The following is a 55822-nucleotide window of genomic DNA, read 5'->3' as shown; positions in this document are numbered from 1 at the left end:
CAAGCTCGACCGGCTGGGCGTCGACGGCGTGCGCGACCTGCTCGGGGCCGGCCGCAAGGACGAGAGCGGCGACTTCACCAAGGGCGCGGGCCTCGACGCGGCGGCGGTCGGCCGGATCCTCGCCTACGTGTCGTTCCAGGCCGATGCCGCGGACGGCGCCGACAAGGTGGCGTTCTGGGAAAAATTCTTCGGCGGCTGGCACGAGGCGGTCGGCGAGTCCGAGACCGGGCGCGCGGGCATCGCCGAGTTGCACGCGATCATGCGCCTCTGCGCCGCCGCCGGCTACGGCCACGACGTGATCCGGGCCGATCCGAGCGTGGTGCGCGGCCTCGAATATTACACCGGCCCGGTCTACGAGGCCGAGTTGACCTTCCCAGTCACCAACGAGGACGGCCAGACCGTGCGCTTCGGCTCGGTGGCGGGCGGCGGGCGCTACGACGGCCTCGTCGGCCGGTTCCGGGCCGAGCCGGTCCCGGCCACCGGCTTCTCGATCGGCGTCTCGCGGCTGTTCTCGGCCCTGCAGCTGGTGGGCAGCCCCCTGATCGCCGGCGCCGAGGCGCCCGGGCCGGTGGTGGTGCTGGTCCTCGACCGGGAGAACATGGCCGATTACCAGCGGCTCGTCGCGCTCCTGCGCGCCGACGGCATCCGGGCCGAGCTCTACCTCGGCGCCGCCGGCATGAAGGCGCAGATGAAGTATGCCGACCGTCGCCGCGCTCCGGTGGCCATCATCCAGGGCTCGAACGAGCGGCTGGCCGGCGAGGTCCAGATCAAGGACCTGATCGAGGGCGCCCGGGCAGCCGAATCCATCGCCAGCAACGCCGAGTGGAAGGCGGCGCGGCCCGCCCAGTTCTCGTGTCCCGAAGCCGATCTGGTGGCGCAGGTCCGCGCCGTGCTGGCCCGGCATTTCACGGCTTCGGAGACCTGAGGCACGCGTGCATCGAACGCGGCGGCTCCGGCGGCGTTATCGTCCAACGGTGCCGCGGAGATGTCGGGATGCGCGCGAAGATCCTCATCCTGTCCACCGGCCTGCTCTGCGCCGGTGCGGGCCCTGTCTGGGCCGCCCGGCAGGTCCTCGACTGCCTGCCGAGCGCCGTCGCCCAGGCCACCCCCGGGACCGGCAGCGCCCCGATCCTGAGCACCGGGATGGCGGGTGCCCCGGCCCTGACGGTGCTCGCCCGCCGCAAGGCCGTCCGGCGCCCGCGCGGCGCGCGCCTTGGCGGCGGCCGGCCGCTCTGAGAGGATCCGACGCTCCGATCCCGTGACGGCTGCCGGCGCCGCCGGGCCCCTGCGCAATCCTGCGCGCGCGGCCGGCCTCTCCCCGCATCGGGGCGTGTCGCCAAGTCCGGCCGCGGTTGCTACAGAGCGCCCGCGAGGTGGATTGCGATGACACGACCGGAGGCAGGCGAGACGGGGGCGGGGGACGCGGCGCGCACGCGGCTCTCCGCGCATCTGGCGGCGGCGGGCTACCGGCCGGTGACGCCGCCGGTGCTGCAGCCGCTGGAGCCGTTCCTCGAGCTGTCGGGCGAGGATATCCGCCGGCGGATCTTCGTCACGCAGGATGCGGGCGGCGCCGAGCTGTGCCTGCGGCCCGAATTCACCATTCCGGTCTGCCGCCTGCACCGGGCCGTGGCCGACGGCCGGGCGGCCGATTACAGCTATTGCGGCCCGGTCTTCCGGCTCGCCGCCGACGAGCCCGACGAGTTCTTCCAGGCCGGGATCGAATCGATCGGGCGCACCGACACGCCAGCGGCCGACGCCGAGGTGCTGGGCCTCGCCCTGGAAGGCCTCGCGCTGTTCGGCCGGACCGATCCGGCGGTGCGGCTCGGCGACATGGGCCTGACCGTGGCGCTCCTCGACAGCCTCGCGGTCCCGCCCGCCGCCAAGCGCCGGACGCTCCGGGCGCTCGCCGCCGGCCGTTCGCTCGATGCCGTGACCAACGGCGCCGAGGGCGTCCGCCCGGAGGATCCCCATGCCGGCCTGCTGGCGGCGATCCAGGGCCAGGACCCGCGCGGGGTGCGGGCCTTCGTGGAGGACGTGCTGGCGATTGCCGGGATCTCGGCGGTGGGCGGTCGCAGCGCCGGCGAGATCGCCGAGCGCTTTCTCGCCAAGGCCTCCGCGCAGGCCCATGGCGGGGCCGGGCTCAACGCCGAGAACCGCGCGCTGCTCGACCGCTACCGGGCGATCGCCGGCCATCCGGATGCCGCCGCCCGCGACCTGCGGGCGCTGGTGGCCGATGCAGGCCTGCGCCACGACGCCCTCGCGGCCGCCCTCGACCTGTTCGAGGAGCGCACCGGCTTCATCGCGGCCCGCGGCCTGCCGATCGAGCGCTTCCGCTTCCAGGGCGGCTTCGCCCGCAACCTCGACTACTACACCGGCTTCATCTTCGAGGTGACCCAGGGGGATGCGTCGGGGGAGGGCCCGATCCTGGTCGGCGGCGGCCGCTACGACGGCCTGCTCGGCCATCTCGGCAGCCCGACGCCGCTGCCCGCGGTGGGCTGCACCTTCTGGATCGAGCGCGTGGCGGGAGCTGGCCGATGAGTGCCTCGGACGCGACCATCATGCCGCTGATCCTCGCCGTCCCGTCCAAGGGCCGCCTGCAGGAGAATGCCAGCGCGTTCTTCGGCCGGGCCGGGCTGAAGCTCGCTCAAGGAGCGGGCGCCCGCGACTACCGGGGCAAGCTCTTGGGCGTCCCCGACGTCGAGGTGCGCTACCTCTCGGCCTCCGAGATCGCCGCGCAGCTCGCCTCGGGCAGCGCCCATCTCGGCGTCACCGGCGAGGACCTGATCCGCGAGACCCTCCCGGACGTGCGCGGCCAGGTCGAGCTGCTGACGCCGCTCGGCTTCGGCAACGCCACCGTGGTGGTGGCGGTGCCCCAGGCCTGGATCGACGTGCGCGACATGTCCGACCTCGACGAGGTGGCGGCCGGCATGCGCACCCGCCACGGGCGCCGCCTGCGGGTCGCCACCAAGTACGTGAACCTGACCCGCCGGTTCTTCGCCGAGAAGGGCGTCGCCGATTACCGGATCGTCGAGAGCCTGGGCGCCACCGAGGGGGCGCCGGCCGCGGGCTCGGCCGAGATCGTTGTCGACATCACCACCACGGGGGCGACGCTCTCGGCCAACGCCCTGAAGGTGCTGGACGACGGCATCATCCTGCGTTCGGAGGCGAACCTCGTCGCCTCGCTCAAGGCGCCCTGGGGCGAGGGCCAGCGTGCGGCGCTCCGCACCGTGCTCGGCCGCATCGCCGCCGAGGAGCGCGCCCGGACCACCCGGGAGGTGCGCGCCGCCCTGCCGGAGAGCGGCCCGATCGACCTCGCCACCATCGCGAGCCTGCACGAGGCCGCGTTGCCCTACGGCGCGCCGACTGGCCCCGACGGCGAGATCGTGCTGCGCTGCAAGGAGGCTGCGGTGTTCGACCTCGCCGATGCCCTCGTGGAGGCCGGCGCCCGGGCCGTGACGGTGCGGCGGGTGGACTACGCCTTCGCGGCCGAGAACCCGCTGGCGGAGCGGCTTCTGGCGCGGTTGTGAACGGCTCGCTGGATCTCGTCTGCAGCGTGAGGCTTCCGCTATTAAGGCCCCTGCTTGGCGAATTCCGCCAGCACCCCGCGCAGCACCTTGAGCCGCGCGTCGTAGACTGCGGTGAGGCAGGCGACATCGCCCCCGCAGCCGCGGCGCTCTTGCAGCCACGCCTCCTGGTCGTCGCGCAGCTTCGCCTGGCCGCCCATCGGCAGCACACTCTTCAGGATCTCGAACCGGGTCGCCATCTCGACGTCCCGGTCGTTGAGCGGAAGATGGGCGCAGATCGCCGCCTCGTCGGGAGCCCCGGCCTTGTCGCACGGGAAGCTTGCGGCCCGGGCGGGCGAGGCGGCCGCAAGCACGCCAAGCGACAGGACGAGGACGAGAGGCTTCGACATGGCCACCTAACGGCCCGCCGCCGTAAAGGCTCCGGCCGGAGCGGCGGCAGGATGAATCGACCTGGGACCACAGGATCCCGGAATCAGGGGCCCGGCTTGACGATCGCCAGGATGACGATGCCGATCATCAGGAGCGTCGGCACCTCGTTGAGCACCCGGTAGAACCGGTGGCCGCGGGTGTTCCGGTCGGCGGCGAAATCCTTGACCATCCGGGCGAGCCAGCCGTGGATCCCCGACATCGCCAGCACCAGCACGAACTTCGCCTGCAGCCAGGGGCTCGCGTAGAAGCCGCTCATCCAGGCGAGCGCCAGCCCGAACACCCAGGTGGCGATCATCGCCGGGTTCATGATCGCCTTGAGCAGGCGGCGCTCCATCACCTTGAAGGTTGCGCTCTGCGCCTCCGAGCCCGGCGGCAGGCTCGCATGATAGACGAACAACCGGGGCAGGTAGAGCATCCCGGCCATCCAGGCGATCAGGCTGATGACGTGGCCGGCCTTGATCCAGTCGTACAGCACGGGCTCAGACCTGAGCTTGGCCGCGGAGCCGGATGAGCATCCGCTCGACATGGGCGACCGGCGTCTGCGGCGTGATGCCGTGGCCGAGATTGAAGATGTGCGGCAGGGCGGTGGTCGCCGCCAGCACGGTGTCCACCGCCGCGTCGAGGGCCGCGCCGCCTTGGATCAGCGTGTCGGGATGGAGGTTGCCCTGCGTCACCGTCGTGGCCGGCACCGTTTCCCGCAGGGCCTTCAGGTCCACACCCCAATCGACCCCAACCGCGTCGGCGCCGGTCTCCGGCACCACCCGCGCATGGCCGTCGAGACCCGAGCCGCGGGCGAACACGATGATCTTGGCGCCGGGCACCCGGGCGCGGACGCCGGCCACCATCCGGGCGATGGGCTGCAGCGACCAGCGGGTGAGGGCATCGGCGGCGGGCGCGTCCGGCAGGGCGCTCTCGGCGACGTCGCCGACGGGCTCGACCGTGCCGCCGGAAGCCGAAACAGCAAGCGGCAGGGTTCCGGCATGGGATTCGAAGATTTGCACCGCATCGGCGCCGGCCTCGAGCTGGCGCACGAGGTAGTCGGTCTGCACGGTGACGAGGCGGTCGATCAGGGCGTCAACCAGGGCGGTGTCGCCCTCGGCCAGCGCCCGCGCGGGGGCGAGGTCCGGCGTGCCGCGGCCGCCGATCATGTAGCTCGCCACCGTCCAGGGCGCGCCGCAGAAGCCGAGCAGCGTGGTCTCGTCCGGCAGTTCCGCCCGCAGCCGCGTCACCGTCTCGAAGACCGGCGCGAGGTGGGTCATGACCGCCGGGTCGCCGGCCTCGCGCAGCCGGCCGTAGGCCTCACGTCCGTCGAGCGGGTCGAGGCGCGGGCCCTCGCCCTCCACGAAGCGCACGTCCTGGCCGAGTGCGTGCGGGATGACGAGGATGTCGGAGAACAGGATCGCCGCGTCGAAGCCGAAGCGGCGGATCGGCTGGAGCGTCACCTCGACGGCGAAATCAGGGCTGTAGCAGAGGTCGAGGAACGAGCCGGCTTCCGCCCGGGTCGCCCGGTATTCCGGCAGGTAGCGGCCGGCCTGGCGCATCATCCAGGCGGGAGGCGGTCCGATCGCCTCGCCTTCGAGGACGCGCAGCACCTTCCGCTCGGACGTCTTCCGCCCGGACTCGCGCTCCGTCCCCGTCATGGTCGTTCCCATCCCGTCTCCGTCATCCCGCATGCCCGTCGGCGCGCGTCCTGTCGAGTCGCGGCGCGGCGATCCCCACACAGGCCCCTTCGAAAAGAAAAGAGAGATTCTAGGACTCTGTTTTTTCTATTGGGGGGCCGAATCTCGGGGGCACAAAAGCGTCCACAGGCGGTCCCCGACGCTGCGCCGTTAACGAGGCTTTAAAGGATTTGCTCCATCTTGCGAGAACCGGATGGTCCGACAGCACCTTGGCAACGCCGAGTCGTGTACGGGCCCCGGATGCGTCCCGGATTCTCCCAGAGGCCCGGATTCCGCGCGTCCCGCCTGCCTGCCTGTGAACGGCGGAGTCGATAGCGCGCAAGAGAATCGGCCTGGACCGGCCCAGTCGGGCATCCTATCCACACTCATCGACTCCCCTGGCGGCCGGCGGTGGACAACGTGGGCGCCGCGCAAGGCGGCCGCAGAGTCGACCGCAGAGGCGATCGGAATGGGCCGCAGCTACTTCCACCTCCACCTCGTCTCCGATTCCACCGGCGAGACGCTGATCAATGTCGGGCGCGCCGCGGCCGCGCAGTACGAGGGCGTGTCGGCGATCGAGCACGTCTACCCGCTGGTGCGCTCGGCCGCGCAGCTGGACCGGGTCATCTCCGAGATTCGGGCGGCGCCGGGCCTCGTCCTCTACACCCTGGTGGGCGGCGATCTCGGCGAGCGGCTGGAGGAGGTCGCCCGCGAGACCGGATCCCCCTGCCTGTCGGTGCTGCGGCCGGTCCACGACCTGCTGCGCGCCTATCTCGGCGCCGAGACCACGGCGCGGCCCGGCGCCCAGCACATGCTGAATGCCGAGTACTTCAAGCGCATCGACGCGATGAACTTCACGCTGGCCCACGACGACGGCAACCTGCCGGACGATCTGGAAGAGGCCGACGTGATCCTGCTCGGCGTCAGCCGGACCTCGAAGACGCCGACTTCGATCTACCTGGCCAATCGCGGCCTCAAGACCACCAACCTGCCGCTGGTGCCGGGCATGCCGCTGCCGCCGGCGATCGAACGGGCTAAGAAGCCCCTGGTCGTCGGCCTGTTCGCCTCGCCGGAGCGGATCGTGCAGATTCGGCAGAACCGGCTCTCCAGCCTCAACGCCGACGAATCCTCCCTCTACGTCGACCGCTCGGCGGTGGCCGACGAGATCACCGCCTCCCGCCGGCTGTTCGTCAAGAACCGCTGGCCGACGATCGACGTGACCCGCCGCTCCATCGAGGAGACCGCGGCGGCGATCGTCGACCTCCACCGCGACCACCGCCTGAAATTCATCGCGGATTGAGACGGGGTTCCCAAGGGGCTGAGCCCTTTGGCGGGATTCGGGGGCGGAGCCCCTGAGATACCAGGGCTCCGCCCTGGACCCGCGAAAGGTCTCGATCTTTGGAAACCGGGACGTATCAGCTGCCGCTCAAGACCGCCCGGACCAGAGCGAGGCCCGCCACCAAGCCCACGAGGCCGGCGGCGACCGAGGCCAGGACGTAGAGAGCGGCCATACCTGTTTCACCCCGCTCGTACAGGCTGACCGCGTCGAGCGAGAAGGTCGAGAAGGTCGTGAAGCCGCCGAGGATTCCGGTGGTCAGGAACAGCCGGGCCGGGTGGCCGGCGGCGCCCCGCAGGGCAAAACTCTCGGCGAGCACGCCCATCAGGAACGAGCCCAGCCCGTTGATGATCAGCGTGGCGAGGGGAAAACCAAGACCCGGCAGCAGCCGGGCGACCGCAACATTGATCCCGTGGCGGAAACCGCCACCGAGCCCCGCTCCGACGACGACGATGAGGGTGTTGATCATACCTGCCCTTCCTGTTCGGTCGGGCGGCCATGTCCTGTCGCGGCTTCGGCGCACGGCCCCACCGCGGACGGCGAAAGGCGCGCCCGTGCGGTAGGAGCCATCAGCCCGGCATCGGATGCCGGGCGGTTGTCGGGGAGCTCCATCCCCATCGGGGACAGGCTTAGCGCAGGTTGGCGGGAAGGGGAATCCCGGTTTTCCCGCTTCCGCGCCGGGTCGTGCCGCTCCGCGCGTCAGCGGGCGTAGGCGAAGTGGCTGCGCTGCTCGATCTGGGCGGCGTAGAAATCCTCCACCACCTCGCGGACCACCTCGGCGAGCTCGTCGCCCCGGTGCTCGTCGAGCTGGATGTCGCTGCCGACGGTCCGGCCGATGGCACAGCTCGCAGCACCCGGCATCAGGCGCTCGTTGTAGCGCTGGTTCAGGCCCGAGACCGAGATGTAGTTGCTGCCGCCGAGTTCCGGACCGTACTTGATCTTGATCTTCTGCTCGGTATCGGTCCCGCGCAGCCGCGCACACAGGCTGATGAAATTGTCCTGATCGATCTTGGCCTCAAGGCCGGTGATGCTGCCATGGACGTTGTCCTCCTCGTTGAGGACTTCGGCCATGAGGTTCAGGACGCCGACCACCGGCTCCAGCGCCCGGGCCCCTTCCTCCAGGAGCTTCTTGCGGAAGTCGTTGCTGCGGGCATCGGCCTCCTGCAGTCGAGCGCGAAACCTGTCCTTGACCTCGTTGGCGCGTGCCATCGCGCTCCTCCCTGGTGGTTCACCCGATGCTTTGTCGCCCGGGTAACCGAAACCTACGGGGCCAATTCAGATGACGCAAGATAGTGCAAAATATTGATGCCTGCCCGTATCTTGAGCTATTGCACAGGAATAATACTTGCTCATGAACTGTGCAAAGGCGGAAGCTCCGGGAGCAGGGATTATTTCAGGAGCTGCAGCAGGCTGCGTCCAGCCGGAGTCTTCAGTTCCTTCGCATCGAGCGTTCCGTCATTGTCGGGGTCGGCCGCCTTGAAGCGCTGCTCGACCAGGGCGAGGTATTCCTTGCGGTCGAGGGTGCCGTCGGAATCGGTGTCGGCCGCCTTCAGGTCCTTCTTGCTGAGCCGGCCCTTCAGCTCCTTGGCGTCGACGGTCCCGTCCTTGTCGGTCTCGGCGCCGTCGAAGACTTGTCCGGCCGCGGCCCGGGCCTCGGCCAGATCGATCGTGCCGTCCTTGTCGGTGTCGACCATCTTGAGCGTGCGCTCGGTACCGGAGGACCGGGCGAGGGCCGTGGACGGGAGCGTGGCCGGCAGGAGGAGGGCGGCGGCGAGCGTCGCGGCCAGGACGGGTCTGTGCGCAGTCGCGGGCATGGAGGATCTCCGTGGTAATCGGTGCCGGCATCCCAAATCACGGCCCCCCGCGACGTTCCGGGACGCGCCTTCACAAGGTGCGGAGCGGCGCTTCGCTCAGCGGAGCGGACCGTCCAGAGGCGCGAGCCGCTCCGGCCCCGGGGCCGCGGCGGCGCCCGGTTCGGGGCGTGACAGGGTCCGGGCCAGGGCCCGCAGGTCGGGGACGGGGGTGCCTGACGCGCCGAAGACCGCCCGGTCGAGGGCCGCGAACGCGGCCGCGAGGTCGGGCCGCGCCCGCCAGATCCGGGCGAGGTCGGGGGCTTCCCGCGTCGCCGCGTCGAGGGCCGCGCGGAACCGGGCCGCGTCGCCCGCGCGGGCCGCCTGATGCAGCGCGCGGCGCGCGGCGGCGGAGAGGCGCAGACGCGGCCGGCCGAGGCCGAAGCCGATCAGCGCCAGGCCCAGCCCGAAGGCGGCCAGCGCCGCGGCGGCGACCACGAGCGGCGAGGGGATCAGGGGCGGCGCCCGGTCGGTTTCGCGGTCGGGCAGGCCGCCGCCGATCTGCCGGGCCGGGATCTCGGTCTCGCGCATCGTGCGGGTGCTGGTGTCGAACCACGGGATCGCGATGGCGTCGAGGGGAATAATCTCCGGCACGCCGGGCTTCACGTCCCACTGGTAGGTGGCGCGGGCGACCGGCCCGGAAGGGGTCAGCAGCGTCTCGCGGGTCACCGGGCCCGCGAAGGTGATGATGCCGCGGGTGCGCATCACCGGCCGGGGCGGCAGGCCCTCCGCGACCATGCCCTGCGCCTCCAGGGTGACGATCCGGCGGGTGGTCTCCCCGACCTTGATGGTCTCGGGGTCCGGGCTCCAGGAATCCGTGATGGCGACGTCCTTGGCCGGCAGCCACCAGGGCTCCTTGGCGTCCGGACCGCCGGTGGGCTCGGTCCAGGCCGCCACCGGGAAGGCGATCGGCTTCGAGCGCACCTCGACCACCCGCCGCTCGCCGACATCGTTGATCGTCAGCTTGTGGGTGAAGGGCTCGATGGTGAACTGCCCGGCATGGTGCGGGAAGACCGCCACGGTGCGGTCGAACGCGATGGCGCTCTGGCCGTCGGGGAGCTTCGTCTTGCTCCAGTGATCGCGGCCAAGCTGCGTCCAGGAGAAATTGGCGAGCGAGGGCTGCACCACCTCCTCCAGCAGGATCGGCTGCTTGTAGACTCCATGGATCTTCAACAGCACCATCTCGCGGGAGAAGGGCGCGCTGTTGCCGTTCAGCTCGGCGGTCACCGTCAGGGTGAGGTCGCCGGGTTCGATCTCGGCTTGGGCCGGGATGGGGGCGAGGAGGCTGAGGACGAGGGCGAGCAGGACGCGCGCCCTCCCTCTCCCCGCAGCGGGGGGCGGGAGGCAGCGCGTTTGGGAAAACCCAATACAACTCACCACGGGTTGCTCCCGGCGGGGATCGCGGTGCCGGCCTCGACCCGGCGGGTCTGCTCGGCGCGCAGGCGCAGCTTGAGATAGCGGCCGGGATCGTCCGGCAGGGTCTGGAGCCAGAGCCGGTCCGGGCGGATCTCGTGGGCCTCGAAGCTCTTGGTCACCCGGCGGACCTCCCGCTCGGGGGCCTCGGCCACCATGGCGGCGCCGCCGCCGGTCCGGCCCCGACCCGCCGCGTCGCCCGCGGAGCCGCGGGCCTGGCCCTTGCCGGCGTCGATCGACTGCTGCTCGGCCTTGCCGCGGCGGGCGACCTTGCTGTTGCCGGGCAGCGACGCGCTGGCGTTGGACTCCTTGTTGCCGGCCAGACCCTCGCCGCTGGAGGCGGCGTTGATGTCGTTGTTCTGATCCTGGTTGGCGGTGTTGTTGTAGCGGGCGCCGTACTGGGCCGTGCCGTTGGCGATGCCGCCGCCGGGCCCGCGGTCGATCACCTCGGCCTGCATCCGGGCGATCAGCGAGCGGTTGGCCTGCGCGTCGGCATCGCGGGGGTTGAAGCGCAGGGCCTCGTCGTAGGCCGCGAGCGCCCCGTCGAGGTCGCCGGCCTTCGCGAGGGCGTTGCCGAGATTGTAGCTCGCGCGCCGTCCGCCGGTGCGGAACAGCGCGATCGCCGCGTCGTAGCGGCCGGCCTCGTAGAGCGCGGCGGCGCGCCAGGCCGGATCGACGAAGACATCGGCGGCGAGGCCCGGCAGGCCGAGTCCCATCAGCAGCCGCCCGAAGCCGGTGCGGGGCTGCGAGATCGCGAGCAGAGCCAGGAGGGCGATTCCGGCGAGCGCCAGGCCGGCGATCCGCGCGCGGCGCCGCCAGCGCGGCGGCAGGCCGGCCCGGAGCGGGGCGGCGAAGCCCGTATCGGGGAGGGTGAGCCGCATCACGCGCTCCTCATCATGCGCTCCTGCGGAACAGCAGCAGGGCCGGCAGCGCCGCCAGCAGCAGCAGCCAGCGTCCGAGATCCGCGTAGGCCAGGACGCCGTAGCCGCCGGCCGCGAGGTGCTGGGCGAGTCCGGCGCCGACCGCGTCGAGCACCGGGCCCGGAGTCGCGATGTCGGCGGTCGTGCCGCCTCCGGCCCGGGCGAGGGCGTCGAGGGCGGTCCGGTCGGGCTTGGGCGCTCCGGACGGCAGCGGCTTGTCGGCCGGGACGAACAGGGTCTGGAGTCGCCAGCCGTGCTCGGCGATGGCGCGGGCCTCGCGGGTGGCGGCCTCGCCGATGCCGTCGCCATCGCTGATCAGCACCACGTCGGCCGCCACCACGTTGGCCTCCGCCAGGGTGCGGCGGGCCAGCGCCAGCCCGCGCTCGGGATGGGAGCCGCGGTCCGGCACCGTGTCGGCGTCCAGCGCGAACAGGGTGGTGCCGAGGCTGTCGCGGTCCGTGGTCGGGGAGGCGGCGAGGTAGGCGTCGCCCGCGTAGACCACGAGGGCGACCGCCCGGGTGCCGGCGGCCTCGGCCACAGCGGCGGCGGCCTGCCGAACGCCCTGGAGGTTGCCGCCCTCGGTAACCGAGCGGGAGAGATCGACGACAATCACGGTCTCGTCGAGGTTGCGGAAGGTCCGCCCGTCCGCCCGTTCCACGGCCGGTCCGGTCAGTGCAAGGGCGATCAGCCCGGCCGCCAGCGCGGCCGAGAGGTTCGCCTGCCGCCGCCCGCCGAGTACCGCGCCGGCCCGGGCGAGATGGGCCATCAGCGCCGGGTCGACCGCCCGGGCCCAGTCGCCCAAAGGCGCCGAGCGCCACGCGGCGCGCAACGCCAGCAGGACGACGACCGGGATCGCCAGGAACCACCAGGGGCGCAGCAGCGCGACGGTGCCGAGGAGACTCATCGGGCCGGTCCTCTCGCCCAGATCCCCTTATCCTGAGGTGCGAGCGTAGCGAGCCTTGAAGGAGGGTTCCAGGGATTGCGCGGCCGGCTGGCGGCGTCCTTCGAGGCCTGCGCTACGCTCGGGCACATCAGGACGAGGGCGTTGGTCGGAGGTGGGGGATGTGGATCCATCACGCGCCCCTCCGGCTCGCGAGCAGCGCGGCGGCGGCCAGCAGCGCCAGGGCGGCCGGCCAGGGCCAGAGGTCCCGGCGTAGGGGCAGGGGCGGGGCGAGCGCGCGGCCGCCCTCCAGCCGGTCGATGGCGTCGGCGACCCGGACCAGATCCTCGGTGGTGCGGACCCGGAAGGCCTCGCCGCCGCTCGCCTGCGCCATGTCCCGCAGGGTCTCGGTGTCGACCACGTCCTGCTCGCCGTCGGCGTCGGCCATGTCGCGCGGGCCCAGCGCGATCGTGTAGACCTTGATGCCCAGCTCCTTGGCGAGCTCCGCCACGTCCTTGGGGGCCGTCTGGCCGGCATTGTTGGCGCCGTCCGACAGCAGGATCACGGCCTTCGCGGCTTTCTCGCCCGGCCTGACCCCGGCGGCGTCCCCCCCTGCGTCCCGCGGGTCCAGGCGGCGCAGAGCGAGCCCGAGCCCGTCGCCGATCCCGGTGGAGCGGCCGCTGATGCCGATCGTGGCCTCGTCCAGCGCCCGGGCGACCGCGGCGGTGTCGAAGCTCGGCGCCGCCGCCACATAGGCTTGGTCGGCGAAGATCACGAGGCCGATCCGGTCCCCGGCCCGGCGCCGGATGAAGTCGGTGCCGACGCGCTTGACTGCGGTGAGCCGGTTCACGGTCTCGCCGTCGAGGGCGAAGTCGCGCCGCTCCATGGAGCCCGACAGGTCCATGGCGATCATGATCTCGCGGCCCGAGGCCGGGAGTGCGGCCGCCGGCATCACCAGCCGCGGCCCCGACAAAGCCACCACCAGGGCGATCCAGAGCGTCCAGGTGAGCAGGGCCCGGCGGCGCCCCCGGGCCGCGAGGTCGGCGCCGGAGCGCGCCCCGCCCACCAGGGTGGCGGGCACGCGCAGGGCGCCGCTGCCGCCCTCCGGCTCCGCCGGGATCAGGCGCGCGGCCATCAGCGGCAGGGGCAGCGCCAGCAGCGCCCAGGGTGCCGCGACGTCGAAGACCGACAGGAACGCACTGAGCCACGCGGGCAGGAGCGCGCTCATGCCCGCAGCCGCCCGATCAGGCGGGAGAGCTCGGCGTCCAGGGCGTCGAGGTCGGGATCCTGCCGCCGGTACAGCCCGTCGGCGAGCACCCGGCCGGCGCCCCGGGTGAAGAAGTCGGTTCGGAACCGCCCGTCCAGCCGGGCCGCCCAGTCGGCACCCATCGCCCGGGTCCCGGTCTCGCCGGACCGGTCGAGGGAGCGGTCGAGGCGGCGTAGCAGCCGGGCCTGGGCGACGAGACGCGCCTCTGGGTCGAGGCCGCGGCTCCGGGCGAGCTCGGCGAGCGCGGCCCGGCGGATGGTGGCCCACGCCCGGCCGCGCCCGTAGCGCACGAGCCCCACCAGCAGGGCGGCGAGGAAGCCGAGGGCGGCCGCCGCGACGACCTCGCCCTGCACGGCGCCGGCTGCGCCGCCGGGCAGGTGCAGGCCCCGGAGCTGGTCGAGGGACAGGGGGATCTCGGCGGGCGCGACGGGATTCATCGGGTCGCGCCGCGAATCAGGTCGCCGGGGATCGGGCCGCTGGGTCCGGCCTCACAGCACCGCATCGAGGCGCTCCATGAGCGGCGCGTAGGCCTCCGGGCCGGTCTCGACGTCGAGGCGCACGCCCGCGATGCCCCGGCGGGCATAGTCGGCGAGCCGGGCCTCGGCGGAATCCCCCGCCGGCCCGGCCGCGGTCGGCAGCGCGGTCCCGCGGCGGCCATCCGCCAGGGCGAAGGGGTAGAAGCCCGGCGGTCGGGCGCGCTCGAAGGCGTCGCTCACCAGGATCAGCCGGATGGCGATCCGCTCGGCGAGCAGAGTCAGGAGCTCGTCGAAGCCCGGGCCGGGATTGTCCAGGGCGCTGGCGATGACGAGGTGGCCGCCGGCCGGCAGCAGGTTGCGGGCGAGGGCGAGCGTCGCCTCCAGCGGCGGCTCCGCGCGCGCCGGGGAACCGGACTCGGTCCCGAGCGCGTCGGCATGGGCCTGGGCGAGGGCGCCGGTGACCGCGATCATGGCACGCTCGCCACCCGCGGGCCGCAGTACGGTCGGTGCGCCGGCGGAGGCCACCGCGAGGCCGACCCGGCCGCCATCGGCGGCGACCCGCCAGCCGAGCAGCGCCAGGGCCTCGGCGGCCGCCACCGAGCGCAGGGCCCTTCGGGTGCCGAACAGCATCGCGGGCCGGAAATCGGCGAGGAGCACCACGGCGCGGTCGCGCTCGTCGTGGTGGGTGCGGACGTGCAGCTGTCCGGTACGGGCCGTGGCGTTGCGGTCGATAAAGCGGCGGTCGTCACCCTCGGACCAGAGGCGGACATCCTCCGGCTCCGAACCGCGCCCGCGGCGCCGGGTGACGATGCCGCCCGGCAGGCCCGCCAGCGTCCTTGTGGCGGGGGCGGAACCCCGCCGGGCGAGGTGGCGCAGGCCCATCAGGGCCTCGCCCGAGAGGTGGATGCCGTGCCCGGCGGGATCTCTTCCTCCGCCCTCCCGACCCTCGCTGACGCGGGAGCCCCCCTCCTCCGCAGAGGGGGGAGAAGATCTGCGGCGCGCTTGGCCCAACCCGAACACCGTCAGAGCGCCCGCACCCGCTGCACCAGCTCGCCGACGAGGCCGCGCGCCGTCTTGCCCTCGGCGGCCGCCCGCCAGGTCAGGCCGATGCGGTGGGAGAGGGCGTCGCGGGCCAGCTCCGCGACGTCCTCGGGCGTGACGTGGTCGCGCCCCCGCAGCCAGGCCCGGGCCTTGCCGGCCATCATCAGCGCCAGGGTACCGCGCGGGGAGGCCGGATGCTCGATCATGGCGCGCAGGTCCGGGGCGGCCGCGTCGGTGCGGGTCGCCGCCACGAGCCGGACCAAGTAGTCCTTGAGCGCCGGCGACACGTAGGTGGCGAGTGCCGCCTCCCGGGCCGCGCGCACGTCCGCCAGCGACAACCGCATGGTCATCGCGTCGACGTGGTGGGTGATCTCGCCCTCCACGAGGTCGAGGATCGCCCGCTCGGTGGCCTCGTCGGGCATGTCGACGACGACGTGCAGGAGGAAGCGGTCGAGCTGCGCCTCCGGCAGCGGGAAGGTGCCGGCATGCTCGATCGGGTTCTGGGTCGCCACCACCATGAACGGATCGGACAGGCGATGCGTGTGGCCGGAGACCGTCACCTGCCCCTCGGCCATGGATTCGAGCAGCGCCGACTGCACCTTCGGGGGGGCGCGGTTGACCTCGTCCACCAGCACGAGGGCATGGAACAGCGGGCCGGGCAGGAACTCGAAGGTGCCGCTGTCCTGGCGCCAGACGGTGGTGCCGGTGAGATCGGCCGGCATCAGGTCCGGGGTGCACTGGATGCGCGCGAAGGAGCCGTCGAGACCGTCCGCCAGCCGCTTGACCGCGCGCGTCTTGGCGAGCCCCGGCGCGCCCTCGATCAGCAGGTGGCCGCCGGTCAGGAGCCCGATCAGCAGGCGCTCCACGAGGCCGGCGCTGCCGATCAGGCCGCGCTCAAGGCCCTCGCGCAGCGCCATGACGCGGCCGTGCAGGGCGGCGTCCGGACTGGTGTCGGGCCGGCGTTCGGCGAGGGCGCCGCTGGTGGCGCCGCTCATGCGGAGAACGATCCGGTGCGGACCGAGTCCGCCCGTCGGGCCATATCCTGGGCCGTGTGCTGCATCCTGCACGTCTCCTCGGCCGGGTCCCGAATTCTTAAGGGATCCTCAGGCTCTTGCCGGTGTGCCCGCTGCCCGGTGCGGCCGTCAATCCCGCTTCGGGCACGCTTTCCGGTCCGGGCGCGGCCACGGTGTCACGGTTCCGTCACCTCCCCGCTTTCATGAGACGGTGATGACCAGCTACGCCGCCCTCCCCGAAGAACTGAAATCCGCCATCGGCCTGCTCGTGGCCTTCGTGCTGGGCACGATCATCGGGGCCGAGCGGCAGTACCGGCAGCGCACCGCGGGCCTGCGCACGGCCGTGCTGGTCGCGGTCGGGGCCAGCGCCTTCGTGGATCTCGGCATGCGCCTGACCGGCCCGGACGGGGGCGTCCGCACGGTGGCCTACGTGATCTCCGGCATCGGCTTCCTCGGCGCCGGCGTGATCATGAAGGAGGGGATGAACGTCCGCGGCCTCAACACGGCCGCGACCCTGTGGTGCTCGGCCGCGGTCGGAGCCTTCTGCGGCGCGGACCTGCCCCTGGAGGCGGTGTTCGTGATGGCGACGGTGCTCGCCTGCAACACCGCGCTCCGGCCGCTGGTGAACGCCATCAACCGCGCGCCGATCCGCGAATCCGCCACCGAGGCGACCTACGAGGTCCAGGTCACCACGGCGCCTGGCGAGGCCGGGCCGGCCCAGGACCTATTGGTGGAGCGTCTTGAGGCGGCGAACTACCCGGTCGGTAGCGTCGAGATCGAGGAGCGGGGCGAGAATGCGGTCGACGTGGTGGCAACGCTCACGGCCAGCGCCGTGAAGGCGGAGGAACTCGACGCCGTGACCAACGAACTGGCCCGCATGCCCGGCATCCGCCACGCCACGTGGTCGGTGCAGACCGCCGACTGAGCGTGTCCGGGCACCCGTGGGCGTCAGGGCTTTTCGAAATTAGCGGCGCCGTGGGCGCGATCGGGCCCGCGCTCCGACGGCAGGCCCCCGGGATCCAGCAGTCAGCGGCGCGGGTCGAGCGGGCGGCTGCGGCGTTCGATCACCACGGTCGGGCGGGTACGCCGCTCGACCACCACCGTGCGCGGAGCTCGGCTCGGGCTCGCATGGGTCAGGATCCGCTCGGGCGCGCGCTCCGGCTTGACCTTCTTGGCGGCCAGGACGTGGGGGCGGACCTCCTCGGCCGGCAGGCCCATCAGGCCCGCGGCGATCTCAATCTGCTGCTCGACATCGTCCGCGAGATCCTGTGCGGCGGCGACCGCCTCGCTCACGGTGGGCGGCTCGCGGCGCACGCGAATCGGTGGCAGGTCGGCGAAGCTCTTCTGCGTCTTCTTCACGGGGCGACTCGCAGTCTTCATGCGGCGAACATAGCGCGTTCCGAGCCGGTTGTGCAGTGCATCAAAAACGTGTGATGGGCGCCTCGAGGACATGTCTGCGGTGTGTAGGACGCGGATATGATGCGCGCCCAGGCACCTTCTGCTCGATCCGCCAGGCATCTGGGCGATCCCGAGGCTGCCGGGACCCTTCACCGGTCCGTGCGGCATAGTAGCACAGATGTCTGCCTCACGGTCGCGACTCTGCTTACGCGCCCTTCGGCCCGGCGTGGTACGATCTGTCCATGACCGAGAGCCTCGATCCCCGGCTGACCCCGGCCCGGCCGCACGTCGCCGATCTCCGCCTGCGGGACCGCATCACGGCGGCGCGCTACGTCGCCGGCACGAAGCGGCGCGTGACCGCGCCATCGGCGCCGCTGCGCCGCGCGCCCGCCGCCGATGCGGGGCTCGATACCGAGGCGCTTCTGGGTGACGCGGTCGATCTTTACGATGTGGCGGAAGGCTTCGCCTTCGTGCAGCTCGCCCGCGACGGCTATGTCGGCTACCTGCCGGCCGAGAGCCTGGGTCCGATCGATCCGGAGCCGACGCACCGCGTCACGGCGCTTCGCACCTTCCTGTACCCTGAGCCGGACCTGAAGCGGCCAATCCTCGGCCATCTCAGCCTCGGTGCCCGCCTCACGGTGACGGGTGAGGCGGCCGCCTATCTGGAGACGCCGGGCGGATACGTGTTCGCCCGCCACTGCGCCCCACTCGACACCCACGAACCGGATTATATCGCCACGGCCGCGCGGCTCGCCGGCACCCCCTATCTCTGGGGCGGCCGCACCAGTCTCGGCCTCGACTGCTCGGGCCTCGTACAACTCTGTCTGGACGCGGCCGGGCTGCCCTGCCCACGCGACGCCGACATGCAGGAGCGGGCGCTCGGCGAGGCGCTGCCCCTCGACCTCGCGCGCCTGCGCCGGGGCGATTTCGTCTTCTGGCGCGGCCATGTCGGGTTGATGCGCGATCCCGAGACGCTGATCCACGCCAACGGCCACCACATGGCGGTGGCGGCGGAGCCGCTGGCCGAGGCGGTCGCCCGCATCGCGGCGCACAGCTTCGGCGCCGTGACGGGAACCCGGCGGCTCTGAGCGGACCTAATGAGGGAGAGGGTCCAAGTCCCGCGGCAATCGTGCTACAGAGCGGCTCCGCTTCCCTCTTCTCGCCCGGTTCCTGGGCCAGTCCTGTTGACAGGACAGCCCCGCCCTCGCCACATCCCCCGCATGACCGCCGATATCGCGACCACCGAGCCCGTCCCGGGCACTGCCGGCAAGCCGCCGCTGGAAATTCTGCTCTGCGCCCCGCGCGGGTTCTGCGCCGGCGTGGTGCGGGCCATCGATGTCGTGGAACGGGCTCTCGCCATCTACGGGCCGCCCGTCTACGTCCGGCACGAGATCGTCCACAACAAGTACGTGGTCGAGAGCCTGAAGCGGAAGGGCGCCGTGTTCGTGCGTGAACTGGACGAGGTGCCGGACGGCGCCGCCCCGGTGATTTTCTCCGCCCACGGCGTAGCGAAGACCGTGCCGGCCAACGCCGATTCGCGCGGGCTGACCACGATCGACGCCACCTGTCCGCTGGTGACCAAGGTCCACCGCGAGGCCGAGATCCACCACAAGCGCGGCCGCCACGTGCTGCTGGTCGGCCATTCGGGTCATCCCGAGGTGGTCGGCACGATGGGCCAGCTGCCCAAGGGCTCGATCACCCTGGTGGAGGATCTCGATCAGATCGAGGCCCTGACCCCCGACAATCCCAACAATCTCGCCTGGGTTACCCAGACGACCCTGTCGGTGGACGACACAAGGCACATCGTCGACGCGCTGAAGAAGAAGTTCCCGACTATCACCGGGCCGCACAAGGACGACATCTGCTACGCCACCACCAACCGCCAGGAGGCGGTGAAGCAGGTGGCGCCGCTGGTGGATGCCCTGATCGTGGTCGGATCCTCGAACTCCTCGAACTCGCAGCGCCTGCGCGAGGTCGCCGAGCGCGTCGGCTGCCCGATCACCCGCCTCGTGCTCCGTGCCGAGGAGATCGACTGGCCGGCCTTCGAGGGGATCCGCAAGCTCGGCCTCACCGCCGGTGCCTCGGCCCCCGAGGTGCTGGTCGAGGAGATCATCGACGCCTTCGCGGCCCGCTACGACGTGATCGTCGACACGGTCTCGACGGTGATCGAGGACATGGTCTTCCCGCTGCCGCGGGAGCTGCGCAGCGAGGCCGCCGAATAGGCGGCCCGATCGGACAGCGCGGGCCCGACCCCTCGGGCTCGAGGCGCGGCAGGTCTTATGCGGGGGCGCTTCGGCGCCCCTTGCCATGTTGAACTTCCGACATCAGAGCGCAGACACGTGGCCGTCTACACCGAGGTATCCGACGCGGCGCTCGCCGATTTCCTGTCCGCCTACGCGATCGGCAGCCTGCTCTCCTTCAAGGGGATCGCGGAGGGCGTCGAGAACTCGAACTTCTTCCTACACACCACCGACGGCGCCTACATCCTGACGCTCTACGAGAAGCGCGTCCGGGAACAGGACCTGCCGTTCTTCATCGGGCTGATGGAGCACCTCTCGGCCCGCGGCCTCGCCTGCCCGCAGCCCGTGCGAGACCGGACCGGCCAGGCCCTCGGCCAGCTCTGCGGCCGGCCCGCCGCCATCGTGAGCTTCCTGGAGGGTGTCTCGGTCAAGGCGCCGGGGGCCGGGCATTGCCGGGAACTCGGCCGGGCGCTCGCGGAGCTGCATGCTGCAGGCCGGGACTTCCCGATGGTGCGGGAGAACAACCTCTCGGTCTCCGCGTGGCGACCGCTCTTCGCTCAGGCGGAGGCCCAGGCCGATTTGGTCGAGCCCGGGCTCGCGGAGCGCACCCGGGCCGACCTCGCCTTCCTGGAGGCGCATTGGCCGCAAAACCTGCCGGGCGGCGTGATCCACGCGGATCTCTTCACCGACAACGTGTTCTTCATTGGCGACGCCTTGTCGGGCCTGATCGACTTCTATTTCGCCTGCACGGACGCCTTCGCGTACGACCTCGCGGTCTGCCTCAACGCGTGGTGCTTCGAGGCCGACGGCACCTTCCACCGGGATATGGCGGCGGCGCTGATCGCCGGCTACGAGGCGGTGCGGCCGCTCGAACCGGCCGAGGTCGCGGCACTGCCGATCCTGTGCCGGGGGGCGGCGCTCCGCTTCATGCTCACCCGGCTGGTCGACTGGCTGAACGTGCCCCCGGGCGCCCTGGTGAAGCCGAAGGATCCGCGGGAGTTCGATCGCCGGCTCGCCTTCCACCGACGGGCGCCCCACGCGCGGGATTACGGGCGGCCGAGCTGAGGACCGGATGAGCACCGATGAGACCAGGCCCGGCGGGCAGGCCGCGGCCGAGCTGAAGCGCGTCAAGATCTACACGGACGGCGCCTGCTCGGGAAATCCGGGGCCGGGCGGCTGGGGCGCGATCCTGATCTTCGGCGACACCCAGAAGGAACTTTCCGGAGGAGAGGCCCACACGACCAACAACCGCATGGAGATCCTGGCGGCGATCGAGGCGCTGGAGGCTCTGACGCACCCGTGCCGGGTCGACCTGTTCACGGACTCGCAGTACCTGCGCCAGGGCATCACCAGCTGGATCCACAATTGGAAGGCGCGGGGCTGGCGCACTGCCGACAAGAAGCCGGTGAAGAACGAGGATCTCTGGCGCCGCATCGACGCCGCCCGCGCGCGCCACGAGGTGGCGTGGCACTGGGTGAAGGGCCACGCCAGCGACCCGCTGAACAACCGGGTCGACGCGCTGGCGGTGGCCGCGATGCTGCCATTCAAGCGGCGATGAGGGCGGATTTGGCTTCTTGGCCGGAGGATATGACGGGTCTCGGAGCTGCCACTCCCTCTCCCTCCCTGCGGGAGAGGGTAGCCCGCGAAGCGGGTCGGGAGAGGGGAGCGACGATGCAGAATATAGCCCCGGTCGTCATGAAGGCTGCGCCAGATCCTGAACCCGGGTTCACCCCTTCCAACCCCAGCTGACGAAGGGGTGACCCTTCCCCACCGATGGGGGAGAAAGGGAAGCGGATCCGATTGCAGGCTTTCTCGAGCGCACGATTCAGCGACTCAATCCGTCTCCCCGTCCAACCCCAACCAGTGCCGACCGTCCCGGGCCAGGAGCGCGTCGGCTTCCTTCGGGCCGGCGCTTCCGGCCGGGTAGAAAGCCACCTCCGCCTGCGGCCAGCCCTTGAGCAGCGGATCGACCGCGGCCCAGCCGGCCTCGATGTTGTCGGCACGCTGGAACAAGGTGGCGTCGCCGGTCATGCAATCGTAGAGCAGCGTCTCGTAGCCGACATTCGGCCGGTCGGCGAAGAAGTCCTTGTAGCGGAAGCCGGACCGCACCCGGCCGATCTTCATCTGCGGCCCCGGCACCTTGACGTTGAACTCGGTGCTGACCCCGTGGTCGGGATCGATCAGGATCCGCATCACCGTGGGCCCGAGATCGGCGGTGGGCGTATCCTCGAACATCTTGAACGGCGCCGGCTTGAACAGCACGGCGATCTCGGTGCGCCGCCCGGTCATGCGCTTGCCGGTGCGGACGTAGAACGGCACGCCGGCCCAGCGCCAATTCTCGATCTGCAGCTTCAGGGCGATGTAGGTCTCGGTGACCGAATCCCTGGCCACATGCGGCTCGTCCCGGTAGGCCGGGACATTGCGCCCCTCCGAGGTGCCGGCCGTGTATTGGCCGCGCACCGCGTCCTCCGGCGGGATCGGCTTCACGGCCTCGGCGAGCTTGGCCTTCTCGGTCCGCACGGCTTCCGCGCCGAAGGAGTTCGGCGGCTCCATGGCGACCATGCAGAGCAGCTGGAACATGTGGTTCGGCACCATGTCGCGCAGCGCTCCGGTCGGCTCGTAGAAGCCGCCGCGCTCCTCGACGCCCACGGTCTCGGCCGCGGTAATCTGGATGCTGTCGACGTATTCCCGCCGCCAGACCGGTTCCAGCAGGCCGTTGGCGAAGCGGAACGCCATGATCGACTGTACCGTCTCCTTACCCAGGAAGTGATCGATCCGGTAGAACTGGCTCTCGTCGCCTTGGCGGAGGATGCGGGCGTTCAGCTCCTTGGCCGAGGCGAGATCGGAGCCGAACGGCTTCTCGATGACAACCCGGCGGAAATTCTCCCCCTCCTGCTTAAGCAGGCCGGCCTGCCCGAGCCCATCCACGATCGTTCCGAAGAAGCGCGCCGCCACCGCGCAGTAGAACACAGCGCTGCCGGTGACCCGCTCCTTCACGGCCGCGAAGGTCTCGGGCTTCTCGAAATCGCCCTTCAGGTAGTGCAGCCGGTCGCGGATGAAGCCCCAGCTTTTCGGATCGATATGGTCGGCGTGGAACTCCGAGGTCGGATCCTTGCTGAAGGCTTCCAGGGCCTGGGTGAGGTTGTCGCGCAGGGATTGGTCGGTGCCGTCGCTGTGATCGACACCCAGGATCGAGAAGCCCTCGGACAGCAGGCCCGCGCCTGCGAGATTGTAGAGCGAGGGCATCAGCAGGCGCTTGGTGAGGTCGCCGCCGGCCCCGAAGATCACCAGCGTGCAGGGAGGTGCCGGCTGCGTGCCGCAGGCGGCCGTGTCCTTGAGGGCTCTCGTCGGTTCGGCCATCCCTGACTCCATCTGGCTGCGGTGCAGCAAACCGGCCTGACAACCCGCCGCAGCGAGGCCCGTTCCGGCCCCCATGGGCTATGCGGCGCCGAGCCTAGGATCAAGGAACCCCGCATGCATATCCATGCCCACGAACCCTTGGCTCACAGCCACGTCACCGTGAAGGTCCGGCTCGGGGCATGCGACCAGGCCCTGACGGCGCTTCGGACCAGACGCGCCTGTCGGTCGGGAGGCCGCCCGCTGTCGCAGACCACATCGCTGCGCGCGTGAGGCGCCCGAGGGTCCGATCGAGCGGAACTGCCGGAACAGCCTACTCGTCGGGGCGGACCGCCTGGCCGCCCCGGTCGATCGGCAGGCTCGGGCCCTTCAACTCGGAATCGCTCGGCAGGGAGCGCACGTCCCAGCCGCCGCCGAGCGCCCGAATCAGCGTGACCGCCGCGGTGAAGCGGCTCAGCCGCACCTGAAGGGCATTGACCTCGTTGTTCACGAGCAGGTTTTGCGCGGTCACCACCGTGGTGAAGTTCTGGGTGCCGGCCCGGTACTCGTTGAGCGTGATCTCCACGGCCTTGCGCGACAAATCCACTGCGGTGTCCTGGGCTCGCTGCTGCTGGCCGAGGATGCGCAGGGCCGCCATCTGGTTCTCGACCTCGGCGAAGGCGGCCAGCACCACCTGCCGGTAATTGGCCACCGCCGCGTCGTAGCCAGCCTCCGCCGAGCGCAGAGCCGCCGTGCGGGCGCCGCCGTCGAACAGCACCTCGCTGCCGGAAGCCGCCACCGACCAGACCTGGTTGGCGGCCGAGAGCAGCCCGTTGCGGGTCGCCCCCGAGATGCCGCCCTGGGCCGAGATCGTCACCGTGGGGAAGAAGGCCGCCACCGCGACGCCGATGCGCTCGCTCTGCGACTGAACGAGGCGCTCGGCTTGAGCCACGTCCGGGCGCCGCTCCAGCAACTCGCCAGGGATGCCCACCGGCACGCCGGGCGGATTGCGCGATATGCCGGCCACCGGGATCGACACCTCCGAGGGGGGACGCCCAATCAGGGTGGCGATGGCGTTGACGTACTGAACCCGGGTCAGGCGTACCGCGATGGCCTGGGCCTCGATGGTCTGGACCTGGGTCTGCGCGGTGATCACGTCGGACCGGGCCGCCACGCCGGCCGCATACTGGTTCTCGGTGATCGCCAGGGTCCTCTTGAAGTTCTCGACGTTCTCCTCGAGCACCTTCTGGAGGGAATCCGCGTAGCGCACCGTCAGGTAGTCGGCGGCGATCTCCGCCTGGATGCTCAGGCGAGTCAGCGCGATGGTCGCGGCGTCGGATTGCGCCAGGGCCGCCTCGCTCTCGATGTTCCGGCGCGTGCCGCCGAACAGGTCGAGCTCCCAGCTCGCCTGCCCCAGCAGCGACACGTTGGTGCGCGTGGTGCTGCCGCTGCCGGTCCGGGTGATGCTCGGCGCGCCGATCACCGTCGGGTACAGGGCGGCCTGGGCGGAGGCGACCAGCGCCCGCGCCTGCCGGTAATTCGCCACCGCCTGCCGGAGGGATTGGTTGTCGACGTCGACCAGGCGGATCAACCGGTCGAGGGCCGGATCCCGGAACACCCGCCACCAATCGCCGCGCTCCACGGCGTCGCTGGGGTTGGCCTCGCGCCAGCCCTTCCTGTGTGCTGCGACATAGGCTGGGCTGTCCTCCCGGACGCCACCCTGCTTGTAGGCGAGTGGGGTCTCCACGGAGGGCCGGGTGTAATCGGGGCCGACCACGCAGCCGGCGAGGAGGGGCGCGGTCAGCAGGAGGGATGTGAGGCCGAGGAGGATAGACGATGCCGTCCTCCCATCCCGACACGTGGGGGTGACGGACCATCCAGCCCGCGCCCTCATCCTGAGGTGGCCGAGTGCAGCGGAGGCCTCGAAGGAGCCCTCCAGACGGCGCCGCGATCCCTGGAGCCCTCCTTCGAGGCTGCTGCGCAGCACCGCAGGATGAGGGCGCTGATTGGACGAACCTTCACACCCGGCCGGAGCCGCCGCTGTTTCACGTGAAACCTTAACCATCATTCCCCGGCCGGCAGCGCCGCTTCTCCGCCCCGTCCGGCGCGTCTGCGGCGGTTGAGCACCCTGTGCCGGAGGCGATCGAGGGTGAGGTAGACGACGGGGGTGGTGTAGAGGGTCAGGATCTGGCTCACAATCAGGCCGCCGACGATGGCGATGCCGAGCGGCCGGCGCAGCTCCGCGCCCTCGCCGTTGGCCAGGATCAGCGGCACGGCGCCGAGCATGGCCGCCAGCGTCGTCATCATGATCGGCCGGAAGCGCAGGAGACAGGCCTCGCGGATCGCGTCCACGGGATTCGCGCCCCGGGTGCGCTCGGCGTCGATCGCCACGTCGATCATCATGATCGCGTTCTTCTTCACGATGCCGATGAGCAGGAACACCGCGATCAGCGCGATGATGGTGAAGTCGGTGCCGGTCACCAGCAGGGCCAGCACCGCCCCGACGCCGGCCGAGGGCAGGGTGGAGAGGATCGTCAGCGGGTGCACGAAGCTCTCGTACAGGATCCCCAGCACCGCGTAGACCGCCAGGATCGCCGCCAGGATCAGCAAAGGCTGGCGCGAGGCCGAGGCCACGTAGTTCTTGGCCGCGCCGGCATACTCGCCGTGGATCGTCGCCGGCAGGTGCAGGGAGGCCATGGCCCGGTCGATGGCGTCCGTGGCGTCCGACAGGCTCTTGCCCGGGGCGAGGTTGAACGAGATCGTGGTCGCCACGAACAGGCCCTGGTGGCTGACCTGCACGGGGGCGTTGCCGGGCTCGATCCGCGCGAAGGCCGAGAGCGGCACCATCGTCTCCTTGGCGGCCGAGACCGGGGCGCTCGACGAGGCGCCGCCCTTGCTTGCCGCGATCGCGTTGGAGGACGCGTTGCGCGCCGAGTCGGAGGCGATGGCGGCGGCGTTCGAGGCCGTGTCGGCCGTGCTGGCCGAGGCCGCCGCGCCCGCACCGCCCGAGGCGCCCCCGACCGCGCCGGTGCCGGCGGCGGCCCCCGCGGCACCCGTGGCCGCCGACGACGCGCTGCCCGGGCTGCTCGTGCCGGTCGCCGCGTTGGTGTTGACGCTTCCGCCCGCCGCCACGGTGCCGGCGACCGCGTTGGTGGTCGCCGAGCCGGCCGCGTTGCCCCCCGAGGTGGAGACGTAGATCTGCTTGAGCGTCTCCGGCGTCTCCAGGTAGCGCGGCGCGATCTCCATCACGACGTGATACTGGTTCAACGGATTGTAGATCGTCGAGACCTGGCGCTGGCCGAAGGCGTCGTAGAGGGTGTTGTCGATCTTGTTCGGGGTGATGCCGTACCGGAACGCCGTCGCGCGGTCGATCACCACCCGGCTCTCCAGCCCGCCCTCCTGCTGGTCGGAGGTGACGTCCGCGAAGGTCGGGTCCTTCTGCAGGGCAGCGAGCAGCTTCGGGGCGGCGGCGAACAGCTCCTCGGCGGTGTCGCCCTGGAGAGTGTACTGGTACTGGGCGAAGCTCTGGCGGCCGCCCATCTGCAGGTCCTGCCGGGGGAAGACATAGAGCCGCGCGCCCGCGACCTGCGCGAGCTTCGGCCGCAGCCGCGCCATCACGGCGGAGATCGGTGCCCGCTCGTTGAGCGGCTTCAGCCCGACGAACACGTTGGCCGAGTTGGTGCCGCGCCCGCCCGTGAAGCCGACGACGCTCTCCACCGCCGGATCCGCGCCGACGATCGCGGTCGCCTGCTTGAGCTTCTTCTCCATCGACTGGAACGAGATGCGCTGGTCGGCCTGGACGCCGCCCATCATCTGGCCGGTGTCCTGCTCGGGGAAGAAGCCCTTCGGGACGATCACGTAGAGGTAGACGTTGAGGCCGACCGTGGCCAGCAGGCTCAGCAGCACGAGGCGCGGATGGGCCAGCGCCACCGTGAGAGTGCGCGCGTAGGCGCCGAGCAGCCGGTTGAAGCCGCCCTCCAGGATCCGGATCAGCAGGTTCGGCCGGCGCTCCGCGGCGGGCCGGCCGTCCGGGCCGTGCCCCTCGGCCCGCAGCAGCCGGGCACACATCATCGGCGTCGTGGTCAGCGACAGCACCAGGGAGATCAGGATCGACAGCGACAGGGTGACGGAGAATTCCTGGAAGATCCGGCCGACGAGGCCGCCCATCAGCAGGATCGGCAGGAACACCGCGATGAGCGACAGGCTCATCGAGATCACCGTGAAGCCGACCTCCCGGGCGCCGATCAGCGCTGCCTGGAGCCGGGGCTTGCCTTCCTCGATGTGCCGCTGGACGTTCTCCAGCACCACGATGGCGTCGTCGACCACGAAGCCGGTGCCGATGATCAGCGCGGTCAGCGACAGGATGTTGAGCGAGTAGCCGAGCAGGTACATCGCCGAAAAGGTGCCGATGATCGAGATCGGCACCGCGACCGCCGGGATCAGCGTGGCGCGCCAGGAGCGCAGGAAGCCGAACACCACCAAGATCACGAGGCCGACTGCCACCAGCAGCGTCTCCTCGGTGGCCGAGAGCGAGGCGCGGATCGTGGCGCTGCGGTCGCCGGTGAGCTTGATGTCGATGCCGCCGGGCAGGGCCGCGGTGATCTGCGGCAGCGCCTCCTTCACGGCGTTGATGGTCTCGACCACGTTGGCGCCGGGCTGCTTGTAGACGAACAGCAGCACGCCCGGCTCGCCGTTGACGATGCCGAGGTTGCGCTTGTCCTCGACGCCGTCGAGCACCTGCCCGACATCGGTGAGCTTCACCGCCGCGCCGTTGCGGTAGGCCACGATGATGTCGCGGTAATCGGCGGCCTTGCGGCCCTGGTCGTTGGCGTAGAGCTGGTAGCGGCGGTCCCCGACGTCGATCTCGCCCTTGGGCGAGTTGGCGTTCGCCGAGGCCAGCGCCGCCCGGATGCCTTCGAGGCCGATGCCGTAGTTGAACAGGGCCGTGGGATCGAGCTCGACCCGCACCGCCGGAAGGGACGAGCCGCCGATATCGACGTTGCCGACGCCGGGCAGCTGCGACAGCTTCTGCTGCACCACCGTGGCGGCGGAATCGTAGACCTGGCCGCGGGTCAGGGTCTGCGAGGTCATGCCGAGGATGATGATCGGCGTGTCGGCGGGGTTGAACTTGCGGTAGGTCGGGTTCTGCCGCAGCGCCGCCGGCAGGTCGGCGCGCGCCGCGTTGATCGCCGCCTGGACGTCGCGGGCCGCCCCGTCGATGTCGCGGTTGAGGCCGAACAGCAGCACGATCCGGGTGGAGCCCAGCGTGTTGGTGGACGTCATCTCGTTGACGTCCGCGATGGCGCCGAGCCGCCGCTCCAGGGGCGCCGCCACGGTGGCGGCCATGGTGTCGGGCGAGGCGCCGGCCATCTGCGCCTGGACGAGGATCACGGGGAAGTCGATCTGCGGCAGCGGCGCCACCGGCAGCTTCAGGAAGGCGAACAGGCCGGCGAGCAGCACGCCGATCGTGAGCAGCGTGGTCGCCACCGGCCGCCGGATGAACGGCTCGGAGATGTTCACGGCAGCGCCTCGCCGCCCGTGAGATCTGGCCCCCGTCGCCCGGAAATCCGCCGCTCCAGCCGGTCGAACGCCAGATAGATCACCGGCGTCGTGAACAGGGTCAGCACCTGGCTGACGATCAGGCCGCCCGCAATGCAGATGCCGAGCGGCTGGCGCAGCTCCGAGCCCACGCCGGTGCCGAGGATCAGCGGCACCGCGGCGAAGAGTGCCGCCAGCGTCGTCATCAGGATCGGCCGGAAGCGCAGGAGGCAGGCCTGGAAGATCGCCTCCCGCGGCTCGAGCCCGTCCTCGCGCTCCGCCTGGAGCGCGAAGTCGATCATCATGATCGCGTTCTTCTTCACGATGCCGATCAGCAGCACGATGCCGATCACCGCGATGATGTCGAGCGACAGGCCGAACAGCATCAGGCCGAGCAGCGCCCCGATCCCCGCGGACGGCAGGGTGGAGAGGATCGTGATCGGGTGGATGAAGCTCTCGTAGAGCACGCCCAGCACGATGTAGACGGTGACGATCGCCGCCAGAACCAGGAACAGCTCGTTGCCGAGCGCCGATTGGAAGGCGAAGACCGAGCCCTGCGGCACCACCCGGAACGAGGGCGGCAGGCCGATCTCGGCCTTGACCCGCTCGATCGCCTCGACCCCCTGCCCGAGGGCGGCGCCCGGAGCGAGGTTGAACGACACGGTGGTGGCGGGGAACTGGCCGAGATGCGAGATCAAGAGCGGCGCCCGCCGCTCGCTGATCCGCGCCACCGCGGAGAGCGGCACCTGCCCGTTGGCCGCCGTGGAGGAGGGCAGGTAGATTGCGTCGAGGCTGCGCAGGGTCGTGTGCAGCTTCGGGTCGGCCTCCAGGATCACCCGGTACTGGTTGGACTGGGTGAAGATCGTCGAGATGATCCGCTGCCCGAAGGCGTCGTAGAGGGCGTTGTCGATGGTGGCCGGCGTGATGCCGTAGCGGCCGGCGGTGGGCCGGTCGATGGTCACGTAGGCGGCGAGCCCCTGGCCCTGGTGGTCGCTGGCCACGTCCGTGACCACGGGCGACTTCGCCAGCGCCTCGGTGAAGCGCGGCACCCAGGTCTCGAAATCGTCGATGTTCGGGCTCTCGAGGATCACCTGGTACTGGGTCGCCGAGACCGCGGTGTCGATCGTCAGGTCCTGGACCGGCTGCATGTAGAGCCGCATGCCGGGCTGGTTGGTGGCCGCCGCCGAGATCCGCCGGATGATCGCGCTGGCGGACGCCGTGCGCTCGTCCCGGGGCTTCAGGTTGATCAGCATCCGGCCGGAATTGAGCGTGACGTTCTGGCCGTCGACCCCGATGAACGACGACAGGCTGGCGACGTCCGGATCCTTGAGGACGATCTCGGCCATGCGCTGCTGGCGCTCGGCCATGGCCGCGTAGGAGACCGACTGGTCGGCCTGGGTGATGCCCTGGATCACGCCTGTGTCCTGCACGGGGAAGAAGCCCTTGGGGATCACCGCGAACAGGTAGACGGTGAGCGCGAGCGTGCCCAGTGCCACCAGCAATGTCAGGCCCTGGTGGTTCAGCACCACCCGGAGCGAGCGGCCGTAGGATTCGATGGTGCCGTCGATGGCGCGGCGGCCGAGGCGGGCGATCACGCCCTCCCGGCGGGGCGCGGCCTCGGGCACGTGCTTCAGGAGCCGCGCGCACAGCATCGGCACCAGCGTCAGCGACACCACCGCCGAGATGATGATGGTCGCCGCCAGCGTGATGGCGAATTCGTGGAACAGCCGCCCGACCACGTCGCCCATGAACAGGAGCGGGATCAGCACGGCGATCAGCGAGACGGTGAGCGAGATGATGGTGAAGCCGATCTCGCGGGAGCCCTTGAGCGCCGCCTCGAGCGGCGAGTCGCCGGCCTCGACATGGCGGGCGATGTTCTCGATCACCACGATGGCGTCGTCGACCACGAAGCCGGTGGCGATGGTCAGCGCCATCAGCGACAGGTTGTCGAGAGAGAAGCCGTAGAGGTCCATCACCGACAGGGCGCCGACCAGCGACAGGGGCACCGACAGGCTCGGGATCAGGGTCGCCGACAGGCTGCGCAGGAACAGGAAGATCACCAGCACCACGAGGGCGATGGCGAGGCCGAGCTCGAACTGCACGTCCTCCACGGAGGCGCGGATCGTGGTGGTCCGGTCGGTGAGCGGCGCCACCGCCACGGCGGCCGGCAGGCTCGCCTGCATCTGCGGCAGCAGCGACTTGATCTTGTCGACCGTGGCGATGACGTTGGCGCCCGGCTGGCGCTGGATGTTGAGGATCACCGCCGGCGTCGCGTCGGCCCAGGCGCCGAGCTTGGTGTTCTCCGGCCCCTCGACCACGTCGGCGACCTCCGAGAGCATCACCGGGGCGCCGTTGCGATAGGCGATGATCGCGGAGGTGTAGGCCTTCGGGTCGCGGATCTGGTCGTTGGCGTTGATCGCGTAGGACTGCTTCGGCCCGTCGATCGTGCCCTTGGGCGTGTTGACGTTGAGGTTCGTGATGGTGGTGCGCAGGTCGTCGATGTTGAGCCCGTAGGCGGCGAGCGCCCGGGCGTTGAACCGCACCCGCACGGACGGGCGCTGCCCGCCCGAGATGCTCACGAGGCCCACGCCCGCCACCTGGCTGATCTTCTGGGCCAGCCGCGACTCCGCCAGATCCCGCACCTGGGTGAGCGGCAGGGTCTTGGAGGTCAGCGCCAGCGTCAGGACCGGCGCATCGGCCGGGTTGACCTTGGCGTAGATCGGCGGTGCCGGCAGGTCCGAGGGCAGCAGGTTGCCGGCGGCGTTGATCGCCGCCTGGACCTGCTGCTCGGCGATGTCGAGGGACAGGTCCAGGCTGAATTGCAGGGTGATGACCGAGGCGCCCGCGGAGGATTGCGAGGTCATCTGGTTGAGGTTGGCGAGCTGGCCGAACTGCCGCTCCAGGGGCGCCGTCACCGAGGAGGTCATCACCTCGGGGCTGGCGCCGGGATAGAAGGTCTGGACCTGGATGGTCGGGTAGTCGACGGCCGGCAGCGCCGAGACCGGCAGGTTCAGGTACGACACGCCGCCGACGATCAGGATCGCCAGCATTAAGAGCGTCGTGGCCACCGGGCGGAGGATGAACAGGCGGGACGGGTTCATGGGCGGCGCCCGCTATCCATCCCCGCACGGGCCATCCCCACCCGGGGGAGGGTACCACGTCCGGGCCTCGGGATCGCGAGGGGCGGGTCTCCCGGGCTCGCCCTCATCCTGGAGTGCCGAAGCGGAGCGGAGGCCTCGAAGGAGCCCTCCAGACAGCGCCGCGATCCCTGGATCCCTCCTTCGAGGCTGCTGCGCAGCACCTCAGGATGAGGGCAAGACTGGGACCGGCCTCCCGGAGGCTTCCCGCGAACAGGGGCGGTGAGGCCGCGCGTCCTGCGTGCTGCCCCGCTCACTGCGCCTGACGGCGCCGGTGCCGACGACCGCCCTCCGCTGCACCCTGAGTCTCCACCGCCGCGTCGGCCGGCGCGCCGGGCTTCACCTCACCCTTGCCATCGGGCTTGGCCTCGGCGGCCTTCCCGTCCCCTGCCGCAGGCGCGCCCTCGGTGATCCGGACCGGGGCGCCGTCCTTCAGCCGGTCGGTGCCGTCCGTGACGACGCGGTCGCCCGGGTTCAACCCGGAGACCACCACCGTGGTAGTGCCGTCGGTCTCGCCCGTCTTGATCGGCCGGACCGTGACCTTGCTGTCCCCGTCCATCAGGTAGACGTAGGTGCCGGGCGTGCCCTGGAGCAGGCTGGAATTCGGCACGAGCGTCGCGCCCCGCACCGTGTCGACGGTCAGCTTGGCGTTGACGAACTGGTTCGGAAACAGCTCCTCGTCGGCATTGTCGAACAGCGCGCGCAGCTTCACCGTGCCGGTGGTCGTGTCGATCTGGTTGTCGACCGTGTCGAGCCGGCCGGTGGCGATCTCGTGGGCGTCGCCCCGGTCGTAGGCCCGCACGGTCAGCTTCGCGCCGGCCCGCACCTGCCGCATCACCCGCGCCACGTCGTCCTCCGGCAGGGTGAAGACCACCGAGATCGGGTGGAGCTGGGTCACCACCACGATCGCCGTGGAGGCGGCCGAGATGTAGTTGCCCTGGTCGACCTGCCGGAGGCCGACCCGCCCGTCCACTGGTGACGTGATGTGCGTGTAGGCGATGTTGAGCTTCTGCTGGTCGACCAGCGCCTGGTCGGCCGCGACCGTGCCCTCGTTCTGCTTCACGAGCGCGGCCTGCGTGTCGACGTTCTGCTTCGAGATCGAGTCCTGCCGGTTCAGCGTCTGGTAGCGCTGCAGGTCGAGCTTCGAGTTCTGCAGCAGCGCCTGGTCGCGGGCGAGCTGGCCCTGATACTGGGCGAGCAGCGCCTCGTAGGGCCGGGAATCGATCTGTGCGAGCTCGTCGCCCGCCTTGACGGTCTGGCCCTCGCGGAACTTCACCTGCATGAGGTAGCCGCTGATCTGCGACTTCACCGTCACGGTGGCGAGGGGCGTCACGGTCCCGAGCCCCTGCAGGATCACCGGCATGTCGCCGGTCGTGACGTTGGCGATGCCCACCGCCTGCGGCATGTCGGCGCCGCCGTGCCGGCCGCCGCGGCCGCCGGTCCGGTGCGCCGTGGCGGGCTCGGCGCCCTTGTCGGTGCGAGCCTCGTACCAGCGATGGCCGATCGCCCCGGCGCCGGCGAGCAGCACTAGGATCACGAGCCAGCGGATCGGCCGGAAACGCCGGGTCCGGACCTCGCGCGCGGGCGCCTCGCCGGGCTGGTAGGCGCGGGCCGTGTCGGTCCGGATCGGTGAACTCTCGTTCATGCCTGACTAGAGCACAGGACGGTCGTCTGCGCGACCGGCGGCACCCTATCCCTCGCTGTCCAAGCCCCCATGCCGCCTCCGGAACGCCGCGTCCCGGAAGCCCATCCTGAAGCCGCCCGATCCCGCGGGAACCGACGGCTCCGATCCCGTGTGCGGGAGCGTAAGCCCATAAAGCTGTCCGGGCCCCGAACGGCTCCTTACCGCGGCGACATGTTCAGCCGCGGTCTTACCGCTCGCTCACCTCTCGGTGCGCTCCACCGGTGCCCGGCCAATGCGCCGTCACTAGGGCGGCGACGTTTCACTCGTGTTGCTGGGGCTCGCCGGACGCGTCCGGTGCCGCATAAGCGCGCAGCACCGCCTGGAACGCGGGATCGACCGGCGTGACGGCCACGGCGCGGCGAAGGCCGAGTCCGAGTCCGCCGATCAGCAGCGCCAGGACCAAGCAGCCGAGGAACGCGCGTGAGGAGGGCCGCATCGTCGAATCCGGAAGGCCGACCCGATGATCGGAGCGGCCGCCGCCGCACATGCCGAAAGGGCCACCGACCCGCAAGTCGATGGCCCTTCTGGAGACCGGAGCGGCATCCCGCTGACGGGGCGAGGGGGCGAAGCCCCGTCGGCGAGTGCGCCGCTCCGGCCGTGAACCGAACCTACGAGACGGGTGATGAATGTCAACATTCGTCAGTCGGTGGTTGCGCGCCGGAGACGGGGTCTGTGCGACTGCGCACATTCCGCAACGCCCGACGCCCATGCTACAGGCCGGCGATGCCGAGACCCGCCATGCCGACACCTTCGATGCCCGGCGCCGCGTGCCGTACACCCTGCCGCGCCACATGAAGCCCGCCTTCATCAATCCCGTCTTTGCCGCGCTGCCCACGACGGTGTTCGAGACCATGTCGCGGCTCGCGCGGGTCCACGGCGCGATCAATCTCGGTCAGGGTTTTCCGGACGACCCCGGGCCGGGGGATGTGCGCGAGCGGGGCGCGCGGGCGCTCCTGGACGGCTGGAACCAGTACCCGCCGATGATGGGCCTGTCGGCCCTGCGGGATGCGGTCGCCGCCCACTACGCGCATCACCAGGGGCTCGCCCTCGACCCGGAGACGGAGGTCATGGTTACCTCCGGGGCGACCGAGGCGCTGGCCGGCGCGCTCCTGGCACTGATCGAGCCCGGCGACGAGGTCGTGCTGTTCGCGCCCATGTACGACGCCTACCTGCCCCTGGTCCGACGGGCCGGTGGCGCGCCACGGATCGTGCCGCTGCAGCCTCCGGCCTTCCGCCTCGACGAGGCCGCCCTCGCGGCGGCCTTCGGTGAGCGCACCCGGGTCGTGGTGCTGAACAACCCCCTCAACCCGAGCGCCACCCTGTTCGCGCCGGAAGACCTCGATCTGCTCGCCCGCTACTGCCAGCGCTTCGATGTGACCGCGCTCTGCGACGAGGTCTGGGAGCACGTGGTATTCGACGGCGCGCGCCACCGGCCGCTGATGGCGCTGCCCGGGATGCGGGAGCGGACCGTCAAGATCGGCTCGGCCGGCAAGATCTTCTCGCTCACCGGCTGGAAGGTCGGCTTCGTGATGGCCGATGCCCGGCTGATGCGCGGGCTCGCCAAGGCGCACCAGTTCCTCACCTTCACCACGCCCCCGAACCTCCAGGAGGCGGTGGCCTACGGGCTGGGCAAGCCGGCCGCGTGGTTCGAGGCGATGCGGGCCGGCTACGCCCGCTCCCGCGACCGGCTCGCGGGCGGCCTGCGCGACCTCGGCTTCTCGGTGCTGCCGGCCCAGGCCACGTGGTTTCTCAACATCGACATCACCACCCTGGGCCACGCCGACGACGGGGCCTTCTGCGAGGCCCTCGTCACCCGCCACGGCGTCGCGGCCATTCCGGTGAGCGCTTTCTACCCGGATGCCTCCGTGCGCGGCCTCGTCCGGCTCTGCTTCGCCAAGGACGACGCCACCCTGGATGCGGCGCTCGACCGCATGAGCGGTCTCGCCGGGAGCGCAGCGTGACGCGTGCCGGCACCGTCCTTGCGGGGATCCGACCGGGGGGCCACATCGTTGGGGACGATGGCTTCCCGACGGATCCCGACCATGGACTTCACCCAGGCTGCCCAGGCCGGGCGTTTCGCCCGTGCCGAGACCTTTTCCGGGGGCGAGACCCGCTCCGGTCCCCGGCCCGCCTTCCGGTCGGCGGATCTCAGCCAGGAGGCGAGTCTCGCCCGGCTGGAGACTCTGGCCCACCTGATGGACACAGCGTTCGTCATCCCGGGCATCAACCGGCGTGTCGGGTTCGACGCGCTGATCGGGCTCGTGCCGGTGATCGGCGACGTGGCCGGCATGGTGATCTCCTCCTTCATCGTCTACGAGGCGAAGCGCCTCGGCGCGCCGCGCTGGCTGCTGGCCCGGATGGGGCTGAACGTCGCCTTCGACGGGCTGATCGGCGCGGTGCCGGTCGCGGGCGACCTGTTCGACGCCGCCTTCAAAGCCAACCGCCGCAACGTTCGTCTGCTTCGCCGCTGGCTGGAGCGCAGCGGTGGTCTGCGCCCCACCGAGATCGAGGGCACCGCGACCCGGCTCGAGGGCTGAGCCCCCTTATCCGCTTCCTATCCGGCCGGCCGCGGGGCTGCCCGAGCGCCACGGCAGCGGGAGCGCGTGCGCCGCGGCGCGGGAGGCAGCACGGATGAACGAGGTCACGCGTCCCGGCGAGAGCGAGGTCGTGCCGGCGCCGATGCCCGGCGCCCAGCCGCTGGTCCTACGCCCGGACGAGGGGGCGCCGCCCCCGGTCCTGGCCGCGGGAGCGAGCCGGCGCGCCCGCCTGTCGCCGCTCAACCGGCGCCGCCTCGACAATTTCCGCCGCAACCGGCTCGGCTACGGATCGTTCGTGATCTTCGCGATCCTGTTCGTGCTCAGCCTGTTCGCGGAATTCATCGCCAACGATCGGCCGATCCTGCTGTCCTACAAGGGCGAGTGGCTGGTCCCGGTCCTGGTCGACTATCCGGAGGAGAAGTTCGGCGGCTTCCTCGCCACGACCGACTACCGCTCCGCCGAGATCCGCAAGGAGATCGCCGCGAACGGCTGGGCGCTGTGGCCGCCGATCCCGTTCTCGTACGATACGATCAACGAGGATCTGCCGACGCCGTCGCCGTCGCCGCCCACCTGGATGCTCACCGACGCGCAGTGCCGGCCCGTGGCCGAGAAACTCGGTGGCGCGGGTTGCGCGGACATTCCCTGGCACTGGCTCGGCACCGACAACACCACGCGGGACGTGCTGGCGCGGGTGATCTACGGCTTCCGCATCTCGGTGCTGTTCGGCCTGATCCTGGCCGCGGTCTCGTCGGTGATCGGCGTCATCGCGGGCGCCGTGCAGGGCTATTTCGGCGGCTGGGTCGATCTCGCCTTCCAGCGCTTCATCGAGGTCTGGGGTGGCATCCCGACCCTTTACCTGATCATCATCATTTCGGCCTTCATCGCACCGGGCTTCTTCGTTCTGCTCGGGATCATGCTGCTGTTCTCGTGGGTGGCGCTGGTTAGCGTCGTCCGCGCCGAGTTCCTGCGGGCCCGGAACTTCGAATACGTCCGGGCCGCGCGAGCTTTGGGCCTGTCGAACATCCGCATCATGACCGTTCATCTGCTGCCGAATGCCATGGTGGCGACGCTGACCTTTCTGCCGTTCATCCTGAACGGTTCGATCACCACCCTGACCTCGCTGGACTTCCTCGGCTTTGGCCTGCCGCCCGGCTCGCCCTCCCTCGGAGAGCTTCTCGCCCAGGGCAAGGACAATCTGACCGCGCCGTGGCTCGGATTGACCGGCTTCCTGGTCATCGCCGTGATGTTGAGCCTGCTCGTCTTCGCCGGCGAGGCCGTGCGCGACGCCTTCGATCCCCGTAAGACTTTCGTCTGAGGTCGCCACCGGCGGGAGAAAATGACGCAGGTCCCGGCCGCGCCTCCGCACAACTGTACGAAGATTGAGCCTTGTCCCGGAATGAACGGGCGGCAACCGTATAGGACCGTCTCGGGATGGTCCCGATCCTGGGGGTAAAGGTCTCTGCCGCCAACAAAAACTCGGCTCCAGGAACCGACTAGAATTCGTGGATCGGAGAGCGATAAAGCGCCTCAGAAGTGTGCTTTAAGTGCCGCCAATGCAACCATACCCTGTAAGCCTTACCGGATGATGCAGACTTAGACTTCGTCCTGATCACAGATAATTGAATGGATTGCCTTGCATTTTTCAGACGCTGTCTTAACTCGCGGAACAGGGGTCCCCATCAGGCTTTTGTTCCAAGGAAAGAGAGAATGTCAGAAACTGCGCCGACATCGCAATTGGATTTCATCGAGCGGACCGTGGACGTCGTCGCGGCCTACGTTTCCAACAACTCGCTGCCTTCGGCCGAATTGCCGACCCTGATCGCGAGCATCCACGAGGCGCTGAACGCGATCGGGTCCGGTCCGGCCGCCCCGGCGACCGAGAGCGTCGAGCGGCCGACGCCCGCTCAGGTCCGCAAGTCGATCCGCCCCGACGGACTGATCAGTTTCATCGACGGCAAGTCGTACAAGACGCTGAAGCGCCACCTGACCAAGCACGGGCTCGATCCGCAGAGCTACCGGGAGCGCTACGGTCTGCCGGCCGATTACCCGACCACCTCGGCGAACTATTCGGCGCAGCGCTCGGCGCTCGCCAAGAGCCTCGGTCTCGGCCAGCCGGGCCGGTCTCAGTCGGCCGCCAATGATGCGGAGCCCGCAGACGAGGCGGCCTCTACCCCCGCCCCGAGCCGGCGCAAGACCGCGGCCGCCACGACCAAGTCCCGCGCCAGCCGCAAGGTCGAAGCCGCCTGATTGCGGCCGGAGGGGTCGAACGGTCGCAGGCGCGCGATTGAAGACGATCGCGTCCTCAACCCCCTCCGGAGCTCCTGAACGGCGCGCGGTCGCGGCTCAGGCCGCGAGCCGCCCGTCGAGCGGGAACACCTTGGCGGGGTTCAGCATCCAGTGCGGATCGAACACCGCCTTGACCCGCATCTGCTGCTCGAGATCGACCTGATCGTACTGGAAGCGCATCAGCTCGCGCTTCTCGATCCCGACGCCGTGCTCGCCGGTCAGGCAGCCGCCGACCTCGACGCAGAGCTTCAGGATCTCGTCGCCCGCAGTCTCGGCCTTCTGCAACTCGCCGGGCCTGTTGATGTCGAACAGGATCAGCGGGTGCAGGTTGCCGTCGCCCGCGTGGAACACGTTGGCGACCCGCAGGCCCTTCTCGGCGCAGATCGCGCCGATCCGCTCCAGCACCGGCCCGAGCTGGCCGGTGGGGATCGTGCCGTCCATGCAGATGTAGTCGGAGATCCGGCCGGTCGCCCCGAAGGCCGACTTGCGGCCCTTCCAGATCGCGGCCGATTCCGCCTCCGAGCGCGAGACCCGCACGCTGGTCGGGCGGAAATCCTTGGCGATCGTCTCGATCCGCGCCAGCATCGCGTCGCACTCGGTGTCCGAGCCCTCGACCTCAATGATCAGCATCGCCTCGGCGTCGCGGGGATAGCCGGCCTGAGCGAAATCCTCGGTGATGAGGATCGCTTCGCGGTCCATGTACTCGATCGCCACCGGGATGATTCCGGCCGCGATGATCGCCGCGACGCAATCGCCCGCATCCTCGACCTTCGAGAAGCCGACCAGCACCGGCCGCGCACCCTCGGCTGCGCGCAGGATCCGCACGGTCGCCTCGGTGACGATGCCGAGCTGCCCCTCCGAGCCGCAGACGAGGCCGAGCAGGTCGTAGCCGCCGCTGTCGAGATGCTGGCCGCCGATTTCGACCACGGTGCCATCGTTGAGCACCAGGGTGACGCCGAGCAGGTTGTTGGTGGTCACGCCGTATTTAAGGCAGTGGGCGCCGCCGGAATTCATCGCGATGTTGCCCGCGATGGTGCAGGCGAGCTGGCTCGACGGGTCGGGGGCGTAGAAGAAGCCCTCGTGGGAGACTGCGCCCGAGATGGCGAGATTGGTGATGCCGCTCTGCACCCGGGCGGTGCGGTTGGCGAAGTCCATGTCGAGGACCTTGGTCATCTTGCCGACGCCCAGGATGATCGCGTCGGCCTGCGCGATGGCGCCGCCCGCGAGCGACGTGCCGGCGCCCCGGGGCACGACCCGCACGCCGTTGGCGTGGCAATAGGCCATCACGGCGGCGACCTCCGCGGTGGTGGAGGGCAGCACCACGGCGAGCGGCATCTGCCGGTAGGCAGTGAGCCCGTCCGTCTCGAACGCCCGGCGTTCGTCCTCGCTGACCACCAGCGCCTCCGGCGCGACCAGGGGCGCGAGGCCGGCCAGGATCGTCTCGCGGCGGGCGAGGATCGCGGGATCGGGGTCGGGAAAGCGGATGGTCATGGGGCTTGTGCCCTCCTTGGGCCCGCGGTGCGGGATGGCGTGCCGGCAGCATGGACCTCGGCGGGCGCGCCTTCAACCAGAGTGCGGCGCTGCGTCGTCCCCGCGTCACATTTCAACCACGACGGCTGCCTAGCGTCGCCGGAGACGCTTCGCTGCGCCGAGCCTCGATTCCGGCCTCCGGTGCCGGATCCGGTCGACGGGTCAAGAACGGACACGATGAACGCTCCCGCCTCCAGCGCCCTGCGCGACGATCGTTATGACGCGCCGTCGGCGCATCTCGCCACCACCCGCGACCTCGGGATCCGCAGCCTCCAGCTCGGCATCGCGGCCCTGCAGGAGGCGAGCGCGGCCTTCCAGGGCCGGCTCGGCGCGGCCTTCGAGGAGGCGGTGCAGACCATCCTGCAAAGCAAGGGCCGCGTCATCGTGAGCGGCATCGGCAAGAGCGGCCATGTCGGCCGCAAGATCGCCGCGACGCTGGCCTCCACGGGCACGCACGCCTTCTTCGTCCACCCGACCGAGGCGAGCCACGGCGACCTCGGGATGATCGCCCGGGACGACGTCATCATTGCGCTGTCGTGGTCGGGGGAGACCGCGGAACTGTCCGACCTCGTCGGCTTCAGCCGCCGGTTCTCGATTCCCCTGGTGGCCATCACCCGCAACGGCGAGAGCACGCTCGGCAAGGCCGCCGACGTGCTGCTGGAATTGCCCCGGGTGCGGGAATCCTGCCCGCACGACCTCGCGCCGACCTCCTCCAGCTTGATCCAGCTGGCGCTGGGCGACGCCCTGGCGGTGGCGCTGCTGGAGCGGCGCGGCTTCACCTCGGCGCGCTTCCACACCCTGCATCCCGGCGGGACACTGGCGGCCCGCCTCAAGACCGTGCAGCAGGTGATGCATGGGCCTCAGGACATGCCGCTGGTCCACGAGACCGCGTTGATGTCCGAGGTGCTGATCGAGATCGCGGCGCGGCGCTACGGCTGCGTCGGCGTCACCGATGCGGCCGGGCGTCTGGTCGGCATCGTCACGGACGGCGACCTGCGCCGCCACATGGGCCCTGCGCTCCTCGACACGCCGGTCTCGACGGTGATGACCCGGGATCCGGTCACCGTCGAACCGCACAAGCTGGCTCAGGCCGCCCTGGAATTGATGAACCGCCGGCTCATCACCGCGGTCTTCGCGGTCACGGACGGACGGCCTGTGGGCATCGTGCACGTCCACGACCTGCTGCGCGTCGGCATCGTCTGAGGCCGTTCGGAGCCGGCAGGTCCCATCCTCGCCCGCATCCTTCGAGGCCTCCGCTGCGCTCTGGCACCTCAGGATGAGAACGGAGGGTGGGGGCGACCGGTGCGCGGATCCGCCAGTCGGGCGCTGCTCACAGCCGCGCCAGCAGCTCCGCCTTCTTGGTCGAGAATTCCACATCGGTGAGCACGCCGCGCGCGTGCAGGTCGGCCAGCCGTTCGATGGTCGCGAGCACCGCGTCCGCGGAGGACCGGTCCGGCGCGGGCGTCTCCGCGGGTGCCACCTTTTGCGCCCTATCCTCTTGGCGCGGGTCTACCTGGCGCGGGTCTACTTGGCGCGGCGCCGCGACCTCCGCCTCGATCCGGCGCAGGCGGTCGAGGGCGACAGCCCCGGCCGGTCCCGTAAAGCCGAGACTGCCATTCGCCTGCGACACGCCGGTGATGCGGTGCTCGCCGGTATCGTAGAGAGCGACCTCCGAACCCGATTCGACGGCGAGCCGCCTTCTGTCCGGGAAATAGGCGTAGCGCAGCCCGTTCTGAGCGCCGGTGCTCGCCGGATCCCCCAGACCGGCCGGCCACCACTCGCCGCCGCCTCGTCGTGCCACGGGCGCAGCCTCCGAGAAGCCGCCTGCTGGGAGCGCCCCGGCCAGCTCGGTGCAGAGTGCGCCGACCCGCGCCTTCAGGCCGTCGTCGAACATCCGGCCGACCATCACCATGCCGCCGGCGAACCACTGTCCCATCCCGCCGAGATCGGGATGGTCGAACTGCGCCATCGTGCCGTGGCCGCGCTCCAGGGCCCGGATCAGGTGGCGCACCGCGTCCAGGCTGACCCCGTGACGCTCGGCGACATTCCGCAGCCCGGAGACGGGGTCGAACGGCCCGTCATCCCGGAATGGGTCGGATTCGGCAGCGTTGTCGGACGGATCCATGAGCCAGCTCCCGAAGCGGTGGAGGGCGGATACGATGCGCCCGAAACCGGGCGCGCGCCGGCCCGGGAGCCCGAAGGCCGCCCCGGGCCTGCGGCGGCGTTGCGCTGCAGACCCAATCCGCGGCCGTACAAGCGGGTTCCGGGCCGTCTCAGGCCGCGGCCGGCGGGAATGGGCCCGCGATGGTGAAGTCGGTGATCGGCCGGCGGCCGTTCGGGGTCTCGCGGGGCCGCTGCTCCTCGGGAAGGTCCGCCTCGGGCGTTTTGCGGCCGACCGCGAAGGCGGCCTCGATCCGATGGTTCTCGGGCAGACGCAGGACCTCGGGCGCGCGGACATGGTCGAAGCCGACCATGCCGTGGGCGTGCCAGCCCTGATGGATCGCCTGGAGCTGGAAGGCGAGCGAGGCGCTGCCCACGTCGAAGGAGTGGCTGTAGGAGGGCTTCAGCTCGTCGCCGACCTTCATGAGCCCGTTCGAGACCAGGAACAGGATCGCGCCGGTGCCGGCGACCCATTTCTGGTTGGCGGGAACGAGGAGGCCCAGGAACGTGTCCCAATTGGCATCGCCCCGGAGCGCGTAGAGGAAGCGCCAGGGCTGCGAGTTGTAGGCGGAGGGCGACCAGCGCGCCGCCTCGATCATCCGCATCAGCTCGGATTCGGGCAGAGCCTCGCCCGTGAAGGCGCGGGGCGAGTACCGCGCGACGAAGACCGGATCGATGTCGTGGTCGGCGCGGCGGGGCGAGGGCAGGCTCAAGGGATTCATCTCCGGATGGGCGCGGGCGCCCGGGCAGCCGAGCTTGCCCGAAACGCCCGCCCGGAGGCAAACCCTACGCCATCCTAGGCCACGCTGCGCTCGATCTCCTCCTCGTCGCAGATCACGCCGGCATTGCCCTCGAACTCCGCCGCGAGGTCCACGGGGGCGTGGACCGGCGCCGCGTTCACCCGGTCGCGCGCGAAGGTCGCCAGGAACAGGCGCATGACGTGGCGCACGCCCGCATCGTTGATGGTGCGCTGGTCCTCGTTGTAGTAGCGCCCGGCATTCACGTTGCTCGTGACGATGTCGTAGGCGGGGAAGTAGACCGCCCGCGGGTCGCCGCGGCCGACCACCTCGCCGGCCGCCACCCGCAGCACCGACTTGGAGTAGCTGTTCGACTCCATCACGTGCCGGTCCATGTAGGTGGCGATCATCGGCACCGGCGAGACCGTGAAGATCACCCGCGCCTTCGGGTTCACGCTCCAGAGCCGGTCGAGGAAGCCGTTGAGGTCGCCCAGCACCTCGCCCGCGCCCGCGTTGACGCACTCGTAGAGGGCCGGGTCGAAGGTGCCGCCCGCGACCCCGGGGGCGAGCGGCAGCGCCGCGCCGTCGGCCCGCCAGCGCCAGCCTTCCGTGAGGCCGAGCGTCAGCACGAACACGTCCAGGGTCTCGAACAGGCGGCGCACCTCGGCGAGATGCGCGTCGCGCGCCGCGACCACCTCGGCCTCGCTGGCAAAGCCCGCGGGCTCGACCGTGGGGCGGAACGGGTCGACGTAGCGGCCATCGTCGCGCAGCCAGGCCTTCAGCTCCGGCTCGAACGTTCCGTAGGCCCGGTCGAACAGCTGCACGAACTGGCGCGTGTAGTAGAGGTTGCCGTAGCGCGCCGAGAACGTGCCGAACTGGCGGGCATTGGCCTCCTCGGCGCTCATGCCGGGGGTCGGCGGCTCGGTCAGGTAGTAGTTGAACCCGGCGCCGCGCACCGCCTCGGCCACCCGCTGCGCGAAGCAGGAGCCGCCGGTGGCGACCTTGTCGGTCGGCCCGATCACGAAGGTGTCCTTCGGGTGCGGATTGACCGCGAAGGGCGGCACGTTGGTGACGACCTTGCGCCAGAATCGCTCGGCCGGTAGACCCGTATACGGATTCAACGCCATCTTCGAACCCTCTTCTTCACGACGGCGACGGCCCTCGGGACCGCTGACCCGTCCGCTGACACCGGCACGCGACGTGGCCCTGAACGACCTGCCCCGGCGCGCCCGCAGCGCGTTCACCCGCTCGGCGCCCGATTGGGCGCCTACCCGTTGGGCCCCCACCTGGGCGACACCATGGCGGAACCGCGCCCGCGCCGCCACGACCCGTGATGGGCCGAGCATCGCGGTGCTGGGCAATTGCCAGGCCCGAGGCATCGCCCGGGCCATGCGCCTGCTCGCGCCGAAGAGCCCGGTCCGCTACCTGCCCATGGGCTCGCTGAAGCGCGACCACGGCCATGTCGACGGCCTGATCCGGACCCTGCGCGCCCACGACCACGTCTTCTCGCAGGCCTTCCCGGCCGGGCTGATCCCGGGCGGCGACGTCGCCACTGTGCGCGCGGCCGACCCGCGGCTCAAGCTGTTCCCGTCGATCGTGTTCTCGGCCTTCCACCCGGACATGGTCTATGTCGGCCAGGCCTCGGACCTCGCCGCGCTGAAGCTGACGCCGTCGCCGCTGGGCCAGTACCACTCGGCGATCGTGCTGACCGCCCACCGGCTCGGCCTCGACGCCGGCCGCACCGCCGGCCTGTTCCGCGAGGACGTGTTCGCCCGTCTGGGCTATCTCGACCACTGGGACCCGGCGGTGCGCGAGCTCGTCGGCGCGGCCGACGCCCTGGGCTTCGGGCTGGATCGCGAGGTGACCCGCTGGGCGCGCCGCGGCGCCTTCATGCACCTGATGAACCATCCCAAGGTCCACGTCCTCGGCGACATCGCCCGGCGGCTTCTGCAGGAGAACGGGCTCGCGCCCGAGCCCGTGGAGATCGAGGATTACCTCGGCGACGAGCTGGCCCAGGACGTGGTCTGGCCGATCTACCCGCCCATCGCCGAGCACTTTGGCCTGACCGGCTCGTACCTGTTCAAGACCAAGCCGCGGGGCGACGACTTCCCGGTGCTCTACGACCTGCCGGGCTTCATCGCGGCGAGCTTCGCGCTCTACGACGCGATGACCCCCGGGGATCTCGCCTGCCCGCGGGTCGAGGCGTGGCTCGCCGCGCCGGAGATCGTCGCGCTGTTCCGGGCCGGCTGAGGCCGCCCCCGGGAGAAGGCGTCCAGCCGGCAGACTCGTCGTTGCGAGCGGAGCGAAGCAGTCCAGGAGCGCCTCGCCGGCCGAGCGCGCGCCGCCCGGGGTCGCTTCGCTGCGCGCGCGATGACTGTCCGGCTCGGATGGATCCGTGACTCAGCCCGCCGCGCAGAGCCGGCTGTCGGAGCCGGCCTCGCCGAGGCCCTCGACCATGATCCGGACCAGGCGGTTAACCTCCTGCATCTGGAAGGGCTTGCGCAGGAACAGGCTTCCCGGCACGCCGCTGCGGCCGTGCGTGTCCGTCGAGGTGTAGACCACCGGCCGGTTCAGATGGATCGCCCGGAAGGCGTGGGCCACCGTCCAGCCGTCGATCAGCCCGGGCAGGTGGATATCGGTGAACAGCCAATCGATCGCCGCACCCCGGTCGCGCAGGACGGTCAGCGCGGCCTCGCCCGTCGAGGCTTCGATCACCCGGATGCCGTGCGTCTCGCACAGGCTCGCGACGATCTCGAGGAGCAGGTAGCTGTCCTCGACGATGAGGACGCTCTGAGCGGGGCGCATGACGGAGGTCCGGTGTTCGGCCCGCCGATTAGGGGGCGACAGGGTTGAAGATCTCTTAAAGACCCGCCTGGACCCGTTACCGGGCGGAGGCCGGCGCCTGTTGCAGCGCCGCAACCGACGGGGCCGAAATGGCGCGTCGCGACCCTCCGCCCCGCCGCCGCCGCATTCCGGGCGCGTCCGGGTGCGTCAGCGCACGCCGTCGACCGGCGCGGGCCGTCACCACGCCCCCGCGCCGCCCGGCGGAACCGTCGCTTAACCAACCCCGCCTACCAACGGCGCCAGGAATACGCGGACCCGCCTCGAAGACCAGCAGCCGGCCTTCGGCACCGCTCGAGGAGTTTTTCAGACCATGCCCCAGCGTTTCCGCGCCGCCGCCCTCGGCCTCGCGCTCGTCGCCGCCCTCGGCCTGGGCGCCTGCAGCAACGACAAGGACCTCGCCGACGCCTCCGCCTTCGGGGCGGGTGCCGCGACCCCCGGCAGCGCCCAGGACTTCGTCGTCAATATCGGCGACCGGGTCTTCTTCGAGTCGGATTCCACCGACCTGACGCCCACCGCGACCGCCACCCTCGACAAGCAGGCCGCGTGGCTGCAGCGCTACCCGCGCTACACCTTCATCATCGAGGGCCATGCCGACGAGCGGGGCACCCGCGAGTACAACTTCTCCCTCGGCGCCCGCCGGGCCCAGGCGGTGAACGACTACCTCGCCACCCGCGGCATCGCGGCAAGCCGGATGCGGACCGTGTCGTACGGCAAGGAGCGGCCGGTGGCCGTGTGCAACGACATCTCCTGCTGGTCGCAGAACCGCCGTGCGGTGATCGTCCTCGATCGCGGGGCCGGAGCGTAAGCCGCGGCTAAAACGACCCTGGAGGCGGCTTCAGACCGCCGCCTCCGCCTCGCGCCGCAGTTTTGCCGCGGAACGGCGCATCTGTTAGGCCCTCGCGCCGCCACCGGATCGCACCCGCACCATGTCCGCCCGTCTTCGCACCCGCCTCGCGCTCACCACGATCCTGGGAGCCATGCTCCTCGGCCACCCGGCAGCCGCGCAGGACGCCTCCGAGTTGGTGGTGCGCCTCGGCCGCATCGAGAACCAGTCCCGGCTCATGGCCGGACAGATCGAGACGCTCCAGTACGAGAACCGCCAGCTCAAGGAGCAGCTGCGCAAGTTCCAGGAGGATGTCGAGTTCCGCCTGAACGAGGGCAAGGGCGGCAAGCCCTCGGCCGCCCCCGCGCCGTCGGGCGCCGTCAACGGCGGCAATCCGGGCGCCGGCCGCCCCGGCAAGCGCGGCGACGCCTTCGACCCGTCGCAATCCCCCGGGGCCCCGGGCGCCCCCGTGCAGCTCGGCAGCACGCAGCCCTCCGCGCCGCTGCCGCCCCGTGACGCCGTCGAGGCGACCGAGGCCGCCCCCCGGCCGCAGCGTCTGCCGCAAGGGGCGATCAATGGGGCGATCAATGGGGATGATGAGGACGCCGACGCCGTTCCCGGCTACGACGAGCCGGTCGATCTGCGGCCGCCGGCCCGGACCGGGGCGATCCCGGCGCGGCCCTCCGAGAGCGTGGCGGCGACCCGGACGGGCGATCCGGCCGCCGATTACGACGCCGCGGTCGAGCTGTACCGCGCCAAGCAGTACGAGCAGGCCGAGATGGGCCTGCGCCAGTTCATCCAGTCGCACCCGCGCGATAACCGCATCGCCGGCGCGACCTACTGGCTCGGCGAGAGCTACCTCGCGCGCGGGCGCAACCGCGAGGCCGCCGAGCAGTTCCTGAAGGTCTCTACCGACTACGCCCGCTCCTCCCAGGCCCCCGACGCCATGCTGAAGCTCGGCGTCACGCTCAACGCGCTCGGCGCCCGCGAGCAAGCCTGCGCGACCTTGGCCGAGCTGGACCGGAAGTTCCCGAATGCCGGCAACGGCATCCGCCAGGGCGTCGCGCGCGAGCAGAAGCGCGCCCGCTGCGGCGCTTGATCGGCCCGGACGACCCGGTCCGCGCTGCCCTCAGCCCCTGGCTCGACCCATCCGCGTGCGGCGGCCGGGGCGCGCTCCTCGCCGTCTCGGGCGGTCCCGATTCGACCGCCCTGATGCATGCCGCCGTGATCCTGCGCGACGCGACCGGCGCATCACTGCAGGTCGCCACCGTGGATCACGGCCTGCGTCCCGACTCGGCCGCGGAGGCTGAGAACGTCGGCCGCGCCGCCCGAAAACTCGGCCTGCCCCACGCGATTCTGCCCTGGGCGGGCGCGAAGCCCGGCACCGGGCTGCAGGACGCGGCCCGCACGGCCCGTTATGCCCTGCTTGCCGCCCAGGCCGAGGCGGTCGGCGCCGGCCTCGTCCTGACAGGCCACACCCGGGACGATCAGGCCGAGACGGTGCTGATCCGGCTCGCCGCCGGCAGCGGCCTCGCGGGGCTTGCCGGCATGCGCGCCGAGCGGATGCTCCATCCCGGCATCGTCCTCGGGCGTCCGTTCCTGCACCTGCCGAAGGCGAGTCTGGTGGCGTGGTGCGCGGCGCGCGGCCTCCCGTATGTACGCGATCCCGCCAACGGGGATCCGCGCTTCGCCCGCGGCCGCCTGCGCGCGGCCTGGCCGGTTCTGGAACGCGAGGGCCTGACCCAGGCGCGCCTTGCCCGGCTCGCCGAGCGCGCCGCCCGCGACGAGGCCGCGCTCCGGAGCGCGGCTGAGCAGGCCCTAGACCGGTTGCGGCGGCCCGGGCCGGAGACGGGGGTTGGCATGGGCCTCGACGGGGCCGCCCTGGCGGCCCTGCCCGACGCCGTGGCCCTGCGCTGCCTCGATCTCGCCCTGACCCGGGCCGGCGCGCCGCCGCGCCGTCTCGAACGCCTCGAAACCCTGGTCCTCGAATCGCTCCTGCCGGCCCTGCGGCGGCGGGAGCCGATCCGGCGCACCTTGGCGGGGTTTCTGGTCTGCGCCGATGCGGGCGGGACCGTGAGCCTCGCCCCCGCTCCGCCGCGTCGACGCGGGGCGGCAGGTGCTGCCCTCGCCGCAGGGCCTCCCGAATTACTTGGCAAGGGAGAACCCCCCGCCTACATTGGCGAGGTGTGCACGGATGGACAGGAATAGCCGCGTGGCGGGTCCGTCCTGGGGGTCGCACGCGCCAGGGATTGATCGATGAACCCGAATTTTCGCAACTTTGCCTTGTGGGTCGTCATCTTCCTGCTGGTGCTGGCCCTCGTCACCCTGTTCCAGAACCCGGGGCACCGAGGCGGCGGCAGCGAGATCGCCTACAGCCAGCTCCTGAACGACGCCGATGCCGGCAAGATCCAGTCGGTGGTGATCTCCGGGCAGGACGTGTCCGGCACCTATGTCGGCGGCGGCAACTTCACGAGCTACGCGCCCAACGACCCGAGCCTGGTCTCCAAGCTCCAGGGCAAGGGGGTGCAGATCACCGCCCGTCCGCCGTCGGACAACACTCCCTGGTTCATCCAGCTTCTCGTGAGCTGGCTGCCGATCCTCGTCTTCATCGGCGCCTGGATCTTCCTCTCGCGCCAGATGCAGTCCGGCGCCGGCCGCGCCATGGGCTTCGGGAAGTCGAAGGCCAAGCTCCTGAACGAGGCGCACGGCCGCGTGTCGTTCGACGACGTCGCGGGTGTCGAGGAAGCGAAGGAGGATCTGCAGGAGATCGTGGAATTCCTGCGCGACCCCCAGAAGTTCCAGCGGCTCGGCGGCCGGATCCCCCGCGGCGTGCTGCTGGTCGGCCCGCCCGGCACCGGTAAGACCCTGATCGCCCGGGCGGTCGCCGGTGAGGCCAACGTGCCGTTCTTCACGATCTCGGGCTCCGACTTCGTCGAGATGTTCGTGGGTGTCGGCGCCAGCCGCGTGCGCGACATGTTCGAGCAGGCCAAGAAGAATGCGCCCTGCATCATCTTCATCGACGAGATCGACGCGGTCGGCCGCCATCGCGGCGCCGGCCTCGGCGGCGGCAACGACGAGCGCGAGCAGACCCTGAACCAGCTCCTCGTGGAGATGGACGGGTTCGAGGCCAACGAGGGCGTCATCATCATCGCGGCGACCAACCGCCCCGACGTGCTCGATCCGGCCCTGCTGCGGCCCGGCCGCTTCGACCGTCAGATCATGGTGCCGAACCCGGACGTCACCGGCCGTGAGCGCATCCTGCGGGTCCACGTCCGCAAGGTGCCGCTGGCGCCCGATGTCGACCTGAAGACCATCGCGCGCGGCACCCCGGGCTTCTCGGGCGCGGACCTGATGAACCTCGTGAACGAGTCGGCCCTGCTGGCGGCCCGCCGCGGCAAGCGCATCGTGACGATGCACGAGTTCGAGGACGCCAAGGACAAGGTCATGATGGGCGCCGAGCGGCGCACCCTGGTCATGACCGAGGACGAGAAGCGGCTCACTGCCTACCACGAGGGCGGCCACGCCATCGTGGCGCTGAACGTCCCGGCGACCGACCCGGTGCACAAGGCGACCATCATCCCCCGCGGCCGGGCCCTCGGCATGGTCATGCAGCTGCCCGAGCGCGACAAGCTCTCCATGAGCTTCGAGCAGATGACCTCGCGGCTGGCGATCATGATGGGCGGGCGCATCGCCGAGGAGATGATCTTCGGGCGCGAGAAGGTGACCTCGGGCGCGCAGTCGGACATCGAGCAGGCGACGCGGCTCGCCAAGATGATGGTGACCCGCTGGGGCTTCAGCCCCGAGCTCGGCACCGTCGCGTACGGCGACAACAACGACGAGGTCTTCCTCGGCATGTCGATGGGCCGGCAGCAATCGGTCTCCGAATCGACCGCCCAGAAGATCGACGCCGAGGTCCGTCGTCTCGTGGAGACCGGCCTGGAGGAGGCGCGCCGCATCCTCGCCGAGCACAAGGACGACCTGGAGGCCCTGGCGCAGGGGCTCCTCGAATACGAGACCCTCTCGGGCGAGGAGATCCGCAACCTGCTCAAGGGCCAGCCTCCGATCCGCGACGGCGGTGACGTGCCGCCGACCCCGGCCCGCGGCTCCTCGGTCCCCTCGGCGGGCCGCGGCCGGCCGAAGGAGAGCGACGGCGGGCTGGAGCCGCAGCCGCAGGCCTGAGGCGACGGATAAGACGACGATCGGAAAGGGCGCTGCGAGGCGCCCTTTTTCGTGCGGGGTGCAGGCAGAGTGCGGACCGTGACTTTCCCTCCCCTCGCAGAGGCGGGAGGGCATGTCGCGTCTCCGATGACAAACCGGATCTCCTATCGGCACATCGATGCTATCAGCTTGGCCGCTGGCCTCCGCGTCGATCAGCGAAGCGGAAACACAGAACCCTCTCCCCTGCAGCGCCGCGAAATCCCCGATGCCGGTCTCGACCTATCTCGTCGTCGCCCTCGGCGCCGGCGTCGCCGGCTTCGTGCAGGGGCTGTCGGGCTTCGCTTTCGGGCTCGTGGCCCTGTCGTTCTGGGCCTGGGTGATCGATCCGAAGCTCGCCGCCATCCTCTCCGTGGCCGGCGGCCTCACCGGTCAGATCGTCGCCGCCGTCTCGGTGCGGCGCGGCTTCGACCTCGAGCGCCTCGCCCCCTTCGTGCTCGGCGGCCTTGCCGGCATCCCCCTCGGCGTCCTGCTCCTGCCCCGGCTCGACGCCGACCTGTTCAAGGCGCTGCTTGGCCTCCTGCTGATGGTCTGGTGCCCGGTGATGCTGTGCGCCAAGGATCTGCCGCGGATCACGGTGGGTGGCCGGCTCGCCGATGCCGCGGTCGGCCTTGCGGGCGGCGTGATGGGCGCTCTCGGCGGCTTCACGGGCGTGCTGCCAACCCTCTGGTGCACCCTGCGCCGCTACGAGCGCGACGTGCAGCGCACGATCATCCAGAACTTCAACCTCGCGATGCTCACCGTGACGATGATCACCTATCTCGCTTCGGGGCTCGTCACGCGGCCGGTTCTGCCGATGCTGGCTGTGGTCCTGCCCGCCATGCTGATCCCCACGCTCCTCGGGACCCGGGCCTATGTGGGCGTGAGCGAGACGGCGTTCCGCAGGCTCGTGCTGAGCTTGCTCACGCTCTCGGGAATCATGCTCACGGTCTCGGCGCTGCCCAGGATCCTGTAAGCGCCGCGCCCCATTTCGAACGCCTTTGTCGCGGAGCAACCGATTCACCCTAGGGAAGCGTTCGAGTCGGACTTCTCTGGAATCTGCTAAGCTGTGTCGGGTCCGCGGCCCGGCTTCGGAGACGTGATGGTGCGCAAGTATTTCGGAACCGACGGCATCCGGGGCCGGGCCAACGGGGTGATCACGCCCGAACTCGCCCTCAAGGTCGGGCAGGCCGCCGGGCTCGTGTTCCAGCGCGGCGAGCACCGCCACCGGGTGGTGATCGGCAAGGACACCCGCCTCTCCGGCTACATGATCGAGACCGCGCTCGTGGCCGGCTTCACCTCGGTGGGCATGGACGTGCTGCTGCTCGGGCCGGTGCCGACGCCGGCCGTGGCGATGCTGACCCGGTCCATGCGCGCCGATCTCGGCGTGATGATCTCGGCCTCGCACAACCCGTTCGAGGACAACGGCATCAAGCTGTTCGGACCGGACGGATTCAAGCTCAACGACGCGATCGAGCACGAGATCGAGGGGTTGATCGATGCCGACATGCACAAGCGCCTGTCCGGCTCCAACGATCTCGGCCGGGCCAAGCGCATCGAGAGCGTGCATGCCCGCTACATCGAGTTCGCCAAGCGGACCCTGCCGCGGCAGGTGACCCTGGACGGCCTGCGGGTCGTGGTCGATTGCGCCAACGGCGCGGCCTACCGGGTCGCCCCCGAGACCCTGTGGGAACTCGGCGCCGAGGTCATCGCCATCGGCACCGAGCCGGACGGGTTTAACATCAACCGGGATGTCGGCTCGACCGCGCCCGCGGCGCTGATCGACATGGTGCGCGAGCGCCGGGCCGATATCGGCATCGCGCTCGACGGCGACGCCGACCGGGTTCTGATCGTCGACGAGAAGGGCCAAGTGGTCGACGGCGACCAGCTCATGGCGGTCGTGGCGCGTTCCTGGCAGGAGGATGAGCGCCTCACGCAGCCGGGCGTGGTCGCCACGATCATGTCCAATCTCGGCCTGGAGCGCTATCTCGGCGGCCTCGGCCTCACGCTCGCCCGCACGGCAGTGGGAGACCGCTATGTCCTCGAGCACATGCGCACGCATGGCTACAACCTCGGCGGCGAGCAGTCCGGGCACATCATCATGTCGGATTACACCACCACCGGCGACGGCCTCGTGGCCGCCCTGCAGCTCCTCAGCGTGGTGCAGCGGCAGAACCGGCCCGTGAGCGAGGTCTGCCATTGCTTCGATCCGCTGCCGCAGATCCTCAAGAATGTCCGCTACCGGAGCGGCGAGCCCCTGCGTGAGGACAGCGTGGTCAGCGCCATCGAGCATGCCCGCGAGCGGCTCGGCAATGCCGGCCGCCTGGTGATCCGCCCCTCCGGCACCGAGCCGGTGATCCGCGTGATGGCCGAGGGTGACGATCGCGGCCTCGTCAATGACGTGGTCGATGAGGTGGTCGACGCGGTCACCCGCGCGGCCGCCTGAGCGGTCATCCGTCCGTGTAGGCGGCGCGCAGCTCCGCGGGTGCGGTCATCCGCCAAGCCCCCAGCAGCGCCGCCCGCAGGATCTCCTCCTCGCAGAGGTCGAGGTCGAGATTGGTCCAGCCCCGCCGCCCCCAGGCGCCGTCGAGGGGGGTGAACAGGTCCGGCTCGGCCTCGCACAAGGTGGCCTGATCCTCGGGCGCGAGGCGCAGCACCACCCGCGCCTCCTCGATCCAGAGGGTCGCGAAAACCCGGCCGCCGACCCGGAAATCCGGGTTGCCGCTATGGGCACCCGCCACCGCCTCCGGCAGCATCAGCGCCAGGATGCGCACGTCCTCGGGACCCATGCGGATGTCAGCCCCTGCGAGGCCCGGGCACCCGGGCGGCGACGGTCGGGTCGCACATGCGCGCCTGCCACGACAGATAAACTCATCCGACGTGGTGACGCGATGCGGCAGAGACAAGCAAGTCCCGCCCGGATAACCGTTTCGATACGTCCGCAACGGATGCGCAAGGCTAACATTTAACGTTAAGCCAGATTTAAGACGTTGCTTCCATCCTTCACTCCGTACCCCGGGACCGCGCGCTGCGCGTCCGGCTCACGAGTCCAGTGAAGGAATCTCCATGGCCCGCTCCAAGCTGAACGCTTTGGTGCGCAGCCTGACGCTCGCGGCGAGCGTCGGCACGCCCTGCCTCGCCGCGGCCGCGGATCTGCTGCTTCCGCCGCCGCCCCCGCCGCCGCCGCCGATCGAGGTCGGCGGCGGCTGGTACCTGCGCGGCGACGTGGGCGCGAGCATCTACACCCGTCCGCGATACAGCGACGCCTACGACTACACCGGCTACGCCGAGTCCAACCGTGCCTTCGGCAACGCGATCGGCGGCGGCGGTTTCGCGGGCGTCGGCGTCGGCTACCAGTTCACCCCGTTCCTGCGCGGCGACATCACCGGTGAGTACCGCTACTCCACCGGCCTGCGCGGCAGCGAGTACTACAAGGGTCCGGATTTCGATAACGGGCTCGGCTCGTACGGCGTGAACAAGTCGAGCGGCCACTTCGACTCCGCGGTGGTTCTGGCCAACGCGTATTTCGACCTCGGCACGTGGTACGGCATCACGCCGTTCATCGGTGGCGGCGTCGGCTACGCGTTCAACCACGTCTCGAGCTACTCGACCAACCAGCAGTTCACCAGCCCGACCTACGGCTACGATTATGGGAACCCGATCTACGGCTGCGGCTGCGGACAACCCTCCTACAACTACGCGCCGGTCTACGACGCGAACGGCAACGCGGTGTACAACACCAACAGCGGCAGCAAGTTCTACAAGGACAAGACCAGCGGCAGCTTCGCCTGGGCGCTCCATGCCGGTCTGGCCTACAACGTGACCGACGCGCTGAAGATCGAGCTGGCCTACCGCTATCTGAACCTCGGCAAGGCGCAGACCGGCGCGGGCTTTGAGCCCTGCTGCACCGGCAGCCTGCAGGCGATCAAAGTGAAGGACATCGAGGCGCACGACGTGAAGATCGGCCTGCGCTACTACCTCGGCGGCTTCGTGGCGGCCCCGCTGCCGCCGCTCATGCCGGAGCCGATCCCCGGCCCGCTGGTGCGCAAGTACTGATCGCACCTCCAACGCGATCCCACCGACAGACGATGACGGCGCGGAGGCTCTCCGCGCCGTCTCGCGTTTCTGCGGCCCATCGCGCTCGATCCGGCTCTTGCCCGGCCCAATAGTCCGCAAGACACGCCGGGATTGAAAGACCCGGATCGGGATCCAGTCATCACGGCCGAGCAACGGAGAATTAAGGTTACCGGCTTATCACCGTGTCGAGGCGCGATCCGCCGTCCGTCTCTTTCGGTCCCAGGACGATCCCGATGCGTACCGTCACCTTTCCGCTGCTGGCGGTTCTCGGCCTCTGCGGCGTGACCTCCGCCCGCGCCGCCGATCTGGATTACGATTACCTGCGCGGCGCCGATTATGATCCGGTCCCGGCTTCGGTGGTCGACTGGAGTGGCGTGTATCTGGGCGGTCATGGCGGCTATACCTCGGCGGCCCTCGGCTTCAAAAATGCCCTATCGCCGATGGTCTACCAACACTCGCACAATTCGACCGCCGAGAGCGATTTCGCTGCCTCGACCTTGCTGAGCCCCCCATCGAAACGCGTCGGAGCTGGGAGCTTCGGCGTCTATGCTGGGTACAACATCCAGTACGACAATTTCGTGTTCGGTTTTGAGGGGGACTACACGGATTTCGGCCGTATGGGCTATTCCCAAGATAGCATCGGTCGCGTGAAGACGAACTCGCAGGGCTTGCAGGAGACCCTCAACCTGTACGGAAAGTCCGCGACGCGGATCAATGATTATGGGACGTTGCGCGCGCGAATTGGGTATGCCGCGGACAACCTCATGCCGTTCGTCACTGGCGGCGTCGCGATCGGGCGCGCTCGTGCTGCGGATTCACTTAGCTATTACGATAGCGGGTTTGATGTCAGCGCGTACAACGCTAATTTGGCTGGAACAAAGACGTACATTAATAATTTTAACAGCGCTTCCTACGATTACCGGACGAAGACCAAGGTCGTTTCTGGCGTGGCGCTCGGGGCAGGTCTGGAATACGCGATTACTGCGAACATCCTCCTGCGTGCCGAGTATCAATATGTGCTGTTCAGCAATTTCGACGGCCATAAAGTCAATCTAAATACCGTCCGTGCTGGCGCGGCCGTCAAGTTCTGATGCCGGACTCCGGCAGGAGCCTGCCCATGCAGATTTACAGCACCGTCCGTATCGCCATTCAGTTGCTCGCGGCCAGCTCAACCCTGGCACCCGCGATTGCCGCAGATTGGTCGGGGAGTCGGGCCGAGCCGCGCATCGTCCGATACCGCAGCACGGCCCGGCCCGGCCCCCCTGTCCCGCCGCCGGTGCTGGTGCGGGGCTACCTGCCGCGCAACCACAACGTCCCGATGTACAACGAGCCGCCCGGCCGCGCGCCCGCCTGGTAAGGGCTGTGGCGCACCCCATAATGGCGTGCTGTTGGCCTGCTAGAGCTGTTCCCGGTCAGGTAGCGACGGCCAAGTCGTTCTCGTAGCCGGCTCCGGCGATGTAGTTGCGGCACTCCTGCGGAGTGAAGCGCTTGAAG

General features: G+C 70.5%; 51 protein-coding genes and 1 riboswitch (1 of these 52 cut by a window edge). Of the genes, 25 read left to right on the top strand and 26 right to left on the bottom strand.

The genetic code is table 11. The annotated features are described in order from the left end of the window. The 4 genes from hisS to hisG all read left to right on the top strand — a co-directional run. A protein-coding gene (gene hisS, locus CIW48_RS24265) for a histidine--tRNA ligase (RefSeq protein WP_149313035.1) crosses the window boundary here: on the top strand, positions 1 to 925 show its 3' portion. It extends 611 nt beyond the left edge of the window; only the last 925 of its 1536 coding nucleotides appear in the window; its start codon lies off the left edge, out of view; its stop codon occupies positions 923 to 925. A gap of 68 nt (positions 926 to 993) precedes the next feature. Further along, positions 994 to 1236: a hypothetical protein gene (locus tag CIW48_RS24260; RefSeq protein ID WP_149313034.1), complete on the top strand. Its 243-nt coding sequence runs from the start codon at positions 994 to 996 to the stop codon at positions 1234 to 1236. A 147-nt stretch (positions 1237 to 1383) separates the two neighbouring features. Next, positions 1384 to 2538, top strand: coding sequence for an ATP phosphoribosyltransferase regulatory subunit (locus CIW48_RS24255; RefSeq protein ID WP_149313033.1), 1155 nt, complete (start codon positions 1384 to 1386; stop codon positions 2536 to 2538). Next, positions 2535 to 3527: an ATP phosphoribosyltransferase gene (gene hisG / locus CIW48_RS24250; protein WP_149313032.1), complete on the top strand. Its 993-nt coding sequence runs from the start codon at positions 2535 to 2537 to the stop codon at positions 3525 to 3527. The genes CIW48_RS24255 and hisG overlap by 4 nt, the downstream gene beginning before the upstream one ends. A gap of 41 nt (positions 3528 to 3568) precedes the next feature. On the opposite strand, the gene CIW48_RS24245 is transcribed toward hisG, so the two are convergent. The 3 genes from CIW48_RS24245 to CIW48_RS24235 all read right to left on the bottom strand — a co-directional run bounded on the left by CIW48_RS24245 (position 3569) and on the right by CIW48_RS24235 (position 5605). Further along, a complete protein-coding gene (locus CIW48_RS24245) occupies positions 3569 to 3913 on the bottom strand; it encodes a lysozyme inhibitor LprI family protein (protein ID WP_149313031.1) in 345 nt (114 codons plus the stop codon). Positions 3914 to 3996: 83 nt separating this feature from the next. Beyond that, positions 3997 to 4428: a protoporphyrinogen oxidase HemJ gene (gene hemJ / locus CIW48_RS24240; protein WP_149313030.1), complete on the bottom strand. Its 432-nt coding sequence runs from the start codon at positions 4426 to 4428 to the stop codon at positions 3997 to 3999. 4 nt (positions 4429 to 4432) lie between these two features. Continuing rightward, the gene (locus CIW48_RS24235; RefSeq protein ID WP_173009383.1) at positions 4433 to 5605 is read right to left on the bottom strand and encodes a uroporphyrinogen decarboxylase; all 1173 of its coding nucleotides are present in this window, start codon (positions 5603 to 5605) and stop codon (positions 4433 to 4435) included. 475 nt (positions 5606 to 6080) lie between these two features. Between CIW48_RS24235 and CIW48_RS24230 the strand changes: the two genes are divergently transcribed. After that, on the top strand, positions 6081 to 6911 hold the full coding sequence (locus CIW48_RS24230) for a pyruvate, water dikinase regulatory protein (RefSeq protein WP_091782644.1): 831 nt from the start codon (positions 6081 to 6083) through the stop codon (positions 6909 to 6911). 115 nt (positions 6912 to 7026) lie between these two features. Here the strand turns inward: CIW48_RS24230 and crcB are convergent, their stop codons facing one another. The 10 genes from crcB to CIW48_RS24180 form a co-directional block, all read right to left on the bottom strand. Continuing rightward, positions 7027 to 7416: a fluoride efflux transporter CrcB gene (crcB, locus tag CIW48_RS24225; protein WP_173009382.1), complete on the bottom strand. Its 390-nt coding sequence runs from the start codon at positions 7414 to 7416 to the stop codon at positions 7027 to 7029. Positions 7417 to 7500: 84 nt separating this feature from the next. Next, positions 7501 to 7572: riboswitch (Fluoride riboswitch) on the bottom strand. Positions 7573 to 7646: 74 nt separating this feature from the next. Beyond that, entirely contained in the window at positions 7647 to 8156 is a 510-nt protein-coding gene (locus tag CIW48_RS24220) for a hypothetical protein (protein ID WP_149313029.1), read from the bottom strand. Positions 8157 to 8335: 179 nt separating this feature from the next. Beyond that, on the bottom strand, positions 8336 to 8761 hold the full coding sequence (locus CIW48_RS24215) for an EF-hand domain-containing protein (RefSeq protein WP_173009381.1): 426 nt from the start codon (positions 8759 to 8761) through the stop codon (positions 8336 to 8338). 96 nt (positions 8762 to 8857) lie between these two features. Further along, complete coding sequence (locus tag CIW48_RS24210) at positions 8858 to 10102, bottom strand: BatD family protein (RefSeq protein WP_149313071.1); 1245 nt, start codon at positions 10100 to 10102, stop codon at positions 8858 to 8860. 68 nt (positions 10103 to 10170) lie between these two features. Further along, positions 10171 to 11091 carry a tetratricopeptide repeat protein gene (locus CIW48_RS24205; protein WP_149313028.1) on the bottom strand — a complete coding sequence of 307 codons (921 nt, stop codon included), beginning with the start codon at positions 11089 to 11091 and terminating at the stop codon, positions 10171 to 10173. A 13-nt stretch (positions 11092 to 11104) separates the two neighbouring features. Beyond that, positions 11105 to 12034 carry a VWA domain-containing protein gene (locus tag CIW48_RS24200; protein WP_149313027.1) on the bottom strand — a complete coding sequence of 310 codons (930 nt, stop codon included), beginning with the start codon at positions 12032 to 12034 and terminating at the stop codon, positions 11105 to 11107. A gap of 169 nt (positions 12035 to 12203) precedes the next feature. Next, the gene (locus CIW48_RS24195; RefSeq protein WP_173009380.1) at positions 12204 to 13238 is read right to left on the bottom strand and encodes a VWA domain-containing protein; all 1035 of its coding nucleotides are present in this window, start codon (positions 13236 to 13238) and stop codon (positions 12204 to 12206) included. After that, positions 13235 to 13714, bottom strand: a complete 480-nt coding sequence (locus tag CIW48_RS24190; protein ID WP_149313026.1) for a DUF4381 family protein — start codon at positions 13712 to 13714, stop codon at positions 13235 to 13237. The genes CIW48_RS24195 and CIW48_RS24190 overlap by 4 nt, the downstream gene beginning before the upstream one ends. A gap of 51 nt (positions 13715 to 13765) precedes the next feature. Further along, positions 13766 to 14635 carry a DUF58 domain-containing protein gene (locus CIW48_RS24185; RefSeq protein WP_149313025.1) on the bottom strand — a complete coding sequence of 290 codons (870 nt, stop codon included), beginning with the start codon at positions 14633 to 14635 and terminating at the stop codon, positions 13766 to 13768. 140 nt (positions 14636 to 14775) lie between these two features. Then, positions 14776 to 15789 (bottom strand): MoxR family ATPase, encoded by a 1014-nt coding sequence (locus tag CIW48_RS24180; protein ID WP_149313024.1) that lies wholly within the window; start codon positions 15787 to 15789, stop codon positions 14776 to 14778. Between the two features lie 232 nt (positions 15790 to 16021). On the opposite strand from CIW48_RS24180, the gene CIW48_RS24175 reads away from it, so the two are divergent. Then, a complete protein-coding gene (locus tag CIW48_RS24175) occupies positions 16022 to 16732 on the top strand; it encodes an MgtC/SapB family protein (protein WP_091782622.1) in 711 nt (236 codons plus the stop codon). Positions 16733 to 16833: 101 nt separating this feature from the next. On the opposite strand, the gene CIW48_RS24170 is transcribed toward CIW48_RS24175, so the two are convergent. Beyond that, positions 16834 to 17166, bottom strand: coding sequence for a hypothetical protein (locus CIW48_RS24170; RefSeq protein WP_244514028.1), 333 nt, complete (start codon positions 17164 to 17166; stop codon positions 16834 to 16836). Positions 17167 to 17447: 281 nt separating this feature from the next. Here CIW48_RS24170 and CIW48_RS24165 point away from each other — a divergent pair, with 281 nt between their 5' ends. The 4 genes from CIW48_RS24165 to rnhA all read left to right on the top strand — a co-directional run bounded on the left by CIW48_RS24165 (position 17448) and on the right by rnhA (position 21003). Then, entirely contained in the window at positions 17448 to 18293 is an 846-nt protein-coding gene (locus CIW48_RS24165; RefSeq protein WP_149313023.1) for an NlpC/P60 family protein, read from the top strand. Positions 18294 to 18425: 132 nt separating this feature from the next. Further along, complete coding sequence (gene ispH / locus CIW48_RS24160; protein WP_091782613.1) at positions 18426 to 19427, top strand: 4-hydroxy-3-methylbut-2-enyl diphosphate reductase; 1002 nt, start codon at positions 18426 to 18428, stop codon at positions 19425 to 19427. Between the two features lie 117 nt (positions 19428 to 19544). Next, a complete protein-coding gene (locus CIW48_RS24155; protein ID WP_149313022.1) occupies positions 19545 to 20510 on the top strand; it encodes a homoserine kinase in 966 nt (321 codons plus the stop codon). 7 nt (positions 20511 to 20517) lie between these two features. Continuing rightward, positions 20518 to 21003: a ribonuclease HI gene (gene rnhA, locus CIW48_RS24150; protein WP_149313021.1), complete on the top strand. Its 486-nt coding sequence runs from the start codon at positions 20518 to 20520 to the stop codon at positions 21001 to 21003. A 275-nt stretch (positions 21004 to 21278) separates the two neighbouring features. Here the strand turns inward: rnhA and zwf are convergent, their stop codons facing one another. The 6 genes from zwf to CIW48_RS24110 form a co-directional block, all read right to left on the bottom strand. Then, positions 21279 to 22805, bottom strand: coding sequence for a glucose-6-phosphate dehydrogenase (gene zwf, locus CIW48_RS24145; protein WP_149313020.1), 1527 nt, complete (start codon positions 22803 to 22805; stop codon positions 21279 to 21281). A gap of 310 nt (positions 22806 to 23115) precedes the next feature. Continuing rightward, the gene (locus CIW48_RS24140; RefSeq protein ID WP_246695403.1) at positions 23116 to 24675 is read right to left on the bottom strand and encodes an efflux transporter outer membrane subunit; all 1560 of its coding nucleotides are present in this window, start codon (positions 24673 to 24675) and stop codon (positions 23116 to 23118) included. Between the two features lie 170 nt (positions 24676 to 24845). Next, a complete protein-coding gene (locus CIW48_RS24130) occupies positions 24846 to 28301 on the bottom strand; it encodes an efflux RND transporter permease subunit (protein ID WP_149313019.1) in 3456 nt (1151 codons plus the stop codon). Continuing rightward, positions 28298 to 31420, bottom strand: a complete 3123-nt coding sequence (locus CIW48_RS24125) for an MdtB/MuxB family multidrug efflux RND transporter permease subunit (protein ID WP_149313018.1) — start codon at positions 31418 to 31420, stop codon at positions 28298 to 28300. Before CIW48_RS24125 ends, CIW48_RS24130 begins: the two co-directional genes overlap by 4 nt. A 289-nt stretch (positions 31421 to 31709) precedes the next feature. Further along, complete coding sequence (locus CIW48_RS24115) at positions 31710 to 33101, bottom strand: MdtA/MuxA family multidrug efflux RND transporter periplasmic adaptor subunit (RefSeq protein WP_149313017.1); 1392 nt, start codon at positions 33099 to 33101, stop codon at positions 31710 to 31712. 298 nt (positions 33102 to 33399) lie between these two features. Beyond that, complete coding sequence (locus CIW48_RS24110; protein WP_246695401.1) at positions 33400 to 33576, bottom strand: hypothetical protein; 177 nt, start codon at positions 33574 to 33576, stop codon at positions 33400 to 33402. 355 nt (positions 33577 to 33931) lie between these two features. Here CIW48_RS24110 and CIW48_RS24105 point away from each other — a divergent pair, with 355 nt between their 5' ends. The 4 genes from CIW48_RS24105 to CIW48_RS24090 all read left to right on the top strand — a co-directional run bounded on the left by CIW48_RS24105 (position 33932) and on the right by CIW48_RS24090 (position 37924). Further along, positions 33932 to 35101: an aminotransferase gene (locus tag CIW48_RS24105; RefSeq protein WP_173009384.1), complete on the top strand. Its 1170-nt coding sequence runs from the start codon at positions 33932 to 33934 to the stop codon at positions 35099 to 35101. 81 nt (positions 35102 to 35182) lie between these two features. Beyond that, positions 35183 to 35677 (top strand): DUF4112 domain-containing protein, encoded by a 495-nt coding sequence (locus CIW48_RS24100; RefSeq protein WP_149313016.1) that lies wholly within the window; start codon positions 35183 to 35185, stop codon positions 35675 to 35677. Positions 35678 to 35771: 94 nt separating this feature from the next. Then, the gene (locus CIW48_RS24095; protein ID WP_149313015.1) at positions 35772 to 36992 is read left to right on the top strand and encodes an ABC transporter permease; all 1221 of its coding nucleotides are present in this window, start codon (positions 35772 to 35774) and stop codon (positions 36990 to 36992) included. Between the two features lie 392 nt (positions 36993 to 37384). After that, positions 37385 to 37924: a MucR family transcriptional regulator gene (locus tag CIW48_RS24090; protein ID WP_149313014.1), complete on the top strand. Its 540-nt coding sequence runs from the start codon at positions 37385 to 37387 to the stop codon at positions 37922 to 37924. 96 nt (positions 37925 to 38020) lie between these two features. On the opposite strand, the gene CIW48_RS24085 is transcribed toward CIW48_RS24090, so the two are convergent. Then, on the bottom strand, positions 38021 to 39454 hold the full coding sequence (locus tag CIW48_RS24085) for an FAD-linked oxidase C-terminal domain-containing protein (protein ID WP_149313013.1): 1434 nt from the start codon (positions 39452 to 39454) through the stop codon (positions 38021 to 38023). Between the two features lie 216 nt (positions 39455 to 39670). Between CIW48_RS24085 and CIW48_RS24080 the strand changes: the two genes are divergently transcribed. Then, a complete protein-coding gene (locus CIW48_RS24080) occupies positions 39671 to 40696 on the top strand; it encodes a KpsF/GutQ family sugar-phosphate isomerase (protein WP_149313012.1) in 1026 nt (341 codons plus the stop codon). Positions 40697 to 40823: 127 nt separating this feature from the next. Here CIW48_RS24080 and CIW48_RS24075 read toward each other — a convergent pair whose 3' ends face one another. The 3 genes from CIW48_RS24075 to CIW48_RS24065 all read right to left on the bottom strand — a co-directional run bounded on the left by CIW48_RS24075 (position 40824) and on the right by CIW48_RS24065 (position 43517). Next, positions 40824 to 41618, bottom strand: a complete 795-nt coding sequence (locus tag CIW48_RS24075; RefSeq protein WP_149313011.1) for an SHOCT domain-containing protein — start codon at positions 41616 to 41618, stop codon at positions 40824 to 40826. 148 nt (positions 41619 to 41766) lie between these two features. Further along, the gene (locus CIW48_RS24070; RefSeq protein ID WP_149313010.1) at positions 41767 to 42375 is read right to left on the bottom strand and encodes a nitroreductase family protein; all 609 of its coding nucleotides are present in this window, start codon (positions 42373 to 42375) and stop codon (positions 41767 to 41769) included. A gap of 74 nt (positions 42376 to 42449) precedes the next feature. Continuing rightward, positions 42450 to 43517, bottom strand: coding sequence for a GSCFA domain-containing protein (locus CIW48_RS24065; protein WP_149313009.1), 1068 nt, complete (start codon positions 43515 to 43517; stop codon positions 42450 to 42452). Between the two features lie 73 nt (positions 43518 to 43590). Between CIW48_RS24065 and CIW48_RS24060 the strand changes: the two genes are divergently transcribed. Further along, on the top strand, positions 43591 to 44640 hold the full coding sequence (locus CIW48_RS24060) for a WcbI family polysaccharide biosynthesis putative acetyltransferase (protein WP_149313008.1): 1050 nt from the start codon (positions 43591 to 43593) through the stop codon (positions 44638 to 44640). A gap of 150 nt (positions 44641 to 44790) precedes the next feature. On the opposite strand, the gene CIW48_RS24055 is transcribed toward CIW48_RS24060, so the two are convergent. Further along, a complete protein-coding gene (locus CIW48_RS24055; protein WP_149313007.1) occupies positions 44791 to 45195 on the bottom strand; it encodes a response regulator in 405 nt (134 codons plus the stop codon). Between the two features lie 349 nt (positions 45196 to 45544). Here CIW48_RS24055 and pal point away from each other — a divergent pair, with 349 nt between their 5' ends. The 6 genes from pal (at position 45545) to glmM (ending at position 52697) form a co-directional block, all read left to right on the top strand. Beyond that, positions 45545 to 46039, top strand: coding sequence for a peptidoglycan-associated lipoprotein Pal (gene pal, locus CIW48_RS24050; RefSeq protein ID WP_012321252.1), 495 nt, complete (start codon positions 45545 to 45547; stop codon positions 46037 to 46039). A 121-nt stretch (positions 46040 to 46160) separates the two neighbouring features. Then, a complete protein-coding gene (gene ybgF / locus CIW48_RS24045) occupies positions 46161 to 47156 on the top strand; it encodes a tol-pal system protein YbgF (protein ID WP_149313006.1) in 996 nt (331 codons plus the stop codon). Further along, positions 47153 to 48265 carry a tRNA lysidine(34) synthetase TilS gene (gene tilS / locus CIW48_RS24040; RefSeq protein WP_149313005.1) on the top strand — a complete coding sequence of 371 codons (1113 nt, stop codon included), beginning with the start codon at positions 47153 to 47155 and terminating at the stop codon, positions 48263 to 48265. The genes ybgF and tilS overlap by 4 nt, the downstream gene beginning before the upstream one ends. A gap of 48 nt (positions 48266 to 48313) precedes the next feature. Then, positions 48314 to 50236 carry an ATP-dependent zinc metalloprotease FtsH gene (ftsH, locus tag CIW48_RS24035; protein WP_012321255.1) on the top strand — a complete coding sequence of 641 codons (1923 nt, stop codon included), beginning with the start codon at positions 48314 to 48316 and terminating at the stop codon, positions 50234 to 50236. Positions 50237 to 50480: 244 nt separating this feature from the next. Then, complete coding sequence (locus CIW48_RS24030; protein ID WP_149313004.1) at positions 50481 to 51227, top strand: sulfite exporter TauE/SafE family protein; 747 nt, start codon at positions 50481 to 50483, stop codon at positions 51225 to 51227. A 129-nt stretch (positions 51228 to 51356) separates the two neighbouring features. After that, positions 51357 to 52697 (top strand): phosphoglucosamine mutase, encoded by a 1341-nt coding sequence (glmM, locus tag CIW48_RS24025; protein ID WP_091782804.1) that lies wholly within the window; start codon positions 51357 to 51359, stop codon positions 52695 to 52697. Between the two features lie 4 nt (positions 52698 to 52701). Here glmM and CIW48_RS24020 read toward each other — a convergent pair whose 3' ends face one another. Further along, positions 52702 to 53040: an MmcQ/YjbR family DNA-binding protein gene (locus CIW48_RS24020; protein ID WP_149313003.1), complete on the bottom strand. Its 339-nt coding sequence runs from the start codon at positions 53038 to 53040 to the stop codon at positions 52702 to 52704. 277 nt (positions 53041 to 53317) lie between these two features. On the opposite strand from CIW48_RS24020, the gene CIW48_RS24015 reads away from it, so the two are divergent. The 3 genes from CIW48_RS24015 (at position 53318) to CIW48_RS24005 (ending at position 55685) form a co-directional block, all read left to right on the top strand. Further along, on the top strand, positions 53318 to 54307 hold the full coding sequence (locus CIW48_RS24015; protein ID WP_149313002.1) for a porin family protein: 990 nt from the start codon (positions 53318 to 53320) through the stop codon (positions 54305 to 54307). 254 nt (positions 54308 to 54561) lie between these two features. Next, positions 54562 to 55419, top strand: coding sequence for an outer membrane beta-barrel protein (locus CIW48_RS24010; protein ID WP_149313001.1), 858 nt, complete (start codon positions 54562 to 54564; stop codon positions 55417 to 55419). A 26-nt stretch (positions 55420 to 55445) separates the two neighbouring features. Beyond that, positions 55446 to 55685 carry a hypothetical protein gene (locus tag CIW48_RS24005; protein ID WP_149313000.1) on the top strand — a complete coding sequence of 80 codons (240 nt, stop codon included), beginning with the start codon at positions 55446 to 55448 and terminating at the stop codon, positions 55683 to 55685. Positions 55686 to 55822 lie beyond the last annotated feature (137 nt).

Source organism: Methylobacterium sp. P1-11 (genome assembly GCF_008329595.1).
Classification (GTDB): Bacteria; Pseudomonadota; Alphaproteobacteria; order Rhizobiales; family Beijerinckiaceae; genus Methylobacterium.
Note: the sequence above shows the minus strand (reverse complement) of the source record. Positions and strands in the feature narration are given on the sequence as shown.

Excerpts from the sequence above, each read along its gene's own strand:
- rnhA (WP_149313021.1), top strand. The coding sequence starts at position 20,518 with ATGAGCACCGATGAGACCAGGCCCGGCGGGCAGGCCGCGGCCGAGCTG.
- CIW48_RS24175 (WP_091782622.1), top strand. The coding sequence starts at position 16,022 with ATGACCAGCTACGCCGCCCTCCCCGAAGAACTGAAATCCGCCATCGGC.
- ispH (WP_091782613.1), top strand. The coding sequence starts at position 18,426 with ATGACCGCCGATATCGCGACCACCGAGCCCGTCCCGGGCACTGCCGGC.
- CIW48_RS24015 (WP_149313002.1), top strand. The coding sequence starts at position 53,318 with ATGGCCCGCTCCAAGCTGAACGCTTTGGTGCGCAGCCTGACGCTCGCG.
- CIW48_RS24005 (WP_149313000.1), top strand. The coding sequence starts at position 55,446 with ATGCAGATTTACAGCACCGTCCGTATCGCCATTCAGTTGCTCGCGGCC.
- CIW48_RS24105 (WP_173009384.1), top strand. The coding sequence starts at position 33,932 with ATGAAGCCCGCCTTCATCAATCCCGTCTTTGCCGCGCTGCCCACGACG.
- CIW48_RS24260 (WP_149313034.1), top strand. The coding sequence starts at position 994 with ATGCGCGCGAAGATCCTCATCCTGTCCACCGGCCTGCTCTGCGCCGGT.
- CIW48_RS24195 (WP_173009380.1), bottom strand. The coding sequence starts at position 13,238 with ATGAGCGCGCTCCTGCCCGCGTGGCTCAGTGCGTTCCTGTCGGTCTTC.
- CIW48_RS24215 (WP_173009381.1), bottom strand. The coding sequence starts at position 8,761 with ATGCCCGCGACTGCGCACAGACCCGTCCTGGCCGCGACGCTCGCCGCC.
- CIW48_RS24255 (WP_149313033.1), top strand. The coding sequence starts at position 1,384 with ATGACACGACCGGAGGCAGGCGAGACGGGGGCGGGGGACGCGGCGCGC.
- CIW48_RS24220 (WP_149313029.1), bottom strand. The coding sequence starts at position 8,156 with ATGGCACGCGCCAACGAGGTCAAGGACAGGTTTCGCGCTCGACTGCAG.
- CIW48_RS24180 (WP_149313024.1), bottom strand. The coding sequence starts at position 15,789 with ATGAGCGGCGCCACCAGCGGCGCCCTCGCCGAACGCCGGCCCGACACC.
- CIW48_RS24140 (WP_246695403.1), bottom strand. The coding sequence starts at position 24,675 with ATGAGGGCGCGGGCTGGATGGTCCGTCACCCCCACGTGTCGGGATGGG.
- CIW48_RS24065 (WP_149313009.1), bottom strand. The coding sequence starts at position 43,517 with ATGGCGTTGAATCCGTATACGGGTCTACCGGCCGAGCGATTCTGGCGC.
- CIW48_RS24245 (WP_149313031.1), bottom strand. The coding sequence starts at position 3,913 with ATGTCGAAGCCTCTCGTCCTCGTCCTGTCGCTTGGCGTGCTTGCGGCC.
- CIW48_RS24010 (WP_149313001.1), top strand. The coding sequence starts at position 54,562 with ATGCGTACCGTCACCTTTCCGCTGCTGGCGGTTCTCGGCCTCTGCGGC.
- hisG (WP_149313032.1), top strand. The coding sequence starts at position 2,535 with ATGAGTGCCTCGGACGCGACCATCATGCCGCTGATCCTCGCCGTCCCG.
- CIW48_RS24200 (WP_149313027.1), bottom strand. The coding sequence starts at position 12,034 with ATGAGTCTCCTCGGCACCGTCGCGCTGCTGCGCCCCTGGTGGTTCCTG.
- CIW48_RS24095 (WP_149313015.1), top strand. The coding sequence starts at position 35,772 with ATGAACGAGGTCACGCGTCCCGGCGAGAGCGAGGTCGTGCCGGCGCCG.
- CIW48_RS24070 (WP_149313010.1), bottom strand. The coding sequence starts at position 42,375 with ATGAATCCCTTGAGCCTGCCCTCGCCCCGCCGCGCCGACCACGACATC.
- CIW48_RS24185 (WP_149313025.1), bottom strand. The coding sequence starts at position 14,635 with ATGGGCCTGCGCCACCTCGCCCGGCGGGGTTCCGCCCCCGCCACAAGG.
- CIW48_RS24020 (WP_149313003.1), bottom strand. The coding sequence starts at position 53,040 with ATGGGTCCCGAGGACGTGCGCATCCTGGCGCTGATGCTGCCGGAGGCG.
- CIW48_RS24075 (WP_149313011.1), bottom strand. The coding sequence starts at position 41,618 with ATGGATCCGTCCGACAACGCTGCCGAATCCGACCCATTCCGGGATGAC.
- CIW48_RS24235 (WP_173009383.1), bottom strand. The coding sequence starts at position 5,605 with ATGGGAACGACCATGACGGGGACGGAGCGCGAGTCCGGGCGGAAGACG.
- CIW48_RS24125 (WP_149313018.1), bottom strand. The coding sequence starts at position 31,420 with ATGAACCCGTCCCGCCTGTTCATCCTCCGCCCGGTGGCCACGACGCTC.
- CIW48_RS24085 (WP_149313013.1), bottom strand. The coding sequence starts at position 39,454 with ATGACCATCCGCTTTCCCGACCCCGATCCCGCGATCCTCGCCCGCCGC.
- CIW48_RS24055 (WP_149313007.1), bottom strand. The coding sequence starts at position 45,195 with ATGCGCCCCGCTCAGAGCGTCCTCATCGTCGAGGACAGCTACCTGCTC.
- CIW48_RS24030 (WP_149313004.1), top strand. The coding sequence starts at position 50,481 with ATGCCGGTCTCGACCTATCTCGTCGTCGCCCTCGGCGCCGGCGTCGCC.
- CIW48_RS24090 (WP_149313014.1), top strand. The coding sequence starts at position 37,385 with ATGTCAGAAACTGCGCCGACATCGCAATTGGATTTCATCGAGCGGACC.
- crcB (WP_173009382.1), bottom strand. The coding sequence starts at position 7,416 with ATGATCAACACCCTCATCGTCGTCGTCGGAGCGGGGCTCGGTGGCGGT.
- CIW48_RS24230 (WP_091782644.1), top strand. The coding sequence starts at position 6,081 with ATGGGCCGCAGCTACTTCCACCTCCACCTCGTCTCCGATTCCACCGGC.
- CIW48_RS24205 (WP_149313028.1), bottom strand. The coding sequence starts at position 11,091 with ATGCGGCTCACCCTCCCCGATACGGGCTTCGCCGCCCCGCTCCGGGCC.
- CIW48_RS24165 (WP_149313023.1), top strand. The coding sequence starts at position 17,448 with ATGACCGAGAGCCTCGATCCCCGGCTGACCCCGGCCCGGCCGCACGTC.
- CIW48_RS24115 (WP_149313017.1), bottom strand. The coding sequence starts at position 33,101 with ATGAACGAGAGTTCACCGATCCGGACCGACACGGCCCGCGCCTACCAG.
- ftsH (WP_012321255.1), top strand. The coding sequence starts at position 48,314 with ATGAACCCGAATTTTCGCAACTTTGCCTTGTGGGTCGTCATCTTCCTG.
- CIW48_RS24080 (WP_149313012.1), top strand. The coding sequence starts at position 39,671 with ATGAACGCTCCCGCCTCCAGCGCCCTGCGCGACGATCGTTATGACGCG.
- CIW48_RS24110 (WP_246695401.1), bottom strand. The coding sequence starts at position 33,576 with ATGCGGCCCTCCTCACGCGCGTTCCTCGGCTGCTTGGTCCTGGCGCTG.
- CIW48_RS24100 (WP_149313016.1), top strand. The coding sequence starts at position 35,183 with ATGGACTTCACCCAGGCTGCCCAGGCCGGGCGTTTCGCCCGTGCCGAG.
- pal (WP_012321252.1), top strand. The coding sequence starts at position 45,545 with ATGCCCCAGCGTTTCCGCGCCGCCGCCCTCGGCCTCGCGCTCGTCGCC.
- ybgF (WP_149313006.1), top strand. The coding sequence starts at position 46,161 with ATGTCCGCCCGTCTTCGCACCCGCCTCGCGCTCACCACGATCCTGGGA.
- zwf (WP_149313020.1), bottom strand. The coding sequence starts at position 22,805 with ATGGCCGAACCGACGAGAGCCCTCAAGGACACGGCCGCCTGCGGCACG.
- CIW48_RS24190 (WP_149313026.1), bottom strand. The coding sequence starts at position 13,714 with ATGAATCCCGTCGCGCCCGCCGAGATCCCCCTGTCCCTCGACCAGCTC.